This is a genomic window from Cellulomonas cellasea (assembly GCF_030372105.1).
GTDB classification, from domain to species: domain Bacteria; phylum Actinomycetota; class Actinomycetes; order Actinomycetales; family Cellulomonadaceae; genus Cellulomonas_A; species Cellulomonas_A cellasea_A.
Genome location: NZ_JAUDBQ010000003.1, coordinates 224,114 through 271,873, shown reverse-complemented (window position 1 = coordinate 271,873; position 47,760 = coordinate 224,114). Strand labels below are relative to the sequence as shown.

Below are 47,760 nucleotides of genomic sequence, written 5' to 3'. Positions count from 1 at the left end.
GCACGTAGGGGGTCGTCGGCGGCGTCGGATGTGTATAAGGGCCCGGGCCGGCCGCCCCCGGGGAGGCGCCGCAGCCGCGGTGGGCGGCCTGCTCCTCGCCGTGGTCGTCGGCGTCGCGATGGACCCGGTCGCGGCCGGCCTGACGGACGCCGCCTCCTCATCGGCGGGATCGTCGGTCGTCGCCACGGGCGGCACGACGACAGTGCAGGTCACGGCGCTGGACATGCGCTTCAGCCCGCGGGAGGTCGAGGTGCCCGCCGGCGACCGGCTCGTCATCGAGCTGACCAACGGCGACTCCGCGGTGCACGACCTGGTGCTGGCGTCCGGCGCCACCTCGGGGCGGCTCGAACCGGGGGAGACCACCACCGTGGACGCGGGCGTCGTCGCCTCCGACACCGACGGATGGTGCTCCGTGGCGGGGCACAGGCTCATGGGGATGACCCTGGAGATCGTGGTCACCGGCTCCGCCGCCGAGGCCGCGCCACCCGCTGTCGAGCACCAGCACGGCCAGGCCTCCGACGCGACGGACGCCGCCGACGACCTCGACCCCGGCGCCGAGCCGGACGCGGACTTCCGGGCCTGGGACGCCGTCCTGGCCCCTGCGGCCCTCTCCGGCGTCGAGCAGTCCGGCGGAACGGCGCACACGGTCGGCGGCGCCACCACCCATCACGTGACGCTGCGTGCCCAGGAGGCCGAGCGCGAGGTCGCCCCCGGGGTGACGCAGCTCGCCTGGACCTTCAATGGCGCCGTGCCCGGGCCGGTGCTGCGCGGCCGCGTCGGGGACACGTTCGTGGTGACCCTCGTCAACGAGGGCGGCATCGGGCACTCGCTCGACTTCCACGCGGGCGCCCTGTCGCCGGACGAGGTGATGCGCACGATCGCCCCGGGCGAGACGCTCACCTACACGTTCACCGCGAACCGCAGCGGCATCTGGATGTACCACTGCTCCACCGCGCCCATGAGCCTGCACATCGCGAGCGGCATGTTCGGCGCCGTCATCATCGACCCGCCCGGCCTTCCGGCGGTGGACCACGAGTACCTGTTGGTCCAGTCCGAGCTGTACCTCGGCCCGCAGGGCGGGGAGGCGGACGCGGCCAAGGTGGCCGACGGTGATGCCGACCTGGTGGTGTTCAACGGGTACGCGCACCAGTACCGCCACCGCCCGCTCGAGGTGCGGACCGGCGACAGCGTGCGGATCTGGGTGCTCGACGCCGGGCCGAACCGGCCGAGCGCGTTCCACGTGGTGGGGGGCCAGTTCAGCTCGGTGTACCGCGAGGGTGACTGGGTGCTGCGGGACGGCGGCTCAACCGGCACTGGGGGCTCCCAGGTGCTCGCGCTGCAGCCCGCTGAGGGCGGGTTCGTCGAGCTCGACTTCCCGGAGGCTGGGACCTACCCGTTCGTGACCCATGCGATGAGCGACGCGGAGTCGGGCGCCAGCGGCCGGTTCCTCGTCACGGACGGGTGAGCGGTCAGCGCCGGCGCGATCCGGGACGCTCCGAGCGCTCCCAGCCCGGGCGCACGGCCCGCGAGCCGATCTGCTCGTCGCGGGACCGGTAGACGATGTACGGCCGGACCACGTAGCCCAGCGGCGCGGAGAACACGTGCACCAGCCGGGTGAACGGCCACAGCAAGAACAGGAGCGTCGCGCTGAGCACGTGCAGCTGGAACATCAGCGGCACGTCGGCCATGAGTGCCGCGTCGGGCCGCAGCGAGAAGAGCCCGCGCACCCACGGCGCGATCGACCCCCGGTAGTCGTACGCGTCGCCGAAGACCTGGAACAGCACCGTCGCGGCCGTCCCGAACGCCAGCGTCGCCCCGAGGCTCACGTACATGACCTTGTCCATGCGGGTGGTCGCGGTGAACACCCGGGTGACGGTGCGCCTGCGGTAGACGAGGATCGCCAGCCCGGCGAGGGTCAGCACGGCGGCCGTGGTGCCCATCCATGTCGCGCCCAGGTGGTACAGGTGCTCGGTCACGCCGATCGCCTCGAGCCAGCCGCGCGGGATCAGGAGCCCCACGACGTGCCCGGCGATGACCATGAGGATCCCGATGTGGAACATCGGCGACCCCCAGCGCAGCAGGCGGTTCTCGTAGACCTGCGAGGAGCGCGTGGTCCAGCCGAACTGGTCGTAGCGGTAGCGCCACACGTGCCCGACGACGAACACGGCGGCCGCGACGTAGGGCACGACGACCCACAAGACGGTGTCCCAGGTGTTCACGAGAGCGCCTCCACAGGTCGGGTCGTGGGAAAGGGGAGCAGGGGGGTGGACAGCCCGACCATCTCCTGCGGAGGGCCGGCCGCGACCAGCGCGGTGAAGCGCTCGGCGGTCGCGGCGTCCACTTGCGGCAGGGTCAGGCAGACCGCGTCGAGCACGTCGGCGTACGGGCTGCGCAGATCGTGCAGGGCAGAACGCAGCACCTCGAGGCCGTCGCGGTGGGCGCCCAGCAGCAGGTCGCTGACCTCGCCGGGCTCGCGCGCGCACAGCTCGAGCACCGCGGGCAGGTAGTCGGGGAGCTCGTCGGCGGGCGGCTGCCAGCCACATGCCCGGTACGCCTCGATGAAGGTCACGAGCGCCATGCCGCGCCGTCGGGTGTCGCCGGCGGCGTAGAAGGTCAGGTACAGCGCGCAGCGTCGTTTGAGGTCGAACGTGCGGACGTACTCGGCCTCGTGCTGGGCGAGGTCCCACGCGTCCACCCGGTCGAGGAACGAGCAGATCGCTTTCTCCACCCGTCTCGGCAGGTCTGCCGCCGTGGCGCGCAGCGTCGTGAACCCGTCCCGCAGGTCGGCAGTGGGGTAGTCGAGCAGCAGGGCCGCCGTCATGTGCGCGACCGCGCGCTGCGCGCTCGTGGTCGGCACCGGGGTCAGGAACGGCAGGGCGGTGCGCGTCATGATCGCGCCTCGGGTCCCTGGCCGTACCCGGCCTGGTCGGGCGCGGGCGGGAACAGCCCGGGCGGTGCGCCGCCGCCGTCCCAGTTGAGCAGGTTGACGCGGGCCGGGGCCCCCTGGTCGGCGGGACCCTCGGCGCGCTGCCGGTCGCGCAGCGCGTGGAAGGTCTCGACCGTCGCGCGGACGGGGCGCCCGCTCGCGGCGCCGAACGGCCCGGCTGGGCCGCCGCCCATGCCGGGCCCGCCCTCGCCGTCGAGCGAGCACCCGCTGGCGATCTCCTCGAGGGCGCGCGCCCCCTCGGCGTGCGCGGCCGGGATGACGTACCGGTCCTCGTACTTCGCGATGGCCAGCAGCCGGTACATCGCCTCGATGCTCGTGGCGTCCATGCCGACGGCGGCCGCGATGCGCGGATCCTGCTCGACACCGAGGTTGACGTTGCGCATGTGGGCCCGCATCGCGGCGAGCCGTTGCAGCGACGCGGTCACGGGCTCGGTGTCACCGGCGGTGAACAGCCCCGCGAGGTACTCGACCGGGATGCGCAGCCGGTCGATCGCGGCGAACAGGGTGGGCGCGTCCTCGCCGTCGGCGCCCGATCCGGCCACCACGTCGACCACGGGGGACAGCGGGGGGATGTACCAGACCATCGGCATCGTCCGGTACTCCGGGTGCAGCGGCAGGGCGACCTGGTACTCCGAGATCAGCGACCAGATCGGCGACGCCTGGGCGGCGGCGATCCAGTCCTCGGGGATGCCGGCCTCGCGGGCCGCACGGACCACCTCGGGGTCGTGCGGGTCGAGGAAGACCGAGCGCTGGGCGTCGAGCAGCTGGGCAGGGTCCTCGACGCTCGCGGCCTCCAGCACCCGGTCGGCGTCGTACAGCACGAGGCCGAGGTAGCGCAGCCGCCCGACGCAGGTCTCCGAGCACACGGTGGGCAGCCCGACCTCGAGCCGCGGGTAGCACATCGTGCACTTCTCGGCCTTGCCCGTGGCGTGGTTGAAGTAGACCTTCTTGTACGGGCAGCCGGTCACGCACATGCGCCAACCGCGGCACGCGTCCTGGTCGACCAGCACGATGCCGTCCTCGGAGCGCTTGTACATCGCGCCCGACGGGCACGACGCCACACAGGACGGGTTGAGGCAGTGCTCGCAGATGCGCGGCAGGTAGAACATGAACGCCGATTCGAACTCGGCCTTGACCTGTGTGCTCATGGTCGCGAGCACCGGGTCGTCGGCCATCGTCTCGCCCGAGCCGCCGAGGTCGTCGTCCCAGTTCGCCGACCAGCGGATCTGCATGTCCTCGCCGGTCAGCAGGGACTTGGGGCGGGCGACAGGGGTGTGCTCGCCCAGGGGCGCCGACAGGAGCGTGTCGTAGTCGTACGTCCACGGCTCGTAGTAGTCGTCGATCCCCGGAAGCGTCGGGTTGGAGAAGATGTGCGCGAGCTTGCTGAACCGCCCGCCGGCCCGGAGCTTGAGCCGGCCGCCGCGCGTGCGCACCCACCCGCCGCGCCACCGGTCCTGGTCCTCGTATCGGCGCGGGTAGCCGACGCCCGGGCGGGTCTCGACGTTGTTGAACCACGCGTACTCCACGCCGGTGCGGTTCGTCCACGCCTGCTTGCAGGTCACCGAGCAGGTGTGGCACCCGATGCACTTATCCAGGTTCATCACCATCGACATCTGGGCCATGACGCGCATCAGTACTGCACCTCCTGCGAACGACGGCGGATCACGGTGACCTCGTCACGCTGGTTGCCCGTGGGCCCCAGGTAGTTGAACGCGAAGGACAGTTGCGCGTAGCCGCCGATGAGGTGGCTCGGTTTGAGCAGCACCCGGGTGAGGGAGTTGTGGATGCCGCCGCGCAGCCCCGACGTCTCCGACCGCGGCACATCCACGGTGCGGTCCTTGGCGTGGTACATGTACACCGTCCCGGCCGGCATGCGGTGGGAGACGATCGCGCGGGCGACGACGACGCCGTTGCGGTTGTACGCCTCGATCCACTCGTTGTCGCGCACCCCGATGGTCGTCGCGTCCTGCGGGGACATCCAGATGGTCGGGCCGCCCCGGGAGAGCGACAGCATGAAGAGGTTGTCCTGGTACTCGGAGTGGATCGACCACTTGGAGTGCGGGGTCAGGTACCGCACGGCCACCTCCGCCGTCCCCTCGGAGCCCGGCGTGCCGCTGGGGTCGGTGGACCCGGGCCGTGCGTCGCCGAACAGCCGGTGCAGGTCGAGTGGCGGGCGGTAGACGGGCAGGTTCTCGCCGAGCTCGGTCATCCAGTCGTGGTCGAGGTAGAAGTGCTGGCGGCCGGTGAGCGTGTGCCAGGGCTTGAGGTGCTCGACGTTGATGGTGAACGGCGAGTATCGGCGCCCGCCGTGCTCGGAGCCCGACCACTCGGGCGACGTGATCACGGGCACCGGGCGCGCCTGCACGTCGGCGAACCGGATCCGCTCGCCCTCGTGGTCACGGGCGAGGGACGCCAGCTCGGTGCCGGTGCGCCTCTCCATCTGCTGGAAGCCCTGGACCGCGAGGCGGCCGTTCGTGGTGCCGGACAGTGCCAGGATCGTCTCGCACACGTGCTGCGCGGTCGCCAGGCGTGGCCGCCCCGCTGTCGGGCCCGCGGTGACCGTCCCGTTGAGCCGCCCGAGCGCCTCGACCTCCGGCTCCGGCGAGTACGTGACGCCCTTCGTCACCATCCCGGCCTTGGCGGTCAGCGGGCCGAGCGCCTCCCACCGGTCGGCGATGGTCGTGTAGTCGCGCTCCACGACGACGAGCTTGGGCATCGTGACGCCCGGCACCAGCTCGGCCTGCTCGGGCACCAGGCCGTAGGGAGTGCTGAGCTCGTCGGGGGTGTCGTGCAGCAGCGGCGCCGCCACGAGGTCCTCGCGCACGCCGAGGTGCTCCGCCCCGAGCCGCTGCACCTCGCGCGCGAGCGTGGCGAACGTGTCGAAGTCGGTGCGGGTCTGCCACGGCGGCGCGATCGCGGGGTTGAACGAGTGCACGAACGGGTGCATGTCCGTGGTGGACAGGTCGTGCTTCTCGTACCAGGTGGCGGTCGGCAGCACGACGTCGCTGAACAGCGTGGTGGAGGTCATCCGGAAGTCACTGGTGACGAGCAGGTCGAGCTTCCCGCGCGGCGCCTCGTCATGCCACTCCATGCTCACCGGCCGGCGTCCCGGCGCGGACTCCTCCGCCCGCACCGCGTTGTCCGTGCCCAGCAGGTGCCGCAGGAAGTACTCGTTGCCCTTGCCGGACGAGCCGAGCAGGTTCGCCCGCCACACCGTCAGCACCCGGGGGAAGTTCGCGGGGTCGTCGGGGTCCTCGCAGGCGAACCGCAGCCGCCCGGCCTCGAGCTCGTCCACGACGTGCTGTGCGGGCTCCTTGCCCTGCGCGCGGGCCTCGTCGACGAGGTCGAGCGGGTTGCGGTTGAAGGTGGGGTAGGAGGGCATCCACCCGCGCCGGGCCGACTCCACGAGGCAGTCGGCGGTGGTGCGCCCGGCGAACGCGCCCTCGGCGAGCGGGCTGGCCAGCGCGTCGGCGGGCAGCCCGTCGTAGCGCCACTGGTCCGTCGCGAGGTACCAGAACGCCGTGCTGATCATGTGGCGCGGCGGCCGCGACCAGTCCAGGCCGTTGGCGTACTGCGCCCACCCGGTGACGGGCCGGCACTTCTCCTGGCCCACGTAGTGCGCCCAGCCGCCGCCGTTGACGCCCTGGCACCCGGTCATCGTCACCAGGGCGAGGAACGCGCGGTAGATCGTGTCGGAGTGGAACCAGTGGTTGGTCCCGGCGCCCATGAGGATCATCGAGCGCCCGCCCGACGCCTCGGCGTTCGCGGCGAACTCCCGTCCGATCCGCTCCGCCGTCGCGGCGGGCACCGAGGTGATCTCCTCCTGCCACGCGGGCGTGCCCGGGCTGGCCGGGTCGTCGTAGCCCGTGGGCCAGTCGCCTGGCAGCCCGTCCCGCCCCACGCCGTACTGCGCGAGCATCAGGTCGAAGACCGTGGTGACCAGGTGGTCGCCGATCCGCCGCACCGGCACGCCGCGCCGCACGATCCCGGCGCCGCCCTGGTGCTCGTCGCCGGGCTGCGGCGCCACGTCGAAGCGCGGCAGGTCGATGGCGACGGCGGCGCCGTCCCAGTCCGCCGCGTCGGCCACCGACAGCACGGGGTCGATGTCCCCGAGGTCGAGGTTCCACCGCCCCGCCTGCTCCGGGTCGAACCGGTGCCCGAGCGTCCCCGGCGGGACCACGGCCTCCCCCGAGGCGTCCAGGACGACCGTCTGGAACGCCGCGTCGCGGTCCGTGCTGGGGGCGGGGAGCAGGTCTCCGGTGAGGAACTTGTCCGGCACCCAGCCGTCCTCGCGCGCCTTGAGCCGCACGAGGTGCGGGGCGTCGGTGAACCGCGTCATGTACGACGCGAACTGCTCAGTGCGGCGGTCGACCAGGAACTCGCGCAGGATGACGTGCCCCATCGCGATCGCCAGCGCGCCGTCCGTGCCGGGGTGCGGGGCCAGCCACTCGTCAGCGAACTTGCTGTTGTCGGCGTAGTCCGGCGAGACGGTGACGACCTTCTGCCCGCGGTACCGGGCCTCCGTCATGAAGTGCGCGTCGGGTGTGCGGGTCACGGGGACGTTCGAGCCCCACATCATCAGGTAGCTCGCGTTCCACCAGTCGGCGGACTCCGGGACGTCGGTCTGGTCGCCGAAGACCTGCGGCGAGGCGACCGGCAGGTCCGCGTACCAGTCGTAGAACGACAGCATCGTGCCGCCCAGCATCGACACGAACCGCGAGCCGGCGCCGTGCGACACCATCGACATCGCGGGGATGGGAGAGAAGCCCGCGATCCGGTCGGGCCCGTACTCCTTGATGGTGTGCACGTGCGCGGCGGCGACGATCTCAGACGCCTCGTCCCATGTGGCACGGACCAGGCCGCCCTTGCCACGCGCCGACTTGTACGCCCGTGAGGTCTCGGGGTCGGATGTGACCTCCGCCCACGCCAGCACCGGGTCGCCGGTGCGCTGCTTGGCCTCGCGGTACGCCTGCAGCAGCACGCCGCGCACATACGGGTAGCGGATGCGCGTGGGGGAGTACGTGTACCAGGAGAACGCGGCGCCGCGCGGGCAGCCGCGAGGCTCGTACTCGGGGGAGTCCGGGCCGACCGACGGGTAGTCGGTCTGCTGCGTCTCCCACGTGATGATGCCGTCCTTGACGTACACCTTCCACGAGCACGACCCGGTGCAGTTCACGCCGTGGGTGGAGCGCACCACCTTGTCGTGCGACCACCGGTCGCGGTAGAACGCGTCGCCCTGGCGGCCGCCCTGGAGGAAGACGGCGCGGAGGTCCTCGGAGACCTCGCCGCGGCGCAGGTGCGAGCCGAGGCGCAGCAGCCGGTCGACGGCGGCGTTGTCCGTGCCGGCGGTGCGCGGCGATTCGGTGGGTGTGGGCATGGCTCCTCGTTCTCAGCTCGGGCGACGTGCGCCGGGCCGCGCGTAGTTGGACCAGGTCAGCCAGGTGCACAGCGCGAAGTACGCCGCAGCGCCGATGAAGAACGCCCGCGGGCTCCACACGGACAGGGCCATGCCCACGAGGAACGGCCCGAACGCCGCGATGGCAGACGTGAAGCCGATGACGCCGCCGGCCTGCCGGCGGTCGAAGATCATGGGCATCTGCTTGAACGTCCCCGCGTTCCCAATGCCCGCGAACGTGAAGATGGCCAGCATCCCCGCCAGGAACCAGGTGAACTGGCCGACGTCGTGCGGGTCCAGGAAGAACAGCGTGAACACTGTGCTCGCGGTCATGCCGATGCCCGCCACGAGCGTCCACACCGCGCCGCCGAACCTGTCGCACAACGGCCCCCACGCGGCCCGGGTCAGCGACCCGAGCAGCGGGCCGAGGAAGGCGAACTTCAGCGGGTCGGGGGCGTCGGCGAAGTGGCCGTACTCGTTGAGGATCAGCAGGCCGAGCTGCGCGGCGAAGCCCGAGAACGCCCCGAACGTCATCGTGTAGATGGCCGTCATGAGCCACGTGTCGCGGTTGGAGAAGATGTCCAACTGCTGCCGGAAGTTCGCCGTGACGGGCACGCGGCGCAGGAACAGCGCCGCCATCACGATGCCGGCCAGCACCCACGGGATGAGCACCAGCCCGGCGTTGTGCAGCCATAGCTGCCCGCCGTCGACGGTGGTCTGCGGGGTGAGCGCCGCCGTGCCGAGCAGGCCGAAGCCGACCACCCACGGCACCAGGAACTGGATGAGGCTGACCCCGAAGTTGCCCAGGCCCGCCTGGAGTCCCAGCGCCGTGCCGGACATCCGCCGCGGGAAGAAGTAGCTCGTCGACGGCATGAAGCCGGCGAACGCGCCACCGCCGATCCCGGTGGCGGCGGCCAGCAGGATCAGCACGCCGTACGAGGTCGTGGCATCCCGGACCGCGAGCGTCCAACCGATCATCGGGATCAGCAGCAGCGTCGCGCTGCCCCCGACCAACGTCCGGGTGCCGAGCACCGGCGGCAGGAACATGAACACCAGCCGCATGAGCCCACCGGCCAGGCCCGGCACCGCGACCAGCCAGTACAGCTGGCCAGGGCTGAGGTCGAAGCCGATCATCGTGAGCCGCGGGGCGATCGCGGACACCAGGTACCAGACGGCGAACGCGAGGGTCAGGTTGTACGTGGTGATCGACAGCGTCCGCCACGCCAGCCGGCGGTCCCAGGTGTCCGCGTTCTCGGGATCCCAGCTGGTCAGATCACGGGTCGTGCTCGTCTGTGCGGCCATCTGCAACTCCCTTGTGGCGGCAGCCGTCCTGGTCCGGTCGGGGCCAGGATGGCGTGGTGCTCACCAGGGGTGCGAACCCGTAGACCGTGGAAAATCTCTCACCGCCTTCCAGGGCATCCGGGATTGGTTCACACGGTCGTGCCAGCCGTCCGACCCAACATCCATCCCGCGATCCAACAGCCGTCCTACGCCCCGAGAAGGGCTCTGCACGCGCCTCTATCCGGCGTAGGCGCGGGCGACCTCAGAGCAACGTGCCGGCGAAGGCCGCCGGGCAGTTCTTCCGCTGGCATCCGCCACGCGGAGCGCTGGTGCGGCGATCGGCGCGAGCGCGTCAGAGTCAAGAGGTCGCCCGCTCCCGGTACTCGGGCGACACCTCCAGCGGGTAATCCAGTCGGCGATTGGCGGTGCGGCCCCTCTTGCCCTCGTCAACATCGCGAGGGGCGGGTGTCGATGACCGCGGTCGGGCCGGGCGTCGGAAGCAATCCGATGGGCCCTCCAAGTAGCAACGTGGCCCAGCGAGCACAGTGCCGGTCGCCAGGAGAGAGCGTCTGGATTGTCCGGTCGGCCGAACGTCGCGGAGGCGCACGACGTCAGAACACGGCCTGCAGTACCGGTATGCCGATCCTGCCAGCGGTTGACCAGGCTCTATGGTGACGGACAACGAAGGGCCGGAGTTGAGCGAAGGGGCAGATGTGGACGCCGCGACATTGTCGATCTTGACCACCGTTGTAGGCAACGTGGCAACGTCTGCTGTCATGGGTGCAGGTCGCATGCTCGGCAGAGCATCAGCCGAACAATCTGTCGATCGCGGCCCGGAGGTGACCTTGACTGATGATGGCTCGGTCATCATTCAACTCGCCGACGCCAACAGACTGGTCGCAGTCATGGAGGGCCCGTATGTCTCGGCCCTCACGGAAGCTTACGTATTTGCGCGTATTCTCGCGCCGGTGCACGGCGATGCACCCGCGGAATTGGCCTTTATCGAAGAGGTGCGCGACGATTTCAAACGGCACTTGAGTAGAGTCGATGAGTTGGGTGCATCGGCGGCTGCTATCGAATACCTGTGGGTGAACCTCACAGAATATCTAGACTCCGTCGTCATGGCGAGCGAGATACATGACTTGCTCGATCCTGACGAACTGAACCGCCTTGCTCGAATGGACGTGCACGGCAAACTCGACCAGGAGAGCATTAAAGCACCAAGATTCCTGAGGGACCTTGCCAGCATCCTCCGAGATCCAACTCGGCTAGAGCGAGCATACTCATTCGGAAGCGACATAAACGCGCACTATGTGCAAGTGCACACCGACATGCGACTAGAGCACACGCTCGAGAGTGCGCCTCGAGAGGGTACGGCGCGCCTGCTGTTCGACAGCATATATATCTCGCGGGCAGTCCGCACGGCAGAAGGCGAGACGATTCAAACCGATGTCGCGCTCGATCTGACGCGCCGTGGTCGATTCGTCATAACCGGCGCGCCAGGCGCAGGCAAGTCGACCCTGATGCAGCATGTTGTTCGACAAGTGGCGACGGAAGACGGGGTTCGTGTACCGCTTTTGGTGCGCATCAGAGAGTTTTCGTCGGACAGGCCGGTACTGATTGACGAAATCGTTGCCGCCATTCGACGCGACCTTCAGATGCATGATGTAGGCGTGGATGAAATCGAGGCAATGCTCACCCTTGGGAGAGCAACGGTTCTCTTTGACGGACTCGATGAGGCACTGGACTTGCCTCGGCGACGCATAGTCACCGCGGCGATAGATGCTTTCTCCCACAGATTCCCACTGACAAGCGTGATTGTAACCAGCAGGGTTGTGGGGTACGAACAGGCGGCTTTGAGTGCCGCGTTCAAAGTTCTCGCCCTTCTGGACTTCACGGACACTCAGATCATGGAATACGCGCGGATTTGGTTCAGGCAGAATCTCAGCTATGAAGGAGACGTCGAGGTCTTCTACGGCGAACTTGACACAATACCTGACCTGCGCTCAAACCCGCTCATGCTTTCTCTCATTTGCGCCCTGTACCGAGCTCGCGGCCACGTGCCGCGAAACAGGCGGCAAGTTTACGCCGAATGTGCTGACTTGCTGTTTAATCGGTGGGACCCGATGCGTCGGATCACTCAACCCGTCGACCAGGTGCAACACGGTCAAGACCTAATGCAAGAAATTGCCTTGTGGTACTTTAAATCAGCGTCGGCTCAGGCTGGCGTCGAGCAGCGCCAACTCGAGGCCGTGGTGCAGCATTTTTTCGTAGATACCGCCGGGGTCCTCCCATCCGAGGCCAGACGCAGAGCCGCGTCGTTTATTGACTACTGTTCGGGCCGCGCATGGCTCCTGACTTGGGTGACAATGAACGAGAATGGCGAGAAGTTGTACACGTTCACACACCGAACGTTTATGGAGTACTTTGCGGCAGAAGGTTTGGCACGCAGTTCCGCCGACACTGATGTGCTTGTCCATCACGTCTTGAACGCGTACCGAGAGAACGGCAGTTCGGTCGTGCCTGAACTAGTCGTTCAATCGGCGGAATATGCTCGAAGAGGTCAGGGCCGGGCCGTCATTCGCGGTATCGAAGCATACGAGCGAAAGCTCGGCCGCCGCCACGTGGGCACATACCTGGCCCTTCGGGTTCGTCTTGCCGGGGTACTCACACTCCCTGCGTCGTTCATCGAGCCGCTATTCAAGGAGTGTCTCGAGGCATTAGCGAGCCAAAGCGCAGACACGTATGGAGTGCTGCTCGAGATGATGCGACTCCCGCGTGATCAGCGAAACCGCCTTGTTGCACATTTGGCTGGTGATCCCGAGATTGAGACGCCGCTTGGCGAAGAGTCAGTACGTCGACGATGGGCCGCGGACTTTCTTGAGCGTTGGGCTCAAGTGGTGCTTCGGCGAGATGCGAATACGAGTGAGTCGCAAGAATGGGTCCCCCAACTCACTGACCTCTGGCAACTACTGCGGGAAGAGCCTGGCTTCGCACCGGGCCCTGTTAGCCGACTCTATTTCTGGAAAGAGGGTTTCGATAGTAACAGTCTAGAGGGCGACGAGTTGGGCGCCTATTTGAGTCTCGGCCGCGGAATGCGGACTCGGAGTAAGGTTCTGTTCGCTGTGCATGAACTTGCCCAGCGCGACAACGAAGGACACCCTGGGCGGGCTGAGATTCTTGCTCAACTACCCAACGTGTCACAAGCAGAGCGGTTCGGATTTGATGACGGGATGGACTACTTTCGCGAACTCGACGAGTTTCGGCGGATCGTGGATCCATCGGGTTGGAGTGTCTCGATACGGCGCGGAATCGGGGTGCTCGCTATGGTGGTATTTGAATCTGCCTCGGATCTGGCGGAACAGGCGGCGGTTGCACTCGCAAACCTTGCGGGTTTTGATCTCGTGGTCGCTGCGGCCGGCAGGCGCCCCGGGGTGGCGAACCGCACTGGGCTTGTTGAGGCCGCCCGCGGCGAGATGCGTCGATTCGGCTTGCCTCGTTGGGCGGACGAGTGGGCTAGTGGGCGCGTCCACCTTATAGCGGTCGAACATGATGAGTTTGACGACGAGATGTCGTTTTGACGGCGGCCGGGTAGTTCAGTCTGTTGTGAATGGTATGATCTGTTGCCTAGTTGGGCCGTTCTTTTGGGTTTGGATCAGAATGACTCGGCAGAGAATGTAGAGACGGCCCGGCTCGAGCGGTTGGCATTTCGGGATGCAGAGTCCTGTCGGGGTGCGCGGCCGTCGGAGTTTGTCAGTTGCAAGGTCTGGCTCCGACGACCGTGCCTCGACGCTTGGGAGAGGGGTGGTCGCGGTGTCGCTGCACACCCCGGACGACGAGCCGCGCGTCTCGCTGATCCCGATCAACACCCGATACAGCGTGGACGAGACGTTCGACGTCCGGCCTATCACTACTTCGAGGTGACCGGTCGGCGGGTGGCGATCGAGTTCGTGCTGATCAAGTACATGAACGATCAGGCGCGGCGACGCTAGCGCGTATGGGCGCGCGTCGGAGGTGTTGTGCGGACGCGCTAGATCAACGGCCGCCGCTCGACCTGCTCGAAGGTGGTCGACGCGTCGGTCCGGCGCTCCCACAGCCGCACCTCGCCCGCGGCGAGCGAGGCCCGCACGTCCACGATCCGCTGGTTGCTGCTGCCCCGGAACTGCAGCCCCGGGTCGCGCAGCTCGCGACGGAACGGCCCGTCCACCAGAACGTCCACCTCGTGCAGCAGCGCGATCTTGTCGTCGCTGTCGGCGAGCAGCTCCTCGAACGTGTAGCCCGACCACGCCCACACGTCCTTGGCGTGGCCGAGCTCCCGGCGCATGCGCGCGATCAGCCGCAGGCATACGCCGGTGTTGAGGAACGGCTCGCCGCCCAGCAGGGTCAGTCCCTGCACCGACTCGTGGCCCAGATCCGCCAGGATCCGGTCTTCGAGCTCCTCGGTGTACGGCCGCCCGTAGCGGAAGCTCCAGGTCGCCTCGTTGAAGCAGCCGTCGCAGGCGAACAGGCAGCCGCTGACGTACAGGCTGCACCGCACGCCCTCGCCGTCGACGAACTGGAAGGGCTTGTAGTCCCCGACGTGGCCCTGGCTGAGCTTCTCGGACAGCCACTCGCGGGGGAGCGGGGTCCGCACCTCAGCCCTGGTCGGGCGCGGACGGCTGGGCAGGGACCCCGCCGACGGCGCCGGTCATGTGCTTGACCCGCGAGGCGATCTCGGTGTGCCGGCCGTGCACCATGGGCCGGGCCTGCGGGTTGCCGAGATAGCCGCAGGTGCGCTTGACGACGTCGCAGGTCAGCGGGTCGGCGTTGCCGCACTCGGGGCACTCGAAACCGCGTGCCGTCGCGTCGAAGTCGCCCGAGTAGCCGCAGGCGTAGCAGCGGTCGATCGGCGTGTTCGTGCCCAGGTAGCCGACGCGGTCGTAGGCGTAGTCCCACACGGCCTCGAGCGCGCGGGGGTTCTGCTGCAGCACCGGGTACTCGCAGTAGTGGATGAACCCGCCCGACGCGTAGGCCGGGTAGTCCATCTCGAAGTCCAGCTTCTCGAACGGCGTGGGGCTCTTGCGCACGTCGTAGTGGAAGCTGTTCGTGTAGTAGTCCTTGTCGGTGATGTCCGCCACGGACCCGAACTTGGCCTTGTCGAGCCGGCAGAACCGGTCCGTCAGGCTCTCGCTCGGCGTCGAGTACACGCTGAACTGGTAGCCGTTCTCGCGGCTCCACGCGCTGGTGCTGGAGTGCAGGGTCCGCAGGATGTCGAGCGTGAACTCCTTCGCCTCCGGGTTGCCCTCCCACGCGCCGCCGAAGAACGCCGCCGCGACCTCGTACAGTCCGATGAAGCCGAGTGACACCGTCGCGCGGCCGTCCTTGAACAGCGCGTCGACCGAGTCGCCTGCCGCGAGCCGCTCGCCGAAGGCGCCGTAGATGTAGAGGATCGGCGCGTTCTCGGGCGATGCCTCCTTGCAGCGGGCGATCCGGAAGAGCAGCGCGTCGCGCGCGATGGCCAGGCGCTCGTCGAGGAGGCTCCAGAACCGCTCGGTGCTGCCCTGCGCCTCGAGGGCGATACGCGGCAGGTTGAGGGTAACGACGCCCAGGTTCATCCGGCCCTCGGACACGTCGTTCCCATCGGCGTCCTGCCATCCCTGCAGGAACGACCGGCACCCCATCGGCACCTTGAAGCTGCCCGTGAGCTCGACGATCTTGTCGTAGCTCAGCACGTCGGGGTACATGCGCTTGGTCGAGCACTCGAGCGCGAGCTGCTTGATGTCGTAGTTCGGGTCGCCCGCGTCCAGGTTGAGGCCGCGCTTGAGCGTGAAGATCAGCTTGGGGAAGATCGCGGTGCGCTTCTCGCTGCCCAGGCCGTCGATGCGGATCTGCAGGATCGCCCGCTGGATCTCGCGCTCGAACCAGTTGGTGCCCAGCCCGAAGCCGAGCGACGTGAACGGCGTCTGCCCGTTGGACGTGAACAGGGTGTTGATCTCGTACTCGAGGCTCTGCATCGCGTCATAGATGTCCTTGCGCGTGCGCTCCTCGGCGTACTGGTGGTGCAGCGACGCGTCCGCGACCCAGCGCTCCGCGTCGGCCAGGTGCTTCGCGAAGTTCCGCTCCGCGTACGGGGCCAGCAGCTCGTCGATCCGGTTGGCCGAGCACCCGCCGTACTGGCTCGAGGAGACGTTCGCGATGATCTGCGAGATCTGCGCGGTGGCCGTCTGGATCGAGCGAGGCGGCTCGACCTCGGCGTTGCCGATGCGGAAGCCCCTGCCGAGCATCGTCTGGAAGTCGATGAGGCAGCAGTTCGTCATCGGCGCGTACGGGTGGTAGTCGAGGTCGTGGTAATGGATGTCGCCCTTCTGGTGGGCGTTCGCCACATGCGGGGGCAGCATCTTCAAACCGATCGCCTTGCCCACCGCGCCGGCCGTGAGATCGCGCTGGGTGTTGAAGACGTCGCTGTCCTTGTTGGCGTTCTCGTTGACGATCGACTGGTCCTTGTCGATCAACTTGATGATCGAGTGGTTGATGTCGGTGGCCTTGCTGCGCGCGAAGTCCCGCTGGATGCGGTAGCCGATGTACGCCTCGGCGACGGCGTACTCGCGGCTGTCGAGCAGCACGTGCTCCACGACGTTCTGGATCTCGTAGATCTTCACGTCGACGCTGAACCGGGCCGCGAGCTCGCGGTTGATCCGCGCGACCAGGTCGCGCAACGTGCGGTGGGTCAGGGGCGTGGGCTCGCCGTGGACCTCGACGAACGCGCGGGCGAGCGCCGCGAAGATGCGCTCGTCGTCGAACGGCAGCCGTCGGCCGTCGCGCTTGCTGACCGTCAGCCTTCCCGGAGCCGCCGGGGTCTCCGGGGTCGTCGCGGGCGATTCGGTCTGCAGCATGCGGGTGCCTTCCTCGGCCGTCGGACCCGCCAGACGCATGCCGTCGACGCTTGCGGGCGTGCCCGGCAGTGCGCGCCGACGGCCGCTGGCGTGTCCTGGGAGAGGAGCGCACCGCGGGTCGAACGACAAGATGTGGTGTTCGTGTGAGTGGTTGACGCTAGATGTAGTGATGTCCGGTGCTGGGGGTCGTAGGTCCCGGATCGGTGACGCCGACACGTGAGAGCACCCTGGGCAACCCTCCGGCAGATGCGCACAGACACTTCACGGGATCCCACGGCATTCGCGCCGCGCCGCCCCGCGGGCTCGTCTAGGTTCGCCCCGTGATCGCACGCCGCCCACGGCCGCAACCCAGCCCCGCGCCGCACCATGCGCGGCGGCCACGTGGCCGCGCGGTGACCCGCGGCGTCGCGCTGGGGCTCACTGCCGTGCTGGTGGCGACCGCCGGCGCGGTGGCGGGGATCGCGGCCCGGCTGGGCGGCAACGTGCAGCACATCGACCTCGGCGGCATGGTCGCCGAGCCCTCGTCCGCGCCCAGCAGCACCGGGCTCGACGACCCGGGCGCGGGCTCCGCTGTCACGATCCTGCTGCTCGGCTCGGACCAGCGTGACGGCGCCAACGCGGAGATCGGCGGCGACGCCGACACGATGGCCTCCGACACCGTGATCGTCGCCCACATCTCGGCCGACCGGCAGCGGGTCGAGCTCGTGTCCATCCCGCGCGACTCGATGGTCCGCATCCCCGCGTGCTCTGCCGTCGACGGGTCGACGTCCCGGCCTCACGATCGCGCGCAGTTCAACGAGGCCTTCAGCATCGGGTGGAAGCTCGGCGGTGACATCGCCACCGCGGCGGCGTGCACGTGGAGCACCGTCCAGGAGAACACGGGCGTGCGGATCGACCACGTCGCCGTCGTCGACTTCGCGGGGTTCCAGCAGATGATCGACGCGATCGACGGGGTGGACATCTGCATCCCCACGGCGATGAAGGACCGCTACACCGGGCTGGACCTGGGACCCGGCGAGCAGCGACTGGACGGCGTCGTGGCCACCCAGCTCGCCCGCTCCCGGCACATCGAGGGGACCGACGGCTCGGACCTGAACCGCATCGGCAACCAGCAGCGCCTGCTCTCGGCAGTGCTCGGCGAGGTGCTGGCGAAGAACGTCCTGACGGATGTCCCCGAGCTGCTCTCGTTCCTGTCGGCCGCGACCAGCTCGCTCACCACCGACGGCGCGCTGAACGTCCAGCGGATCGCCGGGCTCGCCTACAGCCTGCGCGGCCTCGACAGGGCGCAGATCACGTTCATGACGATCCCCAACGGCCCCGACCCCGCCGACCGCAACCGGGTCGTGTGGACTGACGACGCCGACGCGGTGTGGGCCGCGATGGCCCAGGACCTGCCCGTCGTCCCGGCCGATGAGGCCTTGCCTCCGGATGCTGGCGGCGCGCCCGAGGCGACGCCCAGCACGCCAGCGCCCCCCGCGACGGCAGCCACGACCGCACCCGCCGCTCCCGTCCCGGCGCCCACGCACACGCGGGCCGCAGGACGCGAGCCGTTCACCGGCGCCGACATCACCGCCACGTGCGGCGCCTGACGAAGCTCCCCGCGGTGTAGTTGCGCGGCTCGCGGTGGGCGGCGGGTGCCAGTGGCACCGCGACGGGCCCGTGGGCGGCAGCCGCTGGGGCGCGCGCCGCCGCTCACACTCCGCTGCCCTGGGTCGATAGGACCTGCGGGGCATTGCGGCGGCCGACGGCAGCCTTGGTCAAGATGACCGCGGCCTGCCGGGCCGCCCCCACGAACTGATGGAGGTGAGCTCTGTGAAGAGTTCCACGAAGCACTTTGCGGGGCCTGTCCTGGGCTCCCTGCTGACCGTAGGCCTGATCGCCGGCTGCTCGACGCCTGGTAACGGGCCCGCCGCCACGCCGCTGGCCGCGTCACCCTCCGCTGCCGTCACCACGGCGCCGGAACCGGTCACCGTGACGGCAGGCGACACGGTCACCGAGGAGCAGGCCGAGCAGCTGGCCGAGGGACAGGTGGCCTACCCGCTCGCGTCCGGTGAGCACGTGGTCGTCGAGGCGACCGCACCGCTGCCCGACGCCGTTCGCGCAGACATGACCGCGGCGGTCACCGCTGGCGTCAGCCCGCTGACTGACGGGTTCGCTGCGTACGCCTTCGCATCGAGCTACGCGAAGTCAGCGTCTGCGTCGGCGGGCAAGAACGTGCTGGTCGTCTTCCTCAACCCGCTGGGCAGCTTCGGAGATGAGGAGCCCCACCCGATCTGGATCACCAAGGGCACGGTGCCCCCTGCCATCCAGGGAACACTCGGGCTGGAGGAGCAGATCGCGAACGTCGAGGCGTTCATCGCCGCGCAGTCCGACCCGGCGCTCTGGGACTACGTCGTCCAGACCGTCTGACCGCTGCTGTCTGCCCAGGGTCCTAGCGCCCGTCGAGGAGCGCGTCGACGGCTGACCTCACCTCGTTCGCGCGGTCCTTCTTGATCGCCACGAGCGGCGAGTCGCCGCCGAGACGCGGATTGGCGCCCAGGAACCAGGCGCGTGCGGCGTCCTCGCCCTGGGCGTCTGCGACCCGCTCCCATGTCCGATGCGCGAGGCGCAGGCGGAGCGCGGCGTCGGGCCCCGGCGCCGCGCCGTGGGCGTCGGCCCACCCGATCACCTGATCCTTGCTGGCAGCCTTGGCGAGGGCCGCGACGTAGGTCGGGCCAAGCGCCGCCACGAGCGCCTGGACGGCGGACCGCAGCGCCGAGCCGCGCGTGGCCAGCACTCGGCTGATGGCTGCTGGCGGCACACCGGCGGCCTGTGCCGCCTCGACCGCGTCCTCCAGGTCGGACTCGGCCTGATCGGCAGCGGCGACGGCGCGGCTGATCGCGGCGAGTGGAGCGTCGTCTGCGGAGGTGTCGGTGGTGTCAGTCACCCGGCCATCGTCGCATCGCCTCGCGGCGCCGAGGTGAGACGCCTCGGGGTGACACCGACGGCTCTCACAGGAGACTCCCGGTCGCCACGCGCATGCCAACGTCAGTTCGCCTCGGCGACGGCCCGGCCCGGATGCGTCGAAACAGTGTGATCGCGAGGACGGGCGCCGTGACGTTGCCGACACCCTCGAGGGAGGCCGGCGCCGAAGCGGGCAGGTCAGCCGATGCGGCCAGCCCGCAGGCCCGGGTGATGCCCGCGCGGCTGACGAAGAGTGCCCCGAGTGGGATTCGAACCCACACTGGATCGGGTTTGAGCCGAACGCCTCTGCCGATTGGGCTATCGGGGCCCGCGCAGAAGAGTACCGTGCGGCAACGCGTGCCCGCCGCAACGGCCGCCTGAGGACCTGCGGGTGCGTGATCCGCGGCCGTAGTCGGGGCGCCGTCCGGCCACGCCATGGCCCGCGCGGCATTAGGCTGACGCCGTGAGCACGAATGAGGAATCCCCGAGCACGACGCCCAGCACCGAGGGTGCTGGCACCCCTCTGGACCTGAGCGGCGCGACCGCCCCGTCCACCCCCGAGGCGCCGGAGCCGCTGCAGACGCGCCCGGCGCGCCGAGCGGTCGTCGCCGAGGATGAGGCGCTGATCCGGATGGACGTCGTCGAGACGCTCCGCGAGGCGGGCTTCGAGGTCGTCGGGGAGGCTGGCGACGGCGAGACGGCCGTGGCGCTGGCCCTCGAGCTCAAGCCCGACGTCGTCGTGATGGACGTCAAGATGCCCGTGCTCGACGGCATCTCGGCGGCCGAGCGCATCGGCAAGGCGCACGTCGCCCCCGTTGTGCTGCTCACCGCGTTCTCGCAGACCGAGCTCGTCGAGCGGGCGCGTGACGCCGGCGCGATGGCCTACGTCGTGAAGCCGTTCAGCCCGGCCGACCTGCTGCCCGCGCTGGAGATCGCGATCTCGCGGTACGCGCAGATCTCCGCCCTCGAGTCTGAGGTCGCGGACCTCGCCGAGCGGTTCGAGACCCGCAAGCGCGTGGACCGCGCCAAGGGCCTGCTGATGGCGAAGATGGGCCTGACGGAGCCGGAGTCCTTCCGGTGGATCCAGAAGACGTCGATGGACCGCCGCCTGACCATGCGCGAGGTCGCTGACGCCGTCATCGACCAGGTCGGTGGCAGCGGCTCCTGACTGATCGGCCCCTGAGCCCGGACCTCCCCGCTGGTGTGGAGGGCCGGGCTTTTGTGCTGCCTGGGTGACTTTTCCCGGGGACTTAGGTTACAAATAGGCCACAACCGGCGATGACGGTCGCCAAGTCACGTAACCGACACAAAGGATGGCTAGGTTTCCCGCACTGTTCGAACCGCCTTGCCTCCAGCACGGCGGGACCGTAGCCGAAGGGGTACCACGCATGATTCGCTCGTCGCATGGAATCCGAGCCGCCGCCCTCGCAGGGGCCGTCGCACTCGCCCTGACCGCATGCACGTCGGACTCCGAGTCGCCGTCGGGCGAGGGCGCCGAGAGCGCCGGGGAAGCACTCGTCATCGGCTCACTGCTGCCGCAGACCGGCTCCCTGGCCTTCCTCGGGCCGCCTGAGATCGCGGGTGTGGACCTGGCCGTCCAGGAGATCAACGAGTCCGGCGGCGTGCTCGGCCAGGACGTCGTCGTGGAGCACGCCGACTCCTCGGACGCCGACCACGCCGAGGTCGCGACGCAGTCGGTCACGGACCTGATCGGCAAGGACGTGCAGGTCATCATCGGGGCCGCGGCCTCGTCGGTGACGCGCAACGTGGTGGACGACATCACCAACGCCGAGATCGTCCAGATCTCCCCGGCGAACACCGCCACCGACCTCTCCGGCCGTGACCCGTTCTACTTCCGCACCGCCCCGTCGGATCTGCTGCAGGGCGCGTCGCTCGGCAACCTCATCGTCAACGACGGCCACCAGAACGTCGCGGCCATCGTCTTCAACGAGGACTACGGCACGTCCCTGCGCGACGTTCTCCAGGACACGGTGGAGGCGGCGGGCGGCACGCTCGCGTACGGCGCCGCGGGCCAGGAGTTCGACCCGACGGAGCAGAATTTCAACACGATCGTGAGCAGCGCGCTGGCCACGAACCCGGACGCGATCGCGATCATCGCGTTCGCGCAGACGAAGCTGATCGTCCCCGAGCTGGTGGCGCAGGGCTTCGACACTTCCAAGCTGTATTTCGTGGACGGCAACCTGTCGGACTACAGCGCCGACCTGGCGCCCGGCACCCTGACCGGCGCCCAGGGCACACTGCCCGGGGCGTACCCGGACGACGCGTTCCAGAAGCGCCTGCTCGAGGTCGACAGCGGCCTCAAGGACTTCTCGTACTCCGCGGAGTCCTACGACGCTGTGATCCTCGCCGCGCTGGCCGCGGTGAAGGGCGGCGCCACTGACGGGCCGACGATCCAGAAGAACCTGGCGGCTGTCTCCGGGGCGAACGGCGGCACGGAGGTCACGACCTTCGCCGACGGCGTCAAGGAGCTCGAGGCGGGCAACGAGATCGCGTACAAGGCCGTCTCGGGCGCCGGGTCGTTCAACGACCAGAACGACCCGTCGTCGGCGTTCATCGGGATCTACCAGTACGGCGAGGACAACAAGTACACGTGGATCAAGGCGGAGTTCGGCGAGCTGTGACGCGCTGAGCACCACGCGAGAGGGCCCGGCGGTCAACCCGCCGGGCCCTCTCGTCATGCGGGGGTGTGAAGGTCTCCGCTCAGTCGGCCTCGGCGCCGCCCTCGACGTCGGTGGCCAGCGTGCCCAGGTACAGCTCGATGACCTTCGGGTCGTGCATGAGCTCGCGGCCCGGCCCCGAGTAGGCATTGCGGCCTTGGTCGAGCACGTACGCGCGGTCGCAGATCTGCAGGCAGCGCCGGGCGTTCTGCTCCACGATCACCACGGACACGCCGGCGCGGTTGATCTTGCGGGTGCGGATGAACGTCTCGTCCTGGCGGACGGGGGACAGCCCGGCGGAGGGCTCGTCGAGCAGCAGCACCGACGGGTCCATCATCAGCGCGCGCGCCATCGCCACCATCTGCCGCTCCCCACCGGACAGGGACCCGGCGCGCTGCCGGCGCCTGTCGCCGAGGGTGGGGAACAGGTCGACGATGAACGCGAACCTGTCGGCGAAGATCTTCGGCGCCTGGAACACGCCCATCTGCAGGTTCTCCTCGATGGTGAGCGAGGGGAACACGTTGTTGTTCTGCGGCACGAAGCCGACCCCACGGCGCACCAGGGAGTCCGCCCGGTGGTTCGTGATGTCCTCGCCCTTGAGCACTACAGTCCCGGACCGGATGGTCACGAGCCCGAACAGGGCCTTGAGCAGTGTCGACTTGCCGGCGCCGTTGGGCCCGATGATGCCGACCAGTTCCCCGGGGTGGACCACGAGGTCGCAGCCGCCCAGGATGTCGACGCCCGGCACGTAGCCGGCCACGAGGTCGGTGGCGGCGAGCAGCGGCTCCCCGGCGGGCGCCCCGCGGTGGACGTCGGCGTTGGCCTCGACGGGTGCGGGGTCGGTGCTCATCGCTGCTCCTCCTCGGCCTGGGCCTCTGCCTCGAGCTGTTCGGTGACGTCGTCCTCGAGCAGGCGGTCGTCGCCCAGGTCGGTGTCGTGGTGGGCGCCCAGGTAGGCGTCGATGACGGCCTGCTCCCGCATGACGGACTCGGGCGGGCCCTCGGCGACGATGCGCCCCTCGGCCATCACCACCACCCAGTCGGAGATGTGCCGCACCATGTGCATGTCGTGCTCGACGAACAGCACTGTCGTCCCCTCGTCGCGCAGCGCCTGGATGTGGCCGAGCAGCGACTGGGTCAGGGCTGGGTTCACGCCGGCCATCGGCTCGTCGAGCATGACCATCGTCGGCTTGCTCATGAGGGCGCGGGCCATCTCCAGCAGCTTGCGCTGCCCGCCGGAGAGGCTCCCCGCGAAGTCGTCCTTCTTCTCCAGCAGTCGGAACCGCTCGAGCAGCTCGAGCGCCTGCTCCGTGATCTGCGCCTCGCGGCGGCGCCACAGCGCGGGCGCCAGCGCCACGAACAGGTTCTCCCCGCTCTGGTCGGTGGCGCCCAGGCGCATGTTCTCCAGCACCGTCATGCGGGACAGGGCCTTGGTGAGCTGGAACGTGCGCACCATGCCGGCCTGGGCGACCTTCGCGGCGGGCACGCGTGCGAGCGAGCGTCCCTCGAAGGACCACGAGCCGGTGTCCGGGCGGTCGAACCCGGTGAGCAGGTTGAACAGCGTCGTCTTGCCGGCGCCGTTCGGGCCGATCAGCGCGGTGATGGCGCCGCGCTGCACCTCCAGGCGGTCCACGTCGACGGCCGTCATGCCGCCGAACGTGCGGGTGACGTCCTGCGCGGTCAGGATCGGGTCGGGCTTCGCGGAGCCGGGGACGCGCTCGACGTCGGCGAGGGCGGGCCGGGCGGCGGCCCGGCCGGGGGGTGTGTCAGCGGACATCGATCGCCAGCTCCTTGCGGTCGCCGAGGATTCCTTGTGGTCGGAAGATCACCAGGAGCATGAGGGTCACGCCGACCAGCACCCACCCGAGCATCTCGATCTGCTCGGTGCGCAGCACGGTCGTGGGCACCACGTCGCGCAGCACCGTCTTGATCAGCATGAGCGTCGTCCACAGCAGGATCGACCCGAGCACCGGCCCGAACACCGTGGCGGCGCCGCCCAGTAGCAGGATCGTCCACACGTAGAACGTCATGGGGCGGCCCATCGAGTCCGGTTGGACGGCTCGTGGCAGCACGTACACGATCCCCGCCACCGCGCCGATCGCGCCGCCCAGGACGAGCGCCTGCATCTTGTAGGCGTACACGTTCTTGCCGAGCGATCGGACCGCGTCCTCGTCCTCGCGGATGCCTTTGAGCACCCGGCCCCACGGGCTGTTCATCCACCGCCACACCAGGAAGCACGCGAGGGCCACCAGGGCCCAGCCGACGATGCGCACCCACCACGAGTTGGACAGGTTGAGCGAGTACGACCACGGGCCGATCGCGAAGTTCCCGTCCGGCAGGGGCGACAAGTCTTGGAAGGAGCCCTTGAAGCCGTCACCGGCCAGGCCCGCGTTGCCCCCGGTGACAGCGGTCATCGAGGTGGAGCGCCCGACCATGCGGATGATCTCCGCCGCGGCGATCGTGACGATCGCCAGGTAGTCGCCGCGCAATTTGAGCGTCGGCACGCCGAGGATCAGCGCGAAGACCACCGCGCAGGCCAGCGCCACGAGGAACGCCGCCCACACCGGCCAGCCCGCGATGGACGCGATGGCGTAGCCGTAGGCGCCGAGCAGCATGAACCCGGCCTGCCCGAAGTTGAGCAGCCCGGTCATGCCGAAGTGCACGTTGAGGCCGATCGCCGCGAGCGCGTACGCCGCGGTGGTCGGGGCGATGATCTCGCCGGCGACGTTGGTGAGGATCTGCTGCCAGTCCATGGGTGGCCTCCGTCAGCCGATGCGCTCGGCGCGGCCCAGGATGCCCTGGGGCCGGACGAGCAGGACGAGGATGAGGATGACGAGCGCGCCCGCGTAGCGCATGTCGCTCGGGATGACGAACGTCGACAGCTCGACGACGAGGCCGATGACGAGCGAGCCCACCAGGGCCCCCCACGCGGTGCCGAGGCCGCCGAGGGTGACCGCGGCGAACATCAGCAGCAGGATCGCGCCGCCCATGTTCCAGTTCGTCGCGTTGAAGTACAGGCCGAGCAGCACCCCGCCGAGGGCCGCGAGCCCCGCGCCCAGGGTCCACACGATGCGCACGATCCGCTCGACGGTGATGCCGGACGCGGCGGCGAGCGCCGGGTTGTCCGAGACGGCCCGGGTGGCGCGGCCGGTGCGGGTCATCACCAGGAAGTACGCCACAGCGCCGATGGCGATGATCGCGATGCCGGCGGAGGTCAGCGACTGCTGGGTGAACAGCATCCCGCCGATGCGCACCGGCTTGGGGTTCGCGGTGACGATGCGCAGCGGGCTGCCGCCGAGGAAGAACTGGTACGTGTACTGCAGCGCCATCGACAGGCCGATCGTGACGATCATCTGCTGCGTGGTGCCCACTCTGCGCCTGCGCAGCGGATGCCAGATGCCGGCGTCCTGCAACCACCCGGACGCGGCCCCGAGCAGCACCGCCACGACGCCCGAGACGAGCAGCGGCAGGTCGAGCAGTTGGCAGCCGACGTAGGCCAACAAGGCCCCGAGGGTGACCTGCTCGCCGTGGGCGAAGTTGCTCAGCCCGGTGGTGCCGTAGATGAGCGACAAGCCCACCGAGGCGAGGGCCAGCAGGAGCCCGAAGACGATGCCGTTGACGGTCTGCTGCGCGACGCGCTGCGCGGTGATGCCGCTCGGCTTGCCGCTGTCGGGCGTGGTCACCGCGGGGTCCGTGCCCGGCTCCGCGGTGGCGCTCGACGTGCTGCCGTCCCCACCGCCGCCGCCCGACGTGGGGGCGCCCAGCGGGAACAGCGCCCCGACGCTGGCGCCGAGCCGCACGGCGACCGTGCGCGGGTTGGCCGCCGGGTCCCGCAGGGTCTCCCCGTCCGGGAGCGTGGCCTCGTCGAGCAGCACCTCGTAGTCGCCGGCCGTGGTCACCGGCGTGGACCAGCGGCCGTCGACCCCGGTGACCACCTCGAGGCTCTCACCCTGCCCGGAGACCGTGAGGCCGATGCCGGCAGCGGGCTCGCCGGCCGCGGTGCGGATCGTCCCGCCGATGCAGCCCGTCGCTGCGTCGGCGGCGCAGGCCACTGCCGCGGCCTGGGCGGGGATCGCGGCCAGCAGCGCGGCGAGCACGCTGAGCAGCACGGTCAGCAGCGGGACGAGCGCGCGCCGCCGTGAGCGGTGCGCGATCCGTGTGCGCGAGCTGGTGAATCGGTCCGGTGACGCGGCTCGGCGCACTGGGACCTCCGTCCGGTCGGTTCGATCGGTGGTTCACGGTCTGTGGCGCGTCGCCGTCCTCGGCATGGCGCCGAACGAAGCCAGGCTCCGAGTGGGGAGGAGACTAGGAGCGGATTGTGTCCGGTGCATTACGCACAGCGCGACAGTATGCGGGACGAATCGGTCATCATTCACTATTTGGAGTGATTGTCCGCGTGGCGCGCGGGCGTCGTTGCGCTGGTGGGGCCGCCGACTAGGCACGACGCCCTGGGTTTGTCATGATCGGGTCGCGGACGGTGTGTCGACTCCGACCGCGACGAGAAAAGGACGGGAGGCCGACGCCGGTGCGTCCAGGAGCCCAGGTGCGACCCGCGGAGCCCGGGGACCTCCCTGCCCTCGTCGACCTCTGCCTCGCCGCGCGCAGCGAGTCCACGATGGGCGCCCAGCTCTGCAGCGACGACGGTGACCGATTGCGGGACCAGCTCGGCGCGCTGCTCGCCTCGCCCGGCGGCCAACTCCTGGTCGGGCTCCTCGACGGCGAGCCCGCGGGCCTGCTGCTCGGCCAGCTCGTCGGGCCCGGCCCGTTCACGGACTTGGTGAGCCTCAACCTCGAGGCGATCTATGTGGCTCCCCGGGCGCGCCGGCGTGGCCTCGGCCATGCGCTGATGGCGGGCGCGCTCGAGGTCGCCGAGCTCGGCGGCGCCACCGAGGTGTACGCGGCGCCCCTGCCCGGCGCACGCGGGATGCAGCGGTTCTTCGTGCGGCTCGGCTTCGCGCCCGCTGCCGCGCACCGGGTGGTGAGCACCAGCGCCCTGCAACGGCGCTTGGTCGGCGAGACCGCCGGGGCGCAGTCCCGACGCGCGTCAGGGCGTGGGCTCGAGGACCTGATCGCCCGGCGCCGCCAGGTGCGGGCGGCCGCCCGGGGCGAGGCTGTCGACCCGGGCAGCGTGCAAGACGCCGGTCAGCGGTCGCGGCCCGCCATCACCATGCAGGTCAATCGCGCCGTGCAGACCCTGCGCGAGTCCGAGTCCTCGACGACGATCTCGTAGCTCGCGACACGCGATCCGAGGTGCAGCGCGCGCGCCGTCCCCGTCACCGTCCCCGACGTCGCGCCGCGGTGATGCGTCGCGTTGAGCTCGATCCCCACCGCGATCCGGCCCTCGCCGGCGTGGGCCGCCGCGGCCAGCGACCCGAGCGTCTCGGCGAGCGCGGCCGACGCCCCGCCGTGCAGCAGCCCATACGGCTGGGTGTTGCCCTCGACGGGCATCGTGCCCACAGCCCGCTCGGGCGACACCTCGAGGATCGTGATGCCCATCCGGTCGATGAGGGTCCCGGGAAAGGTCGGCGGCACGGCGTCGTCAGTCATGGCAGATAGGTTGGCACCCGTGAGCGACGTTCAGCCAACCGACAGCCAGCCGACCGCCCCCGAGACCAGTGCGGCCACCCCGTCTGGAGCCTCCGCGCCCGCGCGCCTGCTGCTCATCGACGGGCACTCGATGGCCTACCGCGCCTACTTCGCGCTGCCGGTGGAGAACTTCTCCACCACCACGGGCCAGCCCACCAACGCGGTGTACGGCTTCACGTCGATGCTCACCAAGATCCTCGCCGACGAGCAGCCGACCCACCTGGCTGTCGCGTTCGACATGGGCCGCACGACGTTCCGCACCGAGCGGTACCCGGCGTACAAGGGGACCCGCGACGAGACCCCGCAGCCGTTCCGCGGCCAGGTCCCGCTGATCCGCGAGGTGCTGGAGACCATGCGCGTCCCGGTGATCGAGCGGGAGAACTACGAGGCGGACGACGTGCTGGCGACCCTCTCGACGCAGGCGCGCGCGGCGGGCATGCAGGTGCTCATCTGCTCGGGCGACCGCGACGCGTTCCAGCTCGTCAACGAGGACGTCACGCTGCTGTACCCGATCCGCGGCGTCTCCGAGCTCACGCGGATGACCCCCGAGGCGGTGCGCGCCAAGTACGGCGTTGACCCGGGCCAGTACTCCGACCTCGCGGCGCTCGTGGGGGAGACCAGCGACAACCTGCCCGGCGTCCCCGGCGTGGGGCCGAAGACCGCCGCCAAGTGGATCACCGCGTACGGGGGCCTCGAGGGCATCATCGCCGCGGCCCCCACGATCAAGGGCAAGGCGGGGGAGTCCCTGCGCGAGCACCTCGACCAGGTGGTGCTCAACCGCGAGCTCAACCACCTGCTGACGGACCTCGAGCTGCCGCTCGGCCCCGCCGACCTGGCCGTCCAGCCGTGGGACCGCGAGGCCATGCACCGGGTGTTCGACTCGCTGCAGTTCACCGCGCTGCGCGAGCGGCTGTTCGCGGCCATGCCCGGCGAGGCGGCGGCGCCCGTCGAGGCGGGCGAGCCCGTCGACGTCACAGAGCTGGCGCCGGGTGGGCTGGGTGGCTGGCTCGCGGCCCGCGCCGGCCGCGAGCTCGGACTCGACGTGCGCGGCGCCGTCCGGCCGGGAGCCGGGGACGCGTGGGGCCTGGCGATCGCCGACGACGGAGCCTCGGCCGTGTCGCTCGACCTGACGACCATCGACCCGCAGGACGAGGCGGCGCTGGCCGCATGGCTGGCCGACGCGTCGGCGCCCAAGTCCGTGCACGGGGCCAAGTCCGCATGGCACGCGCTCACCGGGCGCGGCCTGCCGCTCGCGGGCGTCGTCTTCGACACCGAGGTGGCCGCCTACCTGTGCCACCCCGACCAGCGCTCCTACGACCTGCCCTCCCTCACGGTGCGGTACCTGCACCGTGAGCTGGCGTCGGGCGCTGGCGCCACCGGCTCGCAGGGCGCCCTCGACCTCGAGATCGACGGCTCCGACGAGCACCAGCGCGCCGCCGAGCGCGCGGCGGCGGTGAGCGAGCTCTCCGGGGTGCTCGCGGACGCCCTGGCCGACCGCGGGGCGGCTGACCTGCTCACCCGGCTGGAGCTGCCCCTTGAGGACGTCCTGGCCGCGATGGAGCACCGCGGGATCGCCGCGGACGTCGACTACCTGCGCGAGCTGGAGAAGCTCTTCGACGCGCAGGTGCAGACGGCCGCCACCGAGGCGTATGACGTGATCGGCCGCGAGGTGAACCTGGGCTCCCCGAAGCAGCTCCAAGAGGTGCTGTTCGACCAGCTCGGCATGCCGAAGACCAAGAAGATCAAGACGGGCTACACCACCGACGCGGCGAGCCTCGCCGACCTGTACACCCGCACCGAGCACCCGTTCCTGGCCCACCTGCTGGCCCACCGCGACGCGATCCGGCTGCGCCAGACGGTCGAGGGGCTGCTGCGCTCGGTCGCCGACGACGGGCGCATCCACACCACGTTCCAGCAGACCATCGCCGCGACGGGGCGCCTGTCCTCGACGGACCCGAACCTGCAGAACATCCCGATCCGCACCGAGGCGGGCCGGCAGATCCGGCGCGCGTTCGTGGTGGGCGAGGGCTACGAGACGCTGCTGACCGCCGACTACTCGCAGATCGAGATGCGGATCATGGCGCACCTGTCCGGCGACGAGGGCCTCATCGACGCCTTCAACTCCGGGGAGGACCTGCACAACTACGTCGGCTCGCGGGTGTTCTCCGTGCCCACCGACGAGGTCACGCCGGCGATGCGGTCCAAGATCAAGGCGATGAGCTACGGCCTGGCCTACGGGCTCTCCTCCTTCGGCCTGTCCAAGCAGCTCAACATCGAGGTCGGCGAGGCAGCCCGCCTCATGGACGACTACTTCTCGCGGTTCGGCGGGGTGCGCCAGTACCTGACCGGCGTCGTCGACGAGGCCCGCGCCACCGGCTACACCGCCACGATCATGGGCCGCCGCCGCTACCTGCCGGACCTCACCAGCGACAACCGCCAGCGCCGTGAGATGGCCGAGCGGATGGCGCTCAACGCCCCGATCCAGGGCAGCGCGGCCGACCTCATCAAGGTCGCGATGCTCGGCGTCGAGCGCGAGATCACCCGGCGCGGGCTGCGCTCGCGGCTGCTGCTGCAGGTCCACGACGAGTTGGTGCTCGAGGTCGCGCCGGGGGAGCGGGACGAGGTCGAGGCTGTGGTCCGGGAGCAGATGGGGGCCGCGGGCACGTTGGACGTGCCGCTGGACGTCTCGGTGGGGGTGGGCGCGAGCTGGCATGAGGCGGGCCACTAGCGCCTGGTCGAGGCGGCCCCACGCGAATTTGTTCGCCCGTTTGTCGTATTCACAGGCAAATGCGTGACTTCCACCTGTGGTGTGCGTCACAGTAGGTCGCGGCGGCAACGGGGCCGCCACGACCCACGGAGGCACGATGTCCGAGGTGGCCCAGCAGCATGAGACCGACTACGAACGGGTGCAACGCTCGCCGGAGTTCCAGGCGCTGCGGCGGCGGTTCCGCCGGTTCGTCTTTCCCATGACCGCGTTCTTCCTGGCCTGGTACCTGCTCTACGTCCTCCTGGCCGACTACGCCCACGACTTCATGAGCACCCGGGTGTCCGGCAACATCACTGTCGGCCTGCTGCTCGGCCTCGGCCAGTTCGTCTCCACCTTCGTCATCACGATGGTGTACGCCAACTGGGCGAACAAGCACCAGGACCCGGTGGCCGACGAGCTTCGCCGTGAGATCGAAGACGGGACGCTCGCGTGAGCGCGCGGGTCGCGGCGGCCGTGGAGTCCGCCCAGATCGGCGAGCCGGCCGTCAACATCGGCATCTTCCTGGCGTTCGTCCTGGTGACGCTCGTCGTGGTGTTCCGCGCCTCGAAGTCGAACCGCAGCGCCGCCGACTACTACGCGGCGGGCCGCTCGTTCACCGGGCCGCAGAACGGCACGGCGATCGCTGGGGACTACCTGTCCGCGGCGAGCTTCCTCGGCATCTGCGGGGCCATCGCGGTCAACGGCTACGACGGCTTCCTCTACTCGATCGGCTTCCTGGTGGCGTGGCTGGTGGCGCTGCTGCTGGTGGCCGAGCTGATGCGCAACACCGGCAAGTTCACGATGGCGGACGTGCTGTCCTTCCGGCTCAAGCAGCGCCCGGTGCGGATGGCCGCGGCGCTGGCCACCCTCACGGTGGTGTTCTTCTACCTGCTGGCGCAGATGGCCGGCGCGGGCGGGCTGGTGGCGCTGCTGCTGGGCATCGACGGCGTCGCGGGCCAGGGCGTGGTGATCGCCGTGGTCGGCGCGCTGATGATCCTGTACGTGCTGGTCGGCGGGATGAAGGGCACCACGTGGGTGCAGATCATCAAGGCGGTGCTGCTCATCGCCGGCGCGGGCATCATGACCATCTGGGTCATGGGCGAGTTCGGGATGGACTTCTCGGCCCTGCTGCAGGGCGCGATCGACAAGGCCGGCCCGGGCGGCGAGGCGCTCATCGAGCCCGGCAAGCAGTACGGCGCCACGTCGATGACGCAGCTGAACTTCCTGTCGCTCGCGCTCGCGCTGGTGCTCGGCACGGCGGGCCTGCCGCACGTGCTGATGCGCTTCTACACGGTGCCGAGCGCCAAGGAGGCGCGGCGCAGTGTTGTCTGGGCGATCTGGCTGATCGGCATCTTCTACCTGTTCACCCTGGTGTTGGGCTACGGCGCCGGCGCCTTGGTGGGGCCGGACGTGATCCGGGCGGCGCCTGGCGGGGTCAACTCGGCCGCGCCGCTCCTCGCGTTCGAGCTCGGGGGAGCTGTGCTGCTCGGGCTGATCTCCGCGGTGGCGTTCGCGACGATCCTCGCGGTGGTGGCCGGTCTGACGATCACCGCCGCCGCGTCGTTCGCGCATGACATCTACGCGTCGGTGATCAAGGACGGGAAGGTGGACCCGGACAAGGAGGTGCGGGTCGCCCGCATCACCGTGGTGGCCATCGGCCTGCTGGCCATCGTCGGCGGCATCTTCGCCAACGGGCAGAACGTGGCGTTCCTGGTGGCGCTCGCCTTCGCGGTGGCCGCCAGCGCGAACCTGCCGACCATCCTGTACTCGCTGTTCTGGAAGCGGTTCAACACCTCGGGCGCGCTGTGGAGCATGTACGGCGGGCTCATCTCCTGCATCGTGCTGATCGCGCTGTCCCCGGTGGTGTCCGGCAAGGTCGACCCGGTCACCGGGGCGAGCCTGTCGATGATCAAGGACACCTCTGTCGACTTCGCGATCATCCCGCTGGAGAACCCGGGGCTGATCTCGATCCCGCTGGCCTTCCTGCTCGGCATCGTCGGGACGTACCTCAGCAAGACTCCTCCGGCGGCCGGCAAGTTCGCCGAGATGGAGGTGCGCTCGCTCACGGGCGCCGGGGCCGAGAAGGCCACGGCGCACTGACGGGCCGCCGGCGCGCGGTGGGCGTCAGCCCGGGAGGTGGGTCACGAAGATCGCCGTCCCGGGCAGGCGCTCGCCGCGCACCGGCCCCCAGCCGCCCCAGGTGCGGTCGTGGCCCGCGGGCCACTCGGGCTCGACCAGCCGGTCGATCACGAGTCCCGCGGCCACGACCTCGCCCACGTGGTCGCCGAGCGTGCGGTGGTACTCGGCGTAGAGCACGTTCCCGGAGGCGCCGACCTCGACGTAGGGGCGCCTGTCGAAGTAGGACCGGGTCGCGGTGAGGCCGCCGACGCCGGGATCGTCGGGGAAGGCCCAGCGCAGCGGGTGGGTCACCGAGAACACCCACCGCCCGCCGGGGCGCAGCACGCGCGCGACCTCGGTGTGCACGCGTGCGGCGTCGGGCACGAAGGGGATGGCGCCGAACGCGGTGAACGCCACGTCGAAGGAGTCGTCGGCGAAGGGGAGCGCGCGCGCGTCGGCCTGGGCCATCGGGGTCCGCCGCCCTGCCGCGGCGTCGTACTGGGCGCCGGCGGCGAGCATGCCGCCGGAGACGTCCGTGGCGACCACCTGGGCCGCCCCGTGGCCCAGCAGCCAGCGGGAGCACTGCGCCGCGCCTGAGCCGACTTCGAGGACGCGGGCGCCGGTGACGTCGCCCAGCAGGTGGGCGTCGGCCTCGCGCAGGCCCTCCGGGCACCAGCAGAACTCGTCGGGGCCCAGGAAGGCGCCGTGCTCGTCGAGGTACTCCGCGGCGTTCGCGTCCCACCACCGCCGTCCGGCCCGCCCGCCGGCCTCATCCGGCACCGTGCGGTAGCCGGCGTCAGCCAGCCGATCTTCGGAATCCATCGAAAACACCCTTTGCCACGGCGTGAATCGCCCTTTGACACGGTAGGTTTCCCCAGATCCGAGGATGTACCCGGACGTAACATCCGCGTGACGTGGCGCGCCTACCGTCGGGGGCTCTTCCCCCGGTGGCGTGATCATGCCACCGGCCCGTCGACGAGGGGTGATCATGTGAAGACCTTCCTGAGGGTCGCCGCATCGGGCGCAGCGCTGGCTTTGGTGCTGACCGCGTGCGCGGCGAGCGACCGTGACGGCGAGGCGGCGCAGAGCGAGACGGGGGGATCCCGGACGACGTTCGTCTTCGCGGCGTCCTCAGACCCCGCCTCGCTGGACCCCGCGTTCGCGAATGACGGCGAGACCTTCCGGGTCGCCCGGCAGATGTTCGAGGGGCTGGTCGGCACCGTGCCGGGGACAGCCGACCCCGCGCCGCTGCTCGCCGAGTCCTGGGACGTGAGCGAGGACGGCCTGGAGTACACGTTCCACCTCAAGGAGGGCGTGAAGTTCCACGACGGCACCGACTTCGACGCCGACGCGGTCTGCTTCAACTTCGAGCGCTGGAACAACTTCACCGGAGTGCTGCAGTCCGAGAGCCTGTCGTACTACTGGCAGAAGGTGAACGGCGGGTTCGCGTCGAGCGACGTGCCGGGCCTCGACGGCACCGGCAAGTACGAGAGCTGCGAGGCCTCTGACGCCTCGACGGCCGTGGTCCACCTGGCCAGCCCGCTGCCCGAGCTGGTCTCGGCGCTGTCCCTGCCGTCGTTCTCGATCCAGTCGCCCGCGGCGCTCGAGAAGTACGACGCCGACGGCGTCACCGGCGGCGAGGAGGCGCCCGTGCTGCCCGAGTACGCCAAGGCGCACCCGACGGGCACCGGCCCGTACATCTTCGAGAGCTGGAGCCCGGGCGAGCAGGTCGTGCTGGCCTCGAACCCGGACTACTGGGGCGACGCGGGCCAGATCAAGAAGATCGTCTTCACCGTCATCTCGGACGCCACCGCCCGGCGGCAGGCGCTGCAGGCCGGTGACATCGACGGCTACGACCTGGTCGGGCCGGCGGACGTCGAGGCGCTCGACGAGGCGGGCTTCCAGATCGTCAACCGCGACCCGTTCAACGTGCTCTACCTGGCGATGAACCAGGCCAACCCCGAGCTCGCGGACGTCAAGGTTCGGCAGGCCATCGCGCACGCCATCGACAAGGAGGCGCTCGTCGCGCAGACGCTGCCCGAGGGCACCGAGGTCGCCACGAACTTCGTGCCGCCCGCCGTCGACGGCTGGAACAAGGACGTCGCCACGTACGACTACGACCCGGAGAAGGCGAAGGCCCTGCTCGCGGAGGCCGGGAAGTCGAACCTCACCATCGACTTCAACTACCCGACCAACGTCTCGCGGCCCTACATGCCCACGCCCGAGCAGGTCTTCACCGCCATCTCGGCCGACCTGGCCGCCGTGGGCATCACCGTGAACCCGGTGCCCGAGCCGTGGAACCCGGAGTACCTGGACCGCATGCAGGGCACCGCGGACCACGGCATCCACCTGCTGGGGTGGACCGGCGACTACAACGACACCTACAACTTCATCGGCGTGTTCTTCGGCGCGCCGGCGAACGAGTGGGGCTTCGACGACCCGGCGCTGTTCAAGGCCATCGGCGACGCGCGCTACCAGGCGGACAAGGCGGCGCAGACCGCGGCGTACGAGGCGGCGAACGCGCAGATCATGGAGCTGCTGCCCGGCATCCCGCTCGCACACCCCGTGCCGTCCCTCGCGTTCAAGGCCGACATCCACGGATACCCGGCCTCGCCCGTGCAGGACGAGGTCTACAACGTGATCACGATCGGCGACTGAGGAGCAGCACCCAGCGATGACCCGACTCGTCCTGCGGCGCACAGCGCTGCTCGTCCCGACCCTGCTCGGGTTGTCCGTCCTGCTGTTCCTGTGGGTGCGCGCTCTCCCAGGAGGTCCTGCCACGGCCCTCCTGGGGGAGCGCGCCACGCCCGAGGCCGTGGAACGCCTCAACACGCTCTACGGCTTCGACCGGCCGGTGCTCCAGCAGTACACCGGCTATCTGGGCCAGCTCGTGCAAGGCAACTTCGGCACCTCCACCCGCACCGGGCGCCCGGTGCTGGAGGAGTTCCTCGCCCGGTTCCCGGCGACCATCGAGCTCACGGTCCTCGCGCTCGTGATCGCTGTGGGCGTGGGCATCCCGCTCGGCTACCTCGCCGCCCGCCGGCAGGGCGGCCTGGTGGACAGCGGCACGGTGGTGGTCTCCCTGCTCGGGGTGACCATCCCCGTGTTCTTCCTCGCGTTCCTGCTCAAGTGGCTGTTCGCGGTGCAGCTCGGCTGGTTCCCGTCCGCAGGGCGGCAGGACCCGACGATGGTGGCCACGCATCCGACCGGCTTCTACGTGCTGGACGGCCTGCTCACCCGGGAGCTCGACGCGAGCTGGGACGCGTTCGTGCACCTCGTGCTCCCCGCGCTGGCGCTCGGCTCCATCCCGCTGGCGATCATCACCCGGATCACGCGCTCGTCGGTGCTCGAGGTGCAGGGCGCGGACTACGTGCGCACCGCCCGGGCCAAGGGCATGGGACGGGTGCGGCTGCGCAACCGGGTCATCCTGCGTAACGCGATGCTGCCGGTGTCCACGACGATCGGGCTGCAGGTGGGGCTGCTGCTCTCCGGGGCGGTGCTCACCGAGACGGTGTTCGCCTACCCGGGGATCGGCAGCTTCTTGGCGCAGGCCGTCTTCAACCTCGACTACGCGGTGCTGCAGGGGTTCATCCTCATCATCGCGATCGTCTACGCGGTGGTGAACCTCGCCGTCGACGTCTCCTACGGCCTGATCGACCCGAGGATGAGGACCCGATGAGCGCCATCGAGACCCCCGAGGCCCTCGCCCCCGCGAGCGGCGCCCCGGCGCCCTCCGACCACGCGGGCGACTCGGCGTGGCGGGCCGCTGCCCGCAGGCTGCGGCGCAACCCCGGCGCCATCGCGGGCGCGGCGATCGTCCTGGTGTTCCTGGCGGTGGCCACGTTCGCACCGTTGATCGCCCCGTTCGACGCTGGCGAGCTGCCGGGCCGCGCGCAGGTGCGGCCCACGTTCATCCCCGGCCCGTCCGCCGAGCACCTGCTGGGCCTCGACCGCTACGGCGCCGACCTGTTCTCCCAGCTCGTCTGGGGCGCCCGCGCGTCGCTGCTCATCGGGGTGCTGTCCACCCTGGTCGGCCTGCTCGGCGGCATCGTGCTCGGCGTGGTCGCCGGTGGCCTGGGCGGGTGGGTGGACACCGCGACCATGCGGCTCGTCGACCTGATGCTCTCCGTGCCGAGCCTGCTGCTCGCGGTGTCCATCGCGGCGGTGATCGGGCAGTCCTCCACCGCCGTGATCATCGCGATCGGCGTGGTGCAGGTGCCGATCTTCGCGCGGCTGCTGCGCGGGTCGATGCTCGCCCAGCGGGGGCAGGACTACGTGCTGGCCGCGTCGTCACTGGGCCTGAGCCGGCGGACCGTGACCATGAGCCATGTGCTGCCCAACAGCATCTCCCCGGTGATCGTGCAGGCCACGCTCATGCTCGCCACAGCCGTCATCGAGGCGGCGGCGCTGTCCTTCCTGGGGTTGGGCGGCGGCGCGCCGACCGCCGCCGAATGGGGGCGGATGCTCACCGCGGCGCAGAACGAGCTCGAGGTGGCGCCGCGCCTGGCGCTGTGGCCCGGCGCCTGCATCGCGGTGACGGCGCTCGGGTTCACGTTGTTCGGCGAGGCGCTGCGTGAGGCGCTGGACCCACGGACGAGGAAGCGGTGAGCACGATGACGGGCGTGACGACGCAGACGAAGCCCCAGCCGCTGCTGAGCGTGCGCGGGCTCGAGGTGGCCTTCACCTCGGACTCCGGTCGGACGGTGGCCGTCACGGGCGTCGACCTCGACGTCCACCCAGGCGAGACCGTGGCGATCGTGGGGGAGTCCGGCTCGGGCAAGTCCACCACCGCGGCCGCCGTGATCGGGCTGCTGGCCTCGAACGGCGCGGTGACCGCGGGGCGCATCACCTTCGACGGGCAGGACCTCACGGCCGGCGGCCCCGCGGCCGTCGCGCGCCTGCGGGGCGTGGAGATCGGCATGGTCCCGCAGGACCCGATGTCCAACCTGAACCCGTTGGCGCGCGTCGGCACGCAGATCGTCGAGGCGCTCGAGGCTGGGGGCGTGGCCCGGGGGCGCGCCGCCCGGGCCCGCGCCGTCGAGCTGTTGGAGGAGGCCGGCCTGCCAGACGCGGAGGTCCGGGTCCGGCAGTATCCGCACGAGTTCTCGGGCGGGATGCGCCAGCGCGCGCTCATCGCCATGGGCCTGGCCTGCCGTCCGCGCCTGCTCATCGCCGACGAGCCGACGTCGGCGCTCGACGTCACGGTGCAGCGCACCATCCTCGACCGGCTCACCGGCCTCACCACCGAGCTCGGCACGTCGGTGCTGCTCATCACGCACGACCTCGGCCTGGCCGCGGAGCGCGCCGACCGGGTGGTGGTCATGTACCGCGGCCGCGTCGTCGAGCAGGGGCCTGCCCGCGAGCTGCTGCGCGACCCGCAGCACGAGTACACCCAGCGGCTGCTGGCCGCCGCGCCGTCGCTCGCCTCGCGCCGGATCGAGATCGCCAAGGCCGCGGGCGACGAAGCGGCGCTCGCGGGCGACCTGCTCGTCGTGGGCGCGAGGGGGTCGTCCGCGACTGATGGCGACACGGGCGACACGGGCGACACGCCCGACGCCATCGTCGAGGTGTCCCACGTCAGCAAGGCCTACCGGCTGCGCGGGGCCCGCCTGCTGTCGCGGTCGACCTCGTTCACAGCGGTGGACGACGTGAGCCTGTCCGTGCCCCGCGGGCGCACCGTCGCCGTGGTGGGGGAGTCGGGCTCGGGGAAGTCGACCCTCGCGAAGATGATGCTCGCGCTGGTGGAGCCCACCTCCGGGTCGATCACCTTCGACGGCGAGCTGGTGGGCGGCGCCGACCGCGCCGCCGAGGTCGCGTTCCGCAGGCGGGTGCAGCCGATCTTCCAGGACCCGTACTCGTCGCTGGACCCGCTGTTCACCGTCTACCGCACGATCGAGGAGCCGCTGCGCGCGCACGGCGTCGGCGACGCGCCGGCCCGGCGCGCCCGCGTCGAGGAGCTGCTCGACGAGGTGTCGCTGCCCGTCGACGTGCTGCGCAGGTACCCGGCGGAACTCTCCGGGGGGCAGCGCCAGCGCGTCGCGATCGCCCGCGCGCTCGCGCTACGCCCCGACCTCGTGGTGTGCGACGAGGCGGTGTCGGCCCTCGACGTGATCGTCCAGGCGCAGATCCTGCGGCTGCTCGCGGACCTGCAGCGCCGGCTCGGGCTGAGCTACCTGTTCATCAGCCACGACTTGGCGGTGGTGCGCCAGATCGCCGACACGGTGTGCGTCATGCAGCAGGGCCGGATCGTGGAGCAGGGCCCCGTCGACGCGGTCTTCGACTCCCCGCAGACGGAGTACACCCGGGCGTTGTTGGCGGCGATCCCCGGCCGGGACCTGGAGCTGGCGACCGGCGTGGCATGACCGCGCGCGCGTGAGGGGCGCGACGCGCTTGGGACCCAAGGCCCGGCGCTCCAGGCCGGAGGTGGATACGCTGACCTGGACGGGGGCGCGAACCACGCGCGAGGAACCTTGTCTCCAGGCAACTTGAAGGAGTGCTCGCGTGCGTGTCGGACTGCTCACCGGAGGCGGGGACGTCCCCGGTCTGAACGCGGCCATCCGTGCCGTCGTCAAGCGAGGCGAGGGCGAGCACGGCCACTCCATCGTCGGCTTCCGCAACGGCTGGCGGGGGGTCGTCGACGGCGACGTCATGCCGCTCACCCGCCAGCACATCCGCAATGTGCTGCCCGTCGGCGGGACGCTGCTGGGCACGGCCCGGTATCACCCCAACGCGTCGGACGGCAGCCTGGACGCCGTTATGCAGACCCTCGAGGCCGAGCGCATCGAGGCGCTGATCTGCATCGGCGGCGACGGCACGCTGCACGCCGCGAGCAAGGTCGCCGAGGCCGGCATCAAGATCGTCGCGATCCCGAAGACGATCGACAACGACGTGTGGGGCACCGACCGCTCCATCGGCTTCGACACCGCCGTCACGATCGCCACCGAGGCCATCGACCGCGTGCACACCACCGCGGAGAGCCACAACCGCGTCATGATCGTCGAGGTCATGGGCCGCCACGCCGGATGGATCGCCGTCACGTCGGCCATCGCCGGCGGGGCCGAGGTCGTGCTCGCCCCCGAGGAGCCCTTCGACATCGACAAGGTCATCCGGTTCCTCAAGCACCGGCACCGCGCGCATGCCAGCTTCTCGATCGTGGTCGTCGCCGAGGGCGCGGTGCCCGCCGAGGGCACTTCGATGTCCTATGAGGCGCCCGTCGGCAAGTTCGGCGAGATCGTCGCCGGCGCCATCGGCGAGCGGGTCAAGGCCGAGATCGAGCAGCGCACCGGGTTCGACACCCGCGTGACGGTGCTGGGCCACGTGCAGCGCGGGGGGATCCCCACGCCCGAGGACCGCATCCTGGGCAGCCGGTTCGGCGTCGCGGCGATCGACGCGGTGACACGCGGCGAGACGGGTGTCATGACGGCGCTGCGGGGCGAGGACGTCGTCCTCGTGCCGCTCACCGAGATCGCCGGCAAGGTCAAGCACGTGCCCGCCTCGCTGCTCCAGGTGGCCCAGGCGCTCGCCTGACCGCTGGCTCGGGGGCGGGCGTGGCTTTGACCCGCCTGCCCCGCAAAGATAAGATCCAAAGTGGTGTCGCACGTCTTCGTGCCGCCGGTTCGCCGGCCTCGACGACATGCACCGACAACACCACACATCCGCCGGGATCCTTGCCCGCACTACTTCCTGTCCGCATCGGAGTCCATCACTACATGAGCATTTCCACCGCGAAGCCCGCCACGCCGCAGGTCGCGATCAACGACATCGGCACGGCCGAGGACTTCCTCGCCGCCATCGACGCCACCATCAAGTACTTCAATGACGGTGACATCGTCTCGGGCACCATCGTCAAGGTCGACCGTGACGAGGTGCTGCTTGACATCGGTTACAAGACCGAGGGCGTCATCCCCTCCCGCGAGCTGTCCATCAAGCACGACGTGGACCCCGGAGAGGTCGTCCAGGTGGGCGACGAGGTCGAGGCCCTGGTCCTCCAGAAGGAGGACAAGGAAGGTCGTCTGATCCTGTCCAAGAAGCGTGCGCAGTACGAGCGCGCGTGGGGCACGATCGAGAAGATCAAGGAGGAGGACGGCGTCGTCACCGGCACCGTCATCGAGGTCGTCAAGGGCGGCCTCATCCTCGACATCGGCCTGCGCGGCTTCCTGCCCGCATCGCTCGTGGAGATGCGTCGCGTCCGCGACCTCCAGCCCTACGTGGGCAAGGAGATCGAGGCCAAGATCATCGAGCTCGACAAGAACCGCAACAACGTCGTCCTGTCGCGCCGTGCCTGGCTCGAGCAGACGCAGTCCGAGGTGCGCTCGACCTTCCTGCAGACCCTGCAGAAGGGCCAGGTCCGCCCCGGTGTCGTCTCCTCGATCGTCAACTTCGGCGCGTTCGTGGACCTCGGCGGCGTCGACGGGCTCGTCCACGTCTCCGAGCTGTCCTGGAAGCACATCGACCACCCGTCCGAGGTCGTCGAGGTCGGCCAGGAGGTCACCGTCGAGGTTCTCGACGTCGACTTCGACCGCGAGCGTGTCTCCCTGTCGCTGAAGGCGACGCAGGAGGACCCGTGGCAGGCCTTCGCCCGGACGCACGCCATCGGCCAGGTCGTCCCCGGCAAGGTCACCAAGCTCGTCCCGTTCGGCGCGTTCGTGCGCGTCGAGGACGGCATCGAGGGCCTGGTCCACATCTCGGAGCTGGCCGTGCGCCACGTCGAGATCCCGGAGCAGGTCGTCCAGGTCGGCGACGACGTCTTCGTCAAGGTCATCGACATCGACCTCGAGCGTCGCCGCATCTCGCTGTCGCTCAAGCAGGCGAACGAGGGCGTCGACCCCAACTCCGACGACTTCGACCCCGCGCTGTACGGCATGGCGGCCGAGTACGACGAGCAGGGCAACTACAAGTACCCCGAGGGCTTCGACCCGACCACGAACGAGTGGCTCGAGGGCTTCGAGGCTCAGCGCGAGGTGTGGGAGGCGCAGTACGCCAAGGCCCACGAGCGCTGGGAGGCCCACCGCAAGCAGGTCGCCGAGGCCAGCAAGGCCGACGCCGAGGCCGCGAACGGCGAGGGCGTTGTGAGCAGCAGCAGCTCGTCGTCCGCGTCGTCCTACTCGTCGGCTCCGGCCGAGGAGGCCACGGGCACCCTCGCGTCTGACGAGGCGCTCGCCGCTCTGCGCGAGAAGCTCACGGGCAACTGACACCCGGCGCCTCGGCGCCGACGTCACGCTCCTCACAGCGGGCCGGTCACCTTCGGGTGGCCGGCCCGCTGTGCTGTGCGCGCGCGTTCGGTCGGCGCCAGACAGCGCCGACCGGGAGTGACTCGGGCAGGATGGGGCGATGCAACGCATCGGACTGACTGGCGGGATCGCGGCGGGCAAGTCGGCGGCCGCGACGCGGCTCGAGGAGCTGGGCGCCGTGCTCATCGACTATGACGTGCTGGCGCGCGAGGCGGTGGCGCCCGGGACCGTCGCGCTCGGCGACATCGTCGAGGCGTTCGGCCCCGAGGTGCTCGACGCCGAGGGCGCCCTCGATCGCGCCGCGCTGGGGGCTGTCGTCTTCGCTGACCTCGACGCGCTGACCCGGTTGAACGACATCGTGCACCCCTGCGTGCGGCGGCTCTCCGCAGAGCGCGAGGCCGCGGCCGCGACGGCCGACCCGGGGGCTGTGGTGGTGCATGACATCCCCTTGCTGGTCGAGACCGGCCAAGCCGACGCGTTCCACGTGCTGGTGGTGGTGCACGCCCCCGCCGAGCTGCGGGTGGAGCGCCTCGTCGAGCAGCGCGGGCTCAGCCCGGAGGAGGCGCGGGGCAGGGTCGCCGCGCAGGTGGACGACGAGGCGCGGCTGGCCGTGGCCGATGTGGTCCTCGATGGGACGGGGACGGTGGAGGCGCTGCGCGCCCAGGTGGACGAGCTGTGGGCGAGGCTCGCCGAGGAGCGGGCCGCCGAGCTCGCCGCCGAGTCCCCCTGAGGCGGGCGCCGGGCGAGTGCGCGGGTTGTCAGACGCGGCACGTACGGTGGTGGCATGCGTCCTGTGACTGATCTCGAGCGAACCGTCGCGCCGTTCAAGGTCGTGTCCGACTACTCGCCCTCGGGGGACCAGCCCGCGGCGATCGCGGAGTTGACCCGTCGCATCCAGGCGGGGGAGAAGGACGTCACGCTGCTCGGCGCCACCGGCACCGGCAAGTCGGCGACGACGGCCTGGCTCATCGAGCAGCTGCAGCGGCCCACGCTGGTGATGGCGCCCAACAAGACGCTGGCCGCGCAGCTCGCGACGGAGTTCCGCGAGCTGCTGCCGAACAACGCCGTCGAGTACTTCGTCTCGTACTACGACTACTACCAGCCCGAGGCGTACATCGCGCAGACGGACACCTACATCGAGAAGGACTCGTCGATCAACGACGAGGTGGAGCGGCTGCGGCACTCGGCCACGAGCTCGCTGCTGACCCGCCGCGACGTGGTGGTGGTCGCGTCGGTGTCCTGCATCTACGGCCTGGGCACCCCGCAGGAGTACGTCGACCGGATGATCCGGCTCGCCGTCGGCGACCAGGTCGACCGGGACCAGATGCTGCGCCGGTTCGTGGCGATGCAGTACACGCGCAACGACATGGCGTTCACCCGCGGCACGTTCCGGGTCCGGGGCGACACCGTCGAGATCATCCCGGTGTACGAGGAGCTGGCCATCCGGATCGAGTTCTTCGGCGACGAGATCGAGTCGATCCAGACGCTGCACCCGCTCACCGGCGACGTCATCCGCGCCGAGGAGTCGATCCACCTGTTCCCGGCCACGCACTACGTCGCGGGCCCCGAGCGCATGGAGCGGGCCATCGGCTCGATCGAGTCCGAGCTCGCGCAGCGACTGGAGGAGTTCGAGCGGCAGAACAAGCTGCTGGAGGCCCAGCGACTGCGCATGCGCACCACCTACGACATCGAGATGATGCGGCAGATCGGCTCCTGCTCCGGCATCGAGAACTACTCGCGGCACATCGACGGCCGTGAGCAGGGCACCCCGCCGCACACCCTGCTGGACTACTTCCCGGACGACTTCCTGCTCGTCATCGACGAGTCGCACGTCACCGTCCCGCAGATCGGCGCGATGTACGAGGGGGACATGTCGCGTAAGCGGAACCTCGTCGACCATGGGTTCCGGCTGCCGAGCGCGATGGACAACCGGCCGCTGCGCTGGGAGGAGTTCGTCGAGCGGATCGGGCAGACGGTGTACCTGTCGGCGACGCCCGGCGCCTACGAGCTCTCCATGTCGGACGGCACCGTGGAGCAGATCATCCGCCCCACCGGGCTCGTGGACCCGCAGGTGGTGCTCAAGCCGACCACCGGGCAGATCGACGACCTGCTCGAGGAGATCCGCTCACGCGCGGAGAAGAACGAGCGGGTGCTGGTCACCACGCTGACCAAGAAGATGTCCGAGGACCTCACCGACTACCTCCTGGAGAAGGGGGTGCGGGTGCGGTACCTGCACTCCGAGGTCGACACGCTGCGCCGCGTCGAGCTGCTCCGCGAGCTGCGGCTCGGGGAGTTCGACGTGCTCGTGGGCATCAACCTGCTGCGTGAGGGGCTCGACCTGCCCGAGGTGTCGCTCGTGGCGATCCTGGACGCCGACAAGGAGGGCTTCCTCCGCTCGGCGACCTCGCTCATCCAGACGATCGGGCGCGCCGCCCGCAACGTCTCGGGCGAGGTGCACATGTACGCCGACAAGATCACCCCGGCGATGGCGATGGCCATCGACGAGACGAACCGCCGCCGCGAGAAGCAGGTCGCCTACAACCTCGAGCACGGGATCGACCCGACACCGCTGCGCAAGAAGATCGGCGACATCACCGACATGCTCGCGCGCGAGGACGTCGACACGAAGGAGCTGCTCGAGGGCGGATACCGCAAGGCCCCGCAGCGCGGGAAGGCGCCCGTGCCGACCGGCGCCGGAGGCTCCCGGGCGAGCCTCGCCGGGGCGGCCGCGGGCGATCTCGCCCAGCTCATCCAGGAGCTCAGCGACCAGATGCACGCCGCGGCCGCCGAGTTGCAGTTCGAATTGGCCGCCCGGCTGCGTGACGAGATCTCCGGGCTCAAGAAGGAACTGCGGCAGATGCAAGCCGCCACCGCCTGAGGTGACCGCCGGTGGGCGGCCGCGATGCGTCCGCCCTGGTGTGCTTTATGCTGGGTCACTTGGTGGAGGGGAGTATCCCGACACGGCTTCCTCGTCATCACGGCCTGCTCCGCAGCGGCCCGGGGAGCCGGCTGGCCGCATCGGCTGGTGGGAGAGACCTCCGGTACCCGATCCCGTACCGGAGGTACGCCTGTGTCTGTCCCGCTGTGGGTCTGGGGTGCGACCATCGCGCTCGTCATCGCGATGGTCCTCTTCGACTTCTTCTCGCACGTGCGCACGCCGCATGAGCCCACGTTCAAAGAGTCCGTGCGCTGGTCGGTGTTCTACATCGCGCTGGCCATCATCTTCGGCATCGGCCTAGCCCTCGCCTGGGGCGGCGGGCACGGCACCGAGTACTTCGCGGGGTACATCACCGAGAAGAGCCTCTCGGTCGACAACCTCTTCGTCTTCCTCATCATCATGACGAAGTTCAAGGTCCCCCGGATGTACCAGCAGAAGGTGCTGCTGGTCGGCGTGGTGATCGCCCTGGTGCTGCGCACCGTGTTCATCCTCGCCGGCGCTGCCGCCATCGAGCGCTACTCCTGGGTCTTCTACATCTTCGGCGCGTTCCTCATCTACACGGCCCTCAAGCTCGCCTTCGAGAAGCACGAGGACGAGGACCCCGAGGCGGCCGCTGCCGCGCGCAAGGACGGCTTCGCGGTCCGCATGATGAAGAAGGTCGTCCCGACGACCGACGTCTACCACGGCGACCGCCTGACCACCGTCATCGACGGCAAGCGGTTCATGACCCCGATGCTCCTGGTCATGGTCGCGATCGGCAGCACCGACGTGCTGTTCGCCCTGGACTCGATCCCGGCCATCTACGGCCTCACCAAGGAGCCGTTCATCGTCTTCACGACGAACGCCTTCGCGCTGCTGGGGCTGCGCCAGCTCTACTTCCTGCTCGGCGGACTGCTGGAGCGGCTCGTCTACCTGGCGCAGGGCCTGTCGGTCATCCTCGGCTTCATCGGCGTCAAGCTCGTGCTCGAGGCGCTGCACACCAACGAGCTCTCGTTCATCAACGGCGGCGAGCACGTCGCCTGGGCGCCGGAGATCCCGATCTGGCTCTCGCTCAGCGTCATCCTCGGCACGCTCGCCGTGGCGACCATCGCCAGCCTGGCCAAGACCCGCAAGGACGAGCGCCTCGCCGCCCAGACTGGCGAGTGACCTCTGGGTGACCCGCCGGAGGGCGGCCAGGAGCCAGTAGGGTCGCTCGCATGTCTGAGCGAACCCCCACAATCTTGGCCACCTCCGGCGGCCTCGTCCCCGGCGAGCGCACCCGGCTCGAGCTCGGCCCGCTGATGCGCCACGCCGTCGACCTCTCCGGTGCGGCCGGGCGCCCCCGGGTGTGCCACCTCGGGACAGCCGGTGGCGACCAGCGGTGGTTCAACGCGGAGCTCGACGACGCCGCCCGCGTGGCGGGCGTCGAGCTGACGCACCTCAACCTGTTCCCGATGCCCAACGTCGAGGACATCGAGGGGTTCCTGCTCGCCCAGGACGCCGTGTGGGTGGGCGGCGGATCCGTCGCGAACCTGCTGGCGGTGTGGCGGGTGCACGGGCTCGACGCGATCTTCCGGCGGGTGTGGGAGGCCGGCGTCGTGCTCGCGGGCGTGAGCGCGGGCTCGATCTGCTGGCACCTGGGCGGCACGACCGACTCGTTCGGCCCCGACCTGCGCGCCGTGACGGACGGCCTCGCCCTGCTGCCCTACGGCAACGGGGTGCACTACGACTCGGAGTCGGGGCGGCGCCCGCTGATCCACCGGCTCGTCGCCGACGGGGTGCTGCCGCGCACGCACTGCACGGACGACGGCGTGGGCCTCGTCTACCGGGGCACGCAGCTCGTCGAGGCGGTCACCGAGCGGCGTGGCGCGGGCGCCTACGTGGTGCGGCAGGACGGCGCGGGGTCGGTCGTCGAGGAGCGCCTCGAGCCGCGCGTCCTGGCGGGCGCGCGCTGACCCCCACTCGTTGGCCCCTACCCGCTGGCCCCTGCTGGCCCCACCCGGTGACGCCCGCGCGCTGACCGCGCGCGCGAGCCCGTCAAGGCTCAGGCCTGGGCGGCCCAGGGGCCCAGCACCACGTTCCACGGCCGCACGCCCACGGTGGCGATGACCCCGGCGTGGGCGAACGGGTCGTCGGCGAGCAGGCCGTCGAGCTGCGCGCGGTCCTGCGCCTGGAAGACCAGGAGGGCGCCGGGCTCTCCCTCGGTGTACGGGCCGGAGCCGAGGAGGAGCCCCTGGTCGGCGAGGCCGCCGAGGTAGGCGCGGTGTGCGGGGCGCACCTCGTCCTGCAGGTCGCGGCGGTCGTCGTAGGCGTACTGGACGGCGTAGGTCGGCATGCGTCACATCCTGCCCCACGCCGCCTGGCCAGCGTGGCAGCGGGCGCCGTCAGGTCGCGAGGCGCTCTGGCGTGGATGAGAGCATGAGGGATGACCACTGCTTCATCCCTTGTGCCGAATGTGACGCTCCTCGATGGGACGTCGATCCCCCAACTCGGCTTCGGCGTCTTCAAGGTGGACGACGACGCGGCCGAGGCCGCCGTCGCCCACGCCCTCGCCGCCGGGTACCGCCTGATCGACACCGCCAAGCTGTACGGGAACGAGGCGGGTGTCGGCCGCGCGGTGCGCGCCTCCGGCCTCCCGCGCGAGGACGTGTACGTCACCACCAAGCTGTGGAACGACGACCAGGGCCGCGACAAGACGCTCCGCGCGTTCGACGCGTCGGTGGAGCGGCTCGGCCTCGGGATCCCGGACCTGTTCCTCATCCACTGGCCGATCCCCGGGCAGGACCTGTACTCCGAGTCGTGGCGCACGCTCGTCGAGTTGCGGGACGCCGGGCGGGTCCGCTCGGTGGGCGTCTCCAACTTCCAGCCCGCGCACCTCGCGCGGGTCATCGACGAGTCGGGCGCCGTCCCCGTGGTCAACCAGGTCGAGCTGCACCCGTACCTGCAGCAGCGGGAGCTGCGCGAGGCCCACGCCGAGTTGGGCATCGCCACGGAGGCGTGGTCCCCGCTCGGGCGGGACACGGGCCTGCTGGAGGACCCGGTGCTCGT

The 47,760-nt window shown here is 70.1% G+C and carries 36 protein-coding genes, 1 tRNA gene and 1 pseudogene (1 of these 38 running past the window's edge); 22 read left to right on the top strand and 16 right to left on the bottom strand.

All coding sequences use genetic code 11. The annotated features are described in order from the left end of the window. Positions 1-1,465 (top strand): multicopper oxidase domain-containing protein (locus QUV83_RS04985; RefSeq protein ID WP_289563062.1); only part of this gene is annotated, 1,465 nt, incomplete at its 5' end. Between the two features lie 4 nt (positions 1,466-1,469). Here QUV83_RS04985 and narI read toward each other — a convergent pair. Genes narI through QUV83_RS04960 form a run of 5 tightly spaced genes read right to left on the bottom strand, consistent with a single transcriptional unit; the run spans position 1,470 to position 9,644 of the window. Then, the gene (gene narI, locus QUV83_RS04980) at positions 1,470-2,219 is read right to left on the bottom strand and encodes a respiratory nitrate reductase subunit gamma (protein ID WP_289563061.1); all 750 of its coding nucleotides are present in this window, start codon (positions 2,217-2,219) and stop codon (positions 1,470-1,472) included. Further along, positions 2,216-2,890, bottom strand: coding sequence for a nitrate reductase molybdenum cofactor assembly chaperone (gene narJ, locus QUV83_RS04975; protein WP_289563060.1), 675 nt, complete (start codon positions 2,888-2,890; stop codon positions 2,216-2,218). The genes narI and narJ overlap by 4 nt, the downstream gene beginning before the upstream one ends. Next, entirely contained in the window at positions 2,887-4,578 is a 1,692-nt protein-coding gene (gene narH / locus QUV83_RS04970; protein ID WP_289563059.1) for a nitrate reductase subunit beta, read from the bottom strand. The genes narJ and narH overlap by 4 nt, the downstream gene beginning before the upstream one ends. Next, positions 4,578-8,324: a nitrate reductase subunit alpha gene (locus tag QUV83_RS04965; protein ID WP_289563058.1), complete on the bottom strand. Its 3,747-nt coding sequence runs from the start codon at positions 8,322-8,324 to the stop codon at positions 4,578-4,580. The genes narH and QUV83_RS04965 overlap by 1 nt, the downstream gene beginning before the upstream one ends. A 12-nt stretch (positions 8,325-8,336) precedes the next feature. Beyond that, positions 8,337-9,644, bottom strand: coding sequence for an MFS transporter (locus QUV83_RS04960; protein WP_289563057.1), 1,308 nt, complete (start codon positions 9,642-9,644; stop codon positions 8,337-8,339). Between the two features lie 650 nt (positions 9,645-10,294). Between QUV83_RS04960 and QUV83_RS04955 the strand changes: the two genes are divergently transcribed. Together QUV83_RS04955 and QUV83_RS04950 are read left to right on the top strand one after the other, a co-directional pair. Beyond that, on the top strand, positions 10,295-13,204 hold the full coding sequence (locus QUV83_RS04955) for an NACHT domain-containing protein (RefSeq protein ID WP_289563056.1): 2,910 nt from the start codon (positions 10,295-10,297) through the stop codon (positions 13,202-13,204). A 226-nt stretch (positions 13,205-13,430) separates the two neighbouring features. Continuing rightward, positions 13,431-13,609: pseudogene (locus tag QUV83_RS04950) on the top strand (23S rRNA (adenine(2503)-C(2))-methyltransferase RlmN); the annotation flags it as partial. A 44-nt stretch (positions 13,610-13,653) separates the two neighbouring features. On the opposite strand, the gene nrdG reads toward QUV83_RS04950, so the two are convergent. After that, the gene (gene nrdG / locus QUV83_RS04945; protein WP_289563055.1) at positions 13,654-14,256 is read right to left on the bottom strand and encodes an anaerobic ribonucleoside-triphosphate reductase activating protein; all 603 of its coding nucleotides are present in this window, start codon (positions 14,254-14,256) and stop codon (positions 13,654-13,656) included. 1 nt (position 14,257) lies between these two features. Further along, positions 14,258-16,495 (bottom strand): anaerobic ribonucleoside-triphosphate reductase, encoded by a 2,238-nt coding sequence (gene nrdD / locus QUV83_RS04940; RefSeq protein WP_289563054.1) that lies wholly within the window; start codon positions 16,493-16,495, stop codon positions 14,258-14,260. A gap of 392 nt (positions 16,496-16,887) precedes the next feature. Between nrdD and QUV83_RS04935 the strand changes: the two genes are divergently transcribed. After that, positions 16,888-18,084, top strand: coding sequence for an LCP family protein (locus QUV83_RS04935; RefSeq protein ID WP_289563053.1), 1,197 nt, complete (start codon positions 16,888-16,890; stop codon positions 18,082-18,084). Between the two features lie 223 nt (positions 18,085-18,307). Then, positions 18,308-18,904, top strand: a complete 597-nt coding sequence (locus tag QUV83_RS04930) for a hypothetical protein (RefSeq protein ID WP_289563052.1) — start codon at positions 18,308-18,310, stop codon at positions 18,902-18,904. A gap of 22 nt (positions 18,905-18,926) precedes the next feature. Here QUV83_RS04930 and QUV83_RS04925 read toward each other — a convergent pair whose 3' ends face one another. Next, entirely contained in the window at positions 18,927-19,421 is a 495-nt protein-coding gene (locus QUV83_RS04925; RefSeq protein WP_289563051.1) for a hypothetical protein, read from the bottom strand. A gap of 271 nt (positions 19,422-19,692) precedes the next feature. Further along, positions 19,693-19,766: transfer RNA gene (locus QUV83_RS04920), tRNA-Leu, on the bottom strand. 201 nt (positions 19,767-19,967) lie between these two features. On the opposite strand from QUV83_RS04920, the gene QUV83_RS04915 reads away from it, so the two are divergent. Together QUV83_RS04915 and QUV83_RS04910 are read left to right on the top strand one after the other, a co-directional pair. Next, positions 19,968-20,606, top strand: coding sequence for an ANTAR domain-containing response regulator (locus tag QUV83_RS04915; RefSeq protein ID WP_436231883.1), 639 nt, complete (start codon positions 19,968-19,970; stop codon positions 20,604-20,606). Between the two features lie 220 nt (positions 20,607-20,826). After that, positions 20,827-22,080, top strand: a complete 1,254-nt coding sequence (locus QUV83_RS04910; RefSeq protein WP_289563050.1) for an ABC transporter substrate-binding protein — start codon at positions 20,827-20,829, stop codon at positions 22,078-22,080. 79 nt (positions 22,081-22,159) lie between these two features. Here the strand turns inward: QUV83_RS04910 and QUV83_RS04905 are convergent, their stop codons facing one another. Genes QUV83_RS04905 through QUV83_RS04890 form a run of 4 tightly spaced genes read right to left on the bottom strand, consistent with a single transcriptional unit; the run spans position 22,160 to position 26,317 of the window. Next, on the bottom strand, positions 22,160-22,966 hold the full coding sequence (locus tag QUV83_RS04905) for an ABC transporter ATP-binding protein (protein ID WP_289563049.1): 807 nt from the start codon (positions 22,964-22,966) through the stop codon (positions 22,160-22,162). Further along, positions 22,963-23,892 (bottom strand): ABC transporter ATP-binding protein, encoded by a 930-nt coding sequence (locus QUV83_RS04900; protein ID WP_289563048.1) that lies wholly within the window; start codon positions 23,890-23,892, stop codon positions 22,963-22,965. Before QUV83_RS04900 ends, QUV83_RS04905 begins: the two co-directional genes overlap by 4 nt. Then, entirely contained in the window at positions 23,882-24,868 is a 987-nt protein-coding gene (locus QUV83_RS04895; protein ID WP_289563047.1) for a branched-chain amino acid ABC transporter permease, read from the bottom strand. Before QUV83_RS04895 ends, QUV83_RS04900 begins: the two co-directional genes overlap by 11 nt. 12 nt (positions 24,869-24,880) lie before the next feature. Continuing rightward, on the bottom strand, positions 24,881-26,317 hold the full coding sequence (locus QUV83_RS04890; protein ID WP_289563046.1) for a branched-chain amino acid ABC transporter permease: 1,437 nt from the start codon (positions 26,315-26,317) through the stop codon (positions 24,881-24,883). A gap of 341 nt (positions 26,318-26,658) precedes the next feature. Between QUV83_RS04890 and QUV83_RS04885 the strand changes: the two genes are divergently transcribed. Further along, positions 26,659-27,345 carry a GNAT family N-acetyltransferase gene (locus QUV83_RS04885; RefSeq protein ID WP_289563045.1) on the top strand — a complete coding sequence of 229 codons (687 nt, stop codon included), beginning with the start codon at positions 26,659-26,661 and terminating at the stop codon, positions 27,343-27,345. On the opposite strand, the gene QUV83_RS04880 is transcribed toward QUV83_RS04885, so the two are convergent. Then, entirely contained in the window at positions 27,258-27,662 is a 405-nt protein-coding gene (locus QUV83_RS04880; RefSeq protein ID WP_289563044.1) for a hotdog fold thioesterase, read from the bottom strand. The genes QUV83_RS04885 and QUV83_RS04880 overlap by 88 nt on opposite strands. Here QUV83_RS04880 and polA point away from each other — a divergent pair. The 3 genes from polA to QUV83_RS04865 all read left to right on the top strand — a co-directional run bounded on the left by polA (position 27,661) and on the right by QUV83_RS04865 (position 32,547). Further along, a complete protein-coding gene (gene polA / locus QUV83_RS04875; protein ID WP_289563043.1) occupies positions 27,661-30,429 on the top strand; it encodes a DNA polymerase I in 2,769 nt (922 codons plus the stop codon). The genes QUV83_RS04880 and polA overlap by 2 nt on opposite strands. A 136-nt stretch (positions 30,430-30,565) precedes the next feature. Continuing rightward, on the top strand, positions 30,566-30,901 hold the full coding sequence (locus QUV83_RS04870) for a DUF485 domain-containing protein (RefSeq protein WP_066588177.1): 336 nt from the start codon (positions 30,566-30,568) through the stop codon (positions 30,899-30,901). Further along, entirely contained in the window at positions 30,898-32,547 is a 1,650-nt protein-coding gene (locus QUV83_RS04865) for a solute symporter family protein (protein WP_289563042.1), read from the top strand. Before QUV83_RS04870 ends, QUV83_RS04865 begins: the two co-directional genes overlap by 4 nt. Before the next feature lie 24 nt (positions 32,548-32,571). Here QUV83_RS04865 and QUV83_RS04860 read toward each other — a convergent pair whose 3' ends face one another. Then, entirely contained in the window at positions 32,572-33,387 is an 816-nt protein-coding gene (locus QUV83_RS04860; RefSeq protein WP_289563041.1) for a class I SAM-dependent methyltransferase, read from the bottom strand. Between the two features lie 168 nt (positions 33,388-33,555). Between QUV83_RS04860 and QUV83_RS04855 the strand changes: the two genes are divergently transcribed. From QUV83_RS04855 to QUV83_RS04810, 10 genes are all read left to right on the top strand, one after another. Then, positions 33,556-35,223 carry an ABC transporter substrate-binding protein gene (locus tag QUV83_RS04855; RefSeq protein ID WP_289563040.1) on the top strand — a complete coding sequence of 556 codons (1,668 nt, stop codon included), beginning with the start codon at positions 33,556-33,558 and terminating at the stop codon, positions 35,221-35,223. 16 nt (positions 35,224-35,239) lie between these two features. After that, entirely contained in the window at positions 35,240-36,244 is a 1,005-nt protein-coding gene (locus QUV83_RS04850; protein ID WP_289563039.1) for an ABC transporter permease, read from the top strand. After that, positions 36,241-37,173 carry an ABC transporter permease gene (locus QUV83_RS04845; protein WP_289563038.1) on the top strand — a complete coding sequence of 311 codons (933 nt, stop codon included), beginning with the start codon at positions 36,241-36,243 and terminating at the stop codon, positions 37,171-37,173. The genes QUV83_RS04850 and QUV83_RS04845 overlap by 4 nt, the downstream gene beginning before the upstream one ends. A 5-nt stretch (positions 37,174-37,178) precedes the next feature. After that, on the top strand, positions 37,179-38,927 hold the full coding sequence (locus QUV83_RS04840) for a dipeptide ABC transporter ATP-binding protein (RefSeq protein ID WP_289563073.1): 1,749 nt from the start codon (positions 37,179-37,181) through the stop codon (positions 38,925-38,927). Positions 38,928-39,066: 139 nt separating this feature from the next. Further along, on the top strand, positions 39,067-40,092 hold the full coding sequence (locus tag QUV83_RS04835) for a 6-phosphofructokinase (RefSeq protein WP_289563037.1): 1,026 nt from the start codon (positions 39,067-39,069) through the stop codon (positions 40,090-40,092). A gap of 182 nt (positions 40,093-40,274) precedes the next feature. Next, positions 40,275-41,756 (top strand): 30S ribosomal protein S1, encoded by a 1,482-nt coding sequence (gene rpsA / locus QUV83_RS04830; RefSeq protein ID WP_289563036.1) that lies wholly within the window; start codon positions 40,275-40,277, stop codon positions 41,754-41,756. 139 nt (positions 41,757-41,895) lie between these two features. Then, positions 41,896-42,525, top strand: a complete 630-nt coding sequence (coaE, locus tag QUV83_RS04825) for a dephospho-CoA kinase (RefSeq protein ID WP_289563035.1) — start codon at positions 41,896-41,898, stop codon at positions 42,523-42,525. A gap of 54 nt (positions 42,526-42,579) precedes the next feature. Then, the gene (gene uvrB / locus QUV83_RS04820) at positions 42,580-44,673 is read left to right on the top strand and encodes an excinuclease ABC subunit UvrB (RefSeq protein ID WP_289563034.1); all 2,094 of its coding nucleotides are present in this window, start codon (positions 42,580-42,582) and stop codon (positions 44,671-44,673) included. A 192-nt stretch (positions 44,674-44,865) separates the two neighbouring features. Continuing rightward, positions 44,866-45,879: a TerC family protein gene (locus tag QUV83_RS04815; RefSeq protein ID WP_289563033.1), complete on the top strand. Its 1,014-nt coding sequence runs from the start codon at positions 44,866-44,868 to the stop codon at positions 45,877-45,879. A 50-nt stretch (positions 45,880-45,929) separates the two neighbouring features. Next, a complete protein-coding gene (locus tag QUV83_RS04810; RefSeq protein ID WP_289563032.1) occupies positions 45,930-46,667 on the top strand; it encodes a peptidase E in 738 nt (245 codons plus the stop codon). 89 nt (positions 46,668-46,756) lie between these two features. Here the strand turns inward: QUV83_RS04810 and QUV83_RS04805 are convergent, their stop codons facing one another. Then, entirely contained in the window at positions 46,757-47,047 is a 291-nt protein-coding gene (locus tag QUV83_RS04805) for a YciI family protein (protein WP_289563031.1), read from the bottom strand. A gap of 90 nt (positions 47,048-47,137) precedes the next feature. On the opposite strand from QUV83_RS04805, the gene QUV83_RS04800 reads away from it, so the two are divergent. Beyond that, on the top strand, positions 47,138-47,760 hold the 5' portion of the coding sequence (locus QUV83_RS04800) for an aldo/keto reductase (protein ID WP_289563030.1). 220 nt of this gene lie beyond the right edge of the window; the window shows 623 of its 843 coding nt (coding positions 1-623); its start codon is at positions 47,138-47,140; its stop codon lies beyond the right edge, outside the window.

Coding starts and splice junctions, on each gene's coding strand:
- QUV83_RS04910 (WP_289563050.1), top strand. CDS start 20,827: ATGATTCGCTCGTCGCATGGAATCCGAGCCGCCGCCCTCGCAGGGGCC.
- nrdD (WP_289563054.1), bottom strand. CDS start 16,495: ATGCTGCAGACCGAATCGCCCGCGACGACCCCGGAGACCCCGGCGGCT.
- rpsA (WP_289563036.1), top strand. CDS start 40,275: ATGAGCATTTCCACCGCGAAGCCCGCCACGCCGCAGGTCGCGATCAAC.
- QUV83_RS04905 (WP_289563049.1), bottom strand. CDS start 22,966: ATGAGCACCGACCCCGCACCCGTCGAGGCCAACGCCGACGTCCACCGC.
- polA (WP_289563043.1), top strand. CDS start 27,661: ATGGCAGATAGGTTGGCACCCGTGAGCGACGTTCAGCCAACCGACAGC.
- narJ (WP_289563060.1), bottom strand. CDS start 2,890: ATGACGCGCACCGCCCTGCCGTTCCTGACCCCGGTGCCGACCACGAGC.
- QUV83_RS04845 (WP_289563038.1), top strand. CDS start 36,241: ATGAGCGCCATCGAGACCCCCGAGGCCCTCGCCCCCGCGAGCGGCGCC.
- QUV83_RS04900 (WP_289563048.1), bottom strand. CDS start 23,892: ATGTCCGCTGACACACCCCCCGGCCGGGCCGCCGCCCGGCCCGCCCTC.
- coaE (WP_289563035.1), top strand. CDS start 41,896: ATGCAACGCATCGGACTGACTGGCGGGATCGCGGCGGGCAAGTCGGCG.
- uvrB (WP_289563034.1), top strand. CDS start 42,580: ATGCGTCCTGTGACTGATCTCGAGCGAACCGTCGCGCCGTTCAAGGTC.
- QUV83_RS04805 (WP_289563031.1), bottom strand. CDS start 47,047: ATGCCGACCTACGCCGTCCAGTACGCCTACGACGACCGCCGCGACCTG.
- QUV83_RS04960 (WP_289563057.1), bottom strand. CDS start 9,644: ATGGCCGCACAGACGAGCACGACCCGTGATCTGACCAGCTGGGATCCC.
- QUV83_RS04880 (WP_289563044.1), bottom strand. CDS start 27,662: ATGACTGACGACGCCGTGCCGCCGACCTTTCCCGGGACCCTCATCGAC.
- QUV83_RS04810 (WP_289563032.1), top strand. CDS start 45,930: ATGTCTGAGCGAACCCCCACAATCTTGGCCACCTCCGGCGGCCTCGTC.
- QUV83_RS04860 (WP_289563041.1), bottom strand. CDS start 33,387: ATGGATTCCGAAGATCGGCTGGCTGACGCCGGCTACCGCACGGTGCCG.
- QUV83_RS04965 (WP_289563058.1), bottom strand. CDS start 8,324: ATGCCCACACCCACCGAATCGCCGCGCACCGCCGGCACGGACAACGCC.
- QUV83_RS04895 (WP_289563047.1), bottom strand. CDS start 24,868: ATGGACTGGCAGCAGATCCTCACCAACGTCGCCGGCGAGATCATCGCC.
- narH (WP_289563059.1), bottom strand. CDS start 4,578: ATGCGCGTCATGGCCCAGATGTCGATGGTGATGAACCTGGATAAGTGC.
- QUV83_RS04870 (WP_066588177.1), top strand. CDS start 30,566: ATGTCCGAGGTGGCCCAGCAGCATGAGACCGACTACGAACGGGTGCAA.
- QUV83_RS04850 (WP_289563039.1), top strand. CDS start 35,240: ATGACCCGACTCGTCCTGCGGCGCACAGCGCTGCTCGTCCCGACCCTG.
- QUV83_RS04840 (WP_289563073.1), top strand. CDS start 37,179: ATGACGGGCGTGACGACGCAGACGAAGCCCCAGCCGCTGCTGAGCGTG.